Source organism: Micromonospora sp. NPDC003241 (assembly GCF_053589795.1).
In genome coordinates this window covers 1-54,195 of the sequence record NZ_JBSFSO010000046.1, presented here as the reverse complement: position 1 = coordinate 54,195, position 54,195 = coordinate 1, and the positions used below count along the sequence as shown (strand labels likewise).

At 73.1% G+C, this 54,195-nt stretch carries 43 protein-coding genes and 3 pseudogenes; 18 read left to right on the top strand and 28 right to left on the bottom strand.

What is annotated here, in order from left to right; translation table 11 throughout:
* Nucleotides 1-476: 476 nt before the first annotated feature.
* The 7 genes and pseudogenes from leuS to mbhE all read right to left on the bottom strand — a co-directional run bounded on the left by leuS (nucleotide 477) and on the right by mbhE (nucleotide 9,229).
* Nucleotides 477-3,311, bottom strand: coding sequence for a leucine--tRNA ligase (gene leuS, locus ACWDVW_RS27150; RefSeq protein ID WP_449954217.1), 2,835 nt, complete (start codon nucleotides 3,309-3,311; stop codon nucleotides 477-479).
* Nucleotides 3,312-3,543: 232 nt separating this feature from the next.
* Nucleotides 3,544-3,894 (bottom strand): monovalent cation/H(+) antiporter subunit G, encoded by a 351-nt coding sequence (gene mnhG, locus ACWDVW_RS27145; RefSeq protein ID WP_449954214.1) that lies wholly within the window; start codon nucleotides 3,892-3,894, stop codon nucleotides 3,544-3,546.
* Complete coding sequence (locus ACWDVW_RS27140) at nucleotides 3,891-4,148, bottom strand: monovalent cation/H+ antiporter complex subunit F (RefSeq protein WP_449954212.1); 258 nt, start codon at nucleotides 4,146-4,148, stop codon at nucleotides 3,891-3,893. The genes mnhG and ACWDVW_RS27140 overlap by 4 nt, the downstream gene beginning before the upstream one ends.
* Nucleotides 4,145-4,603 (bottom strand): Na+/H+ antiporter subunit E, encoded by a 459-nt coding sequence (locus ACWDVW_RS27135; RefSeq protein WP_449954209.1) that lies wholly within the window; start codon nucleotides 4,601-4,603, stop codon nucleotides 4,145-4,147. Before ACWDVW_RS27135 ends, ACWDVW_RS27140 begins: the two co-directional genes overlap by 4 nt.
* On the bottom strand, nucleotides 4,600-6,063 hold the full coding sequence (locus ACWDVW_RS27130; protein ID WP_449954207.1) for a monovalent cation/H+ antiporter subunit D family protein: 1,464 nt from the start codon (nucleotides 6,061-6,063) through the stop codon (nucleotides 4,600-4,602). Before ACWDVW_RS27130 ends, ACWDVW_RS27135 begins: the two co-directional genes overlap by 4 nt.
* Nucleotides 6,064-6,173: 110 nt before the next feature.
* Nucleotides 6,174-6,479: pseudogene (locus ACWDVW_RS27125) on the bottom strand (sodium:proton antiporter); the annotation flags it as partial.
* Nucleotides 6,476-9,229, bottom strand: a complete 2,754-nt coding sequence (gene mbhE, locus ACWDVW_RS27120; RefSeq protein ID WP_449954204.1) for a hydrogen gas-evolving membrane-bound hydrogenase subunit E — start codon at nucleotides 9,227-9,229, stop codon at nucleotides 6,476-6,478. The pseudogene ACWDVW_RS27125 and the gene mbhE, both read right to left, overlap by 4 nt.
* Before the next feature lie 376 nt (nucleotides 9,230-9,605).
* Between mbhE and ACWDVW_RS27115 the strand changes: the two genes are divergently transcribed.
* Genes ACWDVW_RS27115 through ACWDVW_RS27105 form a run of 3 tightly spaced genes read left to right on the top strand, consistent with a single transcriptional unit; the run spans nucleotide 9,606 to nucleotide 14,461 of the window.
* Complete coding sequence (locus tag ACWDVW_RS27115) at nucleotides 9,606-10,670, top strand: AAA family ATPase (protein ID WP_449954201.1); 1,065 nt, start codon at nucleotides 9,606-9,608, stop codon at nucleotides 10,668-10,670.
* Between the two features lies 1 nt (nucleotide 10,671).
* Nucleotides 10,672-11,970 carry a DUF58 domain-containing protein gene (locus tag ACWDVW_RS27110; RefSeq protein ID WP_449954198.1) on the top strand — a complete coding sequence of 433 codons (1,299 nt, stop codon included), beginning with the start codon at nucleotides 10,672-10,674 and terminating at the stop codon, nucleotides 11,968-11,970.
* A gap of 16 nt (nucleotides 11,971-11,986) precedes the next feature.
* A complete protein-coding gene (locus ACWDVW_RS27105; protein ID WP_449954195.1) occupies nucleotides 11,987-14,461 on the top strand; it encodes a transglutaminase TgpA family protein in 2,475 nt (824 codons plus the stop codon).
* Between the two features lie 305 nt (nucleotides 14,462-14,766).
* On the opposite strand, the gene ACWDVW_RS27100 is transcribed toward ACWDVW_RS27105, so the two are convergent.
* From ACWDVW_RS27100 to ACWDVW_RS27065, 8 genes and pseudogenes are all read right to left on the bottom strand, one after another.
* Complete coding sequence (locus tag ACWDVW_RS27100) at nucleotides 14,767-15,165, bottom strand: DUF3040 domain-containing protein (protein WP_131056765.1); 399 nt, start codon at nucleotides 15,163-15,165, stop codon at nucleotides 14,767-14,769.
* Nucleotides 15,166-15,280: 115 nt separating this feature from the next.
* Nucleotides 15,281-16,540 carry a DNA polymerase IV gene (locus ACWDVW_RS27095; RefSeq protein WP_449954192.1) on the bottom strand — a complete coding sequence of 420 codons (1,260 nt, stop codon included), beginning with the start codon at nucleotides 16,538-16,540 and terminating at the stop codon, nucleotides 15,281-15,283.
* 39 nt (nucleotides 16,541-16,579) lie between these two features.
* Nucleotides 16,580-17,806: an alkaline phosphatase family protein gene (locus ACWDVW_RS27090; protein ID WP_449954220.1), complete on the bottom strand. Its 1,227-nt coding sequence runs from the start codon at nucleotides 17,804-17,806 to the stop codon at nucleotides 16,580-16,582.
* Nucleotides 17,807-17,811: 5 nt separating this feature from the next.
* Nucleotides 17,812-18,591, bottom strand: a complete 780-nt coding sequence (locus ACWDVW_RS27085; protein ID WP_449954189.1) for a methyltransferase domain-containing protein — start codon at nucleotides 18,589-18,591, stop codon at nucleotides 17,812-17,814.
* Nucleotides 18,592-18,624: 33 nt separating this feature from the next.
* The gene (locus ACWDVW_RS27080) at nucleotides 18,625-21,999 is read right to left on the bottom strand and encodes an error-prone DNA polymerase (RefSeq protein WP_449954187.1); all 3,375 of its coding nucleotides are present in this window, start codon (nucleotides 21,997-21,999) and stop codon (nucleotides 18,625-18,627) included.
* A 501-nt stretch (nucleotides 22,000-22,500) separates the two neighbouring features.
* A pseudogene (locus ACWDVW_RS27075) lies at nucleotides 22,501-24,207 on the bottom strand (DNA polymerase Y family protein); the annotation flags it as partial.
* 61 nt (nucleotides 24,208-24,268) lie between these two features.
* A complete protein-coding gene (locus ACWDVW_RS27070) occupies nucleotides 24,269-25,012 on the bottom strand; it encodes a hypothetical protein (RefSeq protein ID WP_350696335.1) in 744 nt (247 codons plus the stop codon).
* A gap of 212 nt (nucleotides 25,013-25,224) precedes the next feature.
* Nucleotides 25,225-25,674, bottom strand: coding sequence for an SAV_6107 family HEPN domain-containing protein (locus tag ACWDVW_RS27065; protein WP_449954184.1), 450 nt, complete (start codon nucleotides 25,672-25,674; stop codon nucleotides 25,225-25,227).
* Nucleotides 25,675-26,183: 509 nt separating this feature from the next.
* Between ACWDVW_RS27065 and ACWDVW_RS27060 the strand changes: the two genes are divergently transcribed.
* The 6 genes from ACWDVW_RS27060 to ACWDVW_RS27035 all read left to right on the top strand — a co-directional run bounded on the left by ACWDVW_RS27060 (nucleotide 26,184) and on the right by ACWDVW_RS27035 (nucleotide 31,544).
* On the top strand, nucleotides 26,184-26,672 hold the full coding sequence (locus tag ACWDVW_RS27060) for a YbaK/EbsC family protein (RefSeq protein ID WP_449954181.1): 489 nt from the start codon (nucleotides 26,184-26,186) through the stop codon (nucleotides 26,670-26,672).
* Nucleotides 26,669-27,412, top strand: a complete 744-nt coding sequence (locus tag ACWDVW_RS27055) for a monooxygenase (protein WP_449954178.1) — start codon at nucleotides 26,669-26,671, stop codon at nucleotides 27,410-27,412. Before ACWDVW_RS27060 ends, ACWDVW_RS27055 begins: the two co-directional genes overlap by 4 nt.
* Entirely contained in the window at nucleotides 27,409-27,981 is a 573-nt protein-coding gene (locus ACWDVW_RS27050) for a GNAT family N-acetyltransferase (protein WP_350696330.1), read from the top strand. The genes ACWDVW_RS27055 and ACWDVW_RS27050 overlap by 4 nt, the downstream gene beginning before the upstream one ends.
* Nucleotides 27,978-28,826 (top strand): carotenoid biosynthesis protein, encoded by an 849-nt coding sequence (locus ACWDVW_RS27045; protein WP_449954174.1) that lies wholly within the window; start codon nucleotides 27,978-27,980, stop codon nucleotides 28,824-28,826. The genes ACWDVW_RS27050 and ACWDVW_RS27045 overlap by 4 nt, the downstream gene beginning before the upstream one ends.
* 64 nt (nucleotides 28,827-28,890) lie before the next feature.
* On the top strand, nucleotides 28,891-30,024 hold the full coding sequence (locus tag ACWDVW_RS27040; protein WP_449954171.1) for a glycosyltransferase: 1,134 nt from the start codon (nucleotides 28,891-28,893) through the stop codon (nucleotides 30,022-30,024).
* A 32-nt stretch (nucleotides 30,025-30,056) separates the two neighbouring features.
* Nucleotides 30,057-31,544 (top strand): phytoene desaturase family protein, encoded by a 1,488-nt coding sequence (locus tag ACWDVW_RS27035; protein ID WP_449954168.1) that lies wholly within the window; start codon nucleotides 30,057-30,059, stop codon nucleotides 31,542-31,544.
* Between the two features lie 33 nt (nucleotides 31,545-31,577).
* Here ACWDVW_RS27035 and ACWDVW_RS27030 read toward each other — a convergent pair whose 3' ends face one another.
* Together ACWDVW_RS27030 and metF are read right to left on the bottom strand one after the other, a co-directional pair.
* A complete protein-coding gene (locus ACWDVW_RS27030; protein ID WP_449954165.1) occupies nucleotides 31,578-32,267 on the bottom strand; it encodes a CDP-alcohol phosphatidyltransferase family protein in 690 nt (229 codons plus the stop codon).
* 43 nt (nucleotides 32,268-32,310) lie between these two features.
* Nucleotides 32,311-33,228, bottom strand: coding sequence for a methylenetetrahydrofolate reductase [NAD(P)H] (gene metF, locus ACWDVW_RS27025; protein WP_449954162.1), 918 nt, complete (start codon nucleotides 33,226-33,228; stop codon nucleotides 32,311-32,313).
* Between the two features lie 154 nt (nucleotides 33,229-33,382).
* Between metF and ACWDVW_RS27020 the strand changes: the two genes are divergently transcribed.
* Nucleotides 33,383-34,465 carry a polyprenyl synthetase family protein gene (locus ACWDVW_RS27020; protein ID WP_449954159.1) on the top strand — a complete coding sequence of 361 codons (1,083 nt, stop codon included), beginning with the start codon at nucleotides 33,383-33,385 and terminating at the stop codon, nucleotides 34,463-34,465.
* Nucleotides 34,466-34,523: 58 nt separating this feature from the next.
* Here ACWDVW_RS27020 and ACWDVW_RS27015 read toward each other — a convergent pair whose 3' ends face one another.
* Complete coding sequence (locus ACWDVW_RS27015; protein ID WP_449954157.1) at nucleotides 34,524-34,898, bottom strand: Rv2175c family DNA-binding protein; 375 nt, start codon at nucleotides 34,896-34,898, stop codon at nucleotides 34,524-34,526.
* A 196-nt stretch (nucleotides 34,899-35,094) separates the two neighbouring features.
* On the opposite strand from ACWDVW_RS27015, the gene pknB reads away from it, so the two are divergent.
* Both pknB and ACWDVW_RS27005 read left to right on the top strand, forming a co-directional pair.
* Nucleotides 35,095-37,092 (top strand): Stk1 family PASTA domain-containing Ser/Thr kinase, encoded by a 1,998-nt coding sequence (gene pknB / locus ACWDVW_RS27010; RefSeq protein ID WP_449954154.1) that lies wholly within the window; start codon nucleotides 35,095-35,097, stop codon nucleotides 37,090-37,092.
* Nucleotides 37,092-37,982, top strand: coding sequence for a deoxyribonuclease IV (locus ACWDVW_RS27005; protein WP_449954152.1), 891 nt, complete (start codon nucleotides 37,092-37,094; stop codon nucleotides 37,980-37,982). The genes pknB and ACWDVW_RS27005 overlap by 1 nt, the downstream gene beginning before the upstream one ends.
* A gap of 96 nt (nucleotides 37,983-38,078) precedes the next feature.
* Here the strand turns inward: ACWDVW_RS27005 and ACWDVW_RS27000 are convergent, their stop codons facing one another.
* The 4 genes from ACWDVW_RS27000 to ACWDVW_RS26985 form a co-directional block, all read right to left on the bottom strand.
* On the bottom strand, nucleotides 38,079-39,107 hold the full coding sequence (locus tag ACWDVW_RS27000; RefSeq protein WP_449954150.1) for a threonine aldolase family protein: 1,029 nt from the start codon (nucleotides 39,105-39,107) through the stop codon (nucleotides 38,079-38,081).
* Nucleotides 39,108-39,271: 164 nt separating this feature from the next.
* Nucleotides 39,272-40,678: a class II 3-deoxy-7-phosphoheptulonate synthase gene (locus ACWDVW_RS26995; protein WP_449954147.1), complete on the bottom strand. Its 1,407-nt coding sequence runs from the start codon at nucleotides 40,676-40,678 to the stop codon at nucleotides 39,272-39,274.
* 86 nt (nucleotides 40,679-40,764) lie between these two features.
* Nucleotides 40,765-41,271: a hypothetical protein gene (locus ACWDVW_RS26990; protein ID WP_449954145.1), complete on the bottom strand. Its 507-nt coding sequence runs from the start codon at nucleotides 41,269-41,271 to the stop codon at nucleotides 40,765-40,767.
* A 220-nt stretch (nucleotides 41,272-41,491) separates the two neighbouring features.
* Nucleotides 41,492-43,111, bottom strand: a complete 1,620-nt coding sequence (locus ACWDVW_RS26985; RefSeq protein ID WP_449954142.1) for a glycosyl hydrolase family 18 protein — start codon at nucleotides 43,109-43,111, stop codon at nucleotides 41,492-41,494.
* A gap of 896 nt (nucleotides 43,112-44,007) precedes the next feature.
* Here ACWDVW_RS26985 and ACWDVW_RS26980 point away from each other — a divergent pair.
* The 5 genes from ACWDVW_RS26980 to ACWDVW_RS26960 all read left to right on the top strand — a co-directional run bounded on the left by ACWDVW_RS26980 (nucleotide 44,008) and on the right by ACWDVW_RS26960 (nucleotide 49,183).
* Nucleotides 44,008-45,372, top strand: a complete 1,365-nt coding sequence (locus tag ACWDVW_RS26980) for a quaternary amine ABC transporter ATP-binding protein (protein WP_449954140.1) — start codon at nucleotides 44,008-44,010, stop codon at nucleotides 45,370-45,372.
* Complete coding sequence (locus tag ACWDVW_RS26975; RefSeq protein WP_449954137.1) at nucleotides 45,369-46,256, top strand: ABC transporter permease; 888 nt, start codon at nucleotides 45,369-45,371, stop codon at nucleotides 46,254-46,256. The genes ACWDVW_RS26980 and ACWDVW_RS26975 overlap by 4 nt, the downstream gene beginning before the upstream one ends.
* A gap of 99 nt (nucleotides 46,257-46,355) precedes the next feature.
* Entirely contained in the window at nucleotides 46,356-47,258 is a 903-nt protein-coding gene (locus tag ACWDVW_RS26970; protein WP_449954135.1) for a glycine betaine ABC transporter substrate-binding protein, read from the top strand.
* Between the two features lie 171 nt (nucleotides 47,259-47,429).
* Entirely contained in the window at nucleotides 47,430-47,921 is a 492-nt protein-coding gene (locus ACWDVW_RS26965) for a glutathione peroxidase (protein ID WP_449954132.1), read from the top strand.
* 590 nt (nucleotides 47,922-48,511) lie between these two features.
* Nucleotides 48,512-49,183 (top strand): NADPH-dependent F420 reductase, encoded by a 672-nt coding sequence (locus ACWDVW_RS26960; RefSeq protein WP_449954130.1) that lies wholly within the window; start codon nucleotides 48,512-48,514, stop codon nucleotides 49,181-49,183.
* Nucleotides 49,184-49,234: 51 nt separating this feature from the next.
* Here the strand turns inward: ACWDVW_RS26960 and ACWDVW_RS26955 are convergent, their stop codons facing one another.
* From ACWDVW_RS26955 to ACWDVW_RS26940, 4 genes are all read right to left on the bottom strand, one after another.
* Nucleotides 49,235-49,807 (bottom strand): GNAT family N-acetyltransferase, encoded by a 573-nt coding sequence (locus ACWDVW_RS26955; RefSeq protein WP_449954128.1) that lies wholly within the window; start codon nucleotides 49,805-49,807, stop codon nucleotides 49,235-49,237.
* 42 nt (nucleotides 49,808-49,849) lie between these two features.
* On the bottom strand, nucleotides 49,850-50,200 hold the full coding sequence (locus ACWDVW_RS26950; protein WP_350696298.1) for a DUF2203 domain-containing protein: 351 nt from the start codon (nucleotides 50,198-50,200) through the stop codon (nucleotides 49,850-49,852).
* Nucleotides 50,201-50,289: 89 nt separating this feature from the next.
* Nucleotides 50,290-51,042: a pyrroline-5-carboxylate reductase gene (proC, locus tag ACWDVW_RS26945; protein WP_449954125.1), complete on the bottom strand. Its 753-nt coding sequence runs from the start codon at nucleotides 51,040-51,042 to the stop codon at nucleotides 50,290-50,292.
* Between the two features lie 17 nt (nucleotides 51,043-51,059).
* Nucleotides 51,060-52,016, bottom strand: a complete 957-nt coding sequence (locus ACWDVW_RS26940) for a DMT family transporter (protein WP_355283698.1) — start codon at nucleotides 52,014-52,016, stop codon at nucleotides 51,060-51,062.
* Nucleotides 52,017-52,100: 84 nt separating this feature from the next.
* Here ACWDVW_RS26940 and ACWDVW_RS26935 point away from each other — a divergent pair, with 84 nt between their 5' ends.
* Nucleotides 52,101-52,634 carry a hypothetical protein gene (locus ACWDVW_RS26935; protein WP_449954123.1) on the top strand — a complete coding sequence of 178 codons (534 nt, stop codon included), beginning with the start codon at nucleotides 52,101-52,103 and terminating at the stop codon, nucleotides 52,632-52,634.
* Here the strand turns inward: ACWDVW_RS26935 and ACWDVW_RS26930 are convergent, their stop codons facing one another.
* Together ACWDVW_RS26930 and ACWDVW_RS26925 are read right to left on the bottom strand one after the other, a co-directional pair.
* Nucleotides 52,635-54,038: an MFS transporter gene (locus ACWDVW_RS26930; protein WP_449954121.1), complete on the bottom strand. Its 1,404-nt coding sequence runs from the start codon at nucleotides 54,036-54,038 to the stop codon at nucleotides 52,635-52,637.
* A gap of 67 nt (nucleotides 54,039-54,105) precedes the next feature.
* A pseudogene (locus tag ACWDVW_RS26925) lies at nucleotides 54,106-54,195 on the bottom strand (VOC family protein); the annotation flags it as partial.

Here is a 54,195-nt window from a genome sequence, read left to right as displayed (position 1 = left end):
CCCCTGCTATCGCCTCGTGCATAGCAGGGGACCCCTCCTAACAACTCAGCAAGTGCGGTCGTGCCGCGCCCCCGCCCTCGCCGCATCGCGCTCCATGATCACGCTCGATCCCCGATCGAGTGGCCTCGGTGCCGCCACGAGACCACTCGAACCCGGATCGAGCACGGCATTGCCACGTCTCGCCGCACCCCGGGTCATCGGGTGAGGCCGACCAGCGCGCCACAGCGTCCTCGCCGGGCTCGGTGCGATGCGTCTCTCTGCTCAGGAACTCGACGACGCCGCCTTCGTACCACCCACGTCTTCTTCCCGCCAACGTGGCGCCACGGGTCCCCGCCGCAGCACGGGCTCGCACCGCACACGCCGGCATACCTTGCTGGTGGGCTCGGGTAACCGCCGAGCACGCCGCTTGAATGTTAGGAAGGGTCCCCTGCTATGCACGAGGCGTTAGCAGGGGACCCTTCCTTACACCAACAGCGTCAGGCGACGACGGACACCATCCGGCCGGGGATCACGATGACCTTGCGCGGCTCCTTGCCGGCCAGCGCACCCGCCACCGCCGCCAGCGCGGCGGACCGGACGTCGTCCTCGGCGGCGTCGGCCGGCACCTCGACCCGGCCCCGGACCTTGCCGTTGACCTGCACCGGATAGGTGACGGTCTCGGCGACCAGCAGCGCCGGGTCGGCGACCGGGAAGTCCGCGTACGTCAGGGAGGTCTGGTGGCCCAGCCGCCGCCACAGTTCCTCGGCGATGTGCGGGGCCAGCGGCGCGACCATCAGCACCAGCGGTTCGGCCACCTCGCGCGGGGTCGTCGCCAGCTTGGTCACCGCGTTGGTCAGCTCGATCAGCTTGGCGATCGCGGTGTTGAACCGGATGCCCTCCATGTCGCCCCGGACGCCGTCGATCACCCGGTGCAGCAGTTGGCGGGTCTGTTCGTCGGCCGGTGCGTCGGTGACCCGCGACTCGCCGGTCTGCTCGTCGACGATCGCCCGCCAGACCCGCTGCAGGAACCGGTACGAGCCGACCACCGCCCGGGTCTCCCACGGGCGGGACACCTCCAGCGGCCCCATGGACATCTCGTAGACCCGGAACGTGTCGGCGCCGTACGCGGCGCACATCTCGTCCGGGGTGACGATGTTCTTCAGGGACTTGCCCATCTTGCCGTACTCGCGGTTGACCTGGACGTCGCCCAGGAACCAGTCGCCGTCACGCTCGACGACCTCTTCGGCCGGGACGTACGCGCCCCGGGCGTCGGTGTACGCGTACGCCTGGATGTAGCCCTGGTTGAACAGCTTGCGGAACGGCTCGAACGACGACACGTGCCCCAGGTCGAACAGCACCTTGTGCCAGAACCGGGCGTACAGCAGGTGCAGCACGGCGTGCTCGGCGCCGCCGACGTACAGGTCGACGCCACCGCAGTCGCCTTCGCCGCGCGGCCCCATCCAGTACCGCTCGTTGTCCGCGTCGACGAACCGCCCCTCGTTGGTCGGGTCCAGGTACCGCAGCTCGTACCAGCAGGAGCCGGCCCACTGCGGCATCACGTTGGTCTCCCGGGTGTACCGCTTCGGCCCGTCACCCAGGTCCAGCTCGACCTCGACCCAGTCGCGGCGGCGCGACAGCGGCGTCTCCGGGTCGCTGTCGGCGTCGTCCGCGTCGAAGGTGCGCGGCGAGAAGTCGTCCACCTCGGGCAGTTCGACCGGCAGCATCTCCTCCGGCAGCGCGATGGCGGCGCCGTCGGCGTCGTAGACGATCGGGAACGGCTCGCCCCAGTACCGCTGCCGGCTGAACAGCCAGTCCCGCAGCCGGTAGGTCACCGCGCCCTGACCGGCGCCGGTGGACTCCAGCCAGGCAATGATCCGGGCCTTGGCGTCGGCCACCCCCAGTCCGTTCAGGTCCAGGTCGCGGTCGGGCGCGGCGCTGTTGATCGCCGGCCCCTCCCCGGTGTACGCCTTGCCGTCGAAGCCCTCCGGCGGCTGCACGGTACGCACGATCGGCAGCTCGAAGAGATCGGCGAACTCCCAGTCCCGCTCGTCCTGCGCGGGTACCGCCATGATCGCGCCGGTGCCGTAGCCGGCCAGCACGTAGTCCGCGATGAAGATCGGCACCTGCCCGCCGGTGACCGGGTTGGTGGCGTACGCGCCGATGAAGACGCCGGTCTTCTCCTTGGTGTCGGCCTGCCGCTCGACGTCGGTCTTGGCAGCGGCCGACTTCCGGTACGCCTCGACGGCCACCCGGGGGCCGGTGTGCCCGCCGGTCCACGCGTCCCGGGTCCCCTCCGGCCAGGCTGCCGGCACCAGCGCGTCGACCAGCTCGTGCTCGGGCGCCAGCACCATGTAGGTGGCCCCGAAGACGGTGTCCGGCCGGGTCGTGAACACCCGGATCGGCGCGGTCGGAGTCGGGAAGTCGATGTGCGCACCGGTGGACCGGCCGATCCAGTTGCGCTGCATCAGCTTGATCGGCTCGGGCCAGTCCAGCTTGTCCAGGTCGTCCAGCAGCCGGTCACCGTACGCGGTGATCCGCATCATCCACTGCTTCAGGTTGCGCTTGAAGACCGGGAAGTTGCCGCGCTCGGAGCGGCCGTCGGCGGTGACCTCCTCGTTGGCCAGCACCGTGCCCAGACCGGGGCACCAGTTCACCGGCGCCTGCGACACGTACGCCAGGCGGTGGTCGTCGACGATCGCGCGACGCTCGGCGGACGACAGCTCGGCCCACGGCCGACCGTCCGGAGTACGCCGGGTACCCCCGGCGAACTCGGCGATCAGCTCGCTGATCGGGCGGGCCCGACCGGCCTCGCGGTCGTACCAGGAGTTGAAGATCTGCAGGAAGATCCACTGCGTCCAGCGGTAGAAGTCGGTGTCGATGGTGGCCACCGAGCGCCGCTGGTCGTGGGCCAGCCCCAGCCGCCGCAACTGCTCCCGGTACCGCTCGATGTTGGCCACGGTGGTCGTCCGGGGGTGGGTGCCGGTCTGCACCGCGTACTGCTCGGCGGGCAGGCCGAACGCGTCGAAGCCCATCGCGTGCAGCACGTTGCGCCCGGCCATCCGCTGGTAGCGGGCGTAACAGTCGGTGCCGATGTAGCCCAGCGGGTGCCCGACGTGCAGCCCCGCGCCGGACGGGTACGGGAACATGTCCAGCACGTACAGCTTCTCCGCGCCGGAGCGCGGGTGGGCCGGGTCGGCCAGCGGGCCGGACGGGTTCGGCGCGTGGAAGCTGCCCTCGCGTTCCCAGTGATCCTGCCAGCGGCGTTCGATCTCGTCGGCCAGCACGGCGGTGTACCGGAACGGTGGGGTGTCGTTGGTAGCTGCCTCGGTCATGGCCTTCTCCTCGCGTCGACCGGCGGGGTCTTCTCCGTGCTGGCTGGTCTCGTGTCCGTGCTCGGCGGCCCGCCCCGGGCCTCGGCGGGCACGAAAAAGCCCCTCGCACAGGAGGGGCCGCCGTGCTGTCGCGCCTGTCAGCGCGTCAGCACGGCTCGGTAAGAAGCAGGAAGACTCCGGCCATGACCGGCAGTGTACCGCGACCCCTCGGGCACTGCCGCCCAGTACCCCGTCAGCCGGTGTCGGGGCGACCGTCGCCGACCCGGCCGTCGAGCTCGTCGTAGCGGGTGATCGGGGCCAGCGGCGCACCGGCCCGGTACGCCGCGCGGGCCAGCGCGTAGCCACCCACCGGGGCGGTGAACAGTTGCAGGCCGACCGCCACCAGCACCACCACGGCGGTACGCACGCTCGGGATCAGCAGCAGCACGCCGAGCAGCACACAACTGAGGCCGAGGCTGGCCGCCTTGGCGACCGCGTTCATCCGGTGGTAGACGTCGGGCAGGCGGACCAGGCCCACCGCGCTGATCGAGATCAGGACGGTGCCGAGCAGCAGCAGCGCCCAGGCCAGTACCGTGCGGATCACCGCTGCCCCCGGTGCACCAGTCGAGCCATCGCCACCGTGGCCAGGAAACTCACCAGCGTCCCGGTGAGCACCAGGTCCAGCAGGTCCGGCGCGTCCAGCCGGGCGGCGAGCACCGCCAGGGCGGCCAGGAAGACGAAGAAGCCCAGGTCCAGCGCGGCGGCCCGGTCGGCGTCGGCCGGTCCGCGTACCAGCCGGCCGATCACCACCGCCATCGCGCATGCCAGCACCACCAGCACCACGTCCAGCAGGATCATCGCGGCCTCCACGTCTCGGGCGGGTCGTTCTCGGACGGACCACCGTCGTCGGAGGAGCCGTCGTCGTCGGGTCGACCGTCGCCGGCCGGGTGCGTGGCCGGGCGGATCGCGGCGAGCACCCGCCACTCCAGTTCGGTGACCTCGCGGCGGAACGCGACCGGGTCGGCGGCGTACACGCCGTGCACCCAGAGGGTCGCCGGCTTCCGCCGGATCGCCAGGGTCAGCGTGCCCGGGGTCAGGCTGACCGCCAGGGCCACCGCGGCGACCTCGACGTCGGTGCCGGCCCGCAGCGGCACCCGCACCACCGCCGGTTCCAGTCGCGACCCCGGCGTGAGGATCTCCCATGCCACGGCCAGGTTCGCCTGCACCAGCCGGACCGCGAAGTAGCCGGTGAACCGCAGGATCCGGCCCAGGCGAACCACCGTCCGGCGGGCCAGCGCCGGTGTCGCGCTCATCGCCCGGTCACCGCCCGCACGTAGCCGGCCGGGTCGCGCAGTCCGTCCGCCACCGTGTCCGCCACCGTCAGCAGCGGCTGCGCGGCCAGCCCCGCGACCAGCGAGAGCACGGCCAGGGCCAGCGGCGGGGCGACCAGCAACCGCCCGATCCGGCCGGTGACCGCGTCGGTGGCCGGCTCACCGGTGAACAACGCGCTCCAGATCTTCAGCATGGAGAGCAGGGTGACCAGGCTGACCAGCACCGCCACCGTCATCGCCCACCACGCGTCGACCTCGGCGGCGGCCCGCAGCAACAGGAACTTCGCCAGGAAGCCGGAGAACGGCGGCAGGCCGGCCAGCGACAGCGCCGCACCGGCGAAGGCAAGGGCCAACGCGGGGCGCTGCACGGCGAGCCCACCGGTGCCGTCCAGCCGGTCGGTGCCCCGGCCGGCGCGTACCGCCGCCGCGCAGAGCAGTAGCGCCGCCTTCACCAGCACGTACTGGGCCAGGTAGTACACCGCCGCGGCCAGGCTCGCGGCGGTGAACAGTGCCACGCCGAGCAGCACGTAGCCGATCTGGCTGACCATGTGGAAGACGAGGATCCGGCGCATCGAACCCTCGCCGACCGCGCCGAGCACGCCGACCACCATCGACAGCAGCGCCACCAGGCCGAGCAGCCAGTGGTACGCCGGGTCGCCGCCGTACACCACCGCGTAGATCCGGATGACGGCGTAGAGACCCACCTTGGTCAGCAGGCCGGAGAAGAGCGCCACCACCACCGGCGAGGCCACCGGATAGGTGCGGGGCAGCCAGTCGTGCACCGGGACCAGCGCGCTCTTGACGCCCAGGGCTAGCAGCACCACCCCGCCGGCCACCGCCACAGCCGGCTCGTCGCGGGCCGCCCCGGCGAGGTCTCCCAGTCCGACCGCTCCGGTGGTGCCGTAGACCAACGCCACCCCGCACAGCAGCAGGGTGGAGCCGAGCAGGTTCGTCGACACGTACACCCGGCCCGCGCCGCCGCGCCCGATGCCTCCGGCGAGGCTCAACAGCACGTACGAGGGCACCAGCATGACCTCGATCAGCACGAACAGGTTGAACAGGTCGGTGGTGAGGAACGCGCCGTACGACCCGGCCGAGAGCACCAGCACCAGCGGCAGGAAGTACGGGCGGCGGTCGTCGCCGGAGCCCACGGCCGACACCAGACAGCCGAGCACCACCACCGCCGACACGGTGACCAGCAAGGCGCCGAACGCGTCGGCGGCGAGGCTGATGGCCACCGGTGGCGGCCAGCCGCCGACCCTCAGCACCGGGATGTCCCCGGCGACGGTGGTGGTCACCAGCAGCGACACGCCCGCCGCCAGCACGGCGACGGTGGTCACCAGTGCGGCGACCCGGTGTGTCCGGAGCCGACCCGGCAGGGCGATCAGCCCACCGGCCACCAGCAGGGGCCCGGCGACCGGGAACAGGAGCAGCAGGGTCACCGCCGGCCCCCGTCCGGTCCGGTCGGTGCCGGGCCGCCCTCGGGGTCGCCGTCCCCGGCGCGCTCGTCGGCGTCGGTCTCGCCCGGGCCGTCCGGGTCGATGACCCCACCGGGACCGTCGGCGTCGGCGTCCGGGTCTGCGGAGCCGCGCCGCAGCAGGCCCAGCAGGTGCACGGTGACCCCGAAGGTGATCACGATCGCGGTCAGTACGAACGCCTGCGGCAGCGGGTCCGCCGTGTCCGGGCCCACCTCGCGGACCGGTGCCGTGCGGCGGCCGAGCCCGCCGGCGGCCAGCAGCAGCACGTTGACCGCGTGCCCGAGCAGGACGAAGCCCAGCACCACGCGCAGGTGTCCGGGCCGGACCAGCAGGAACACCCCGGCGGCGACCAGCGTGCCGACGAGCACGGCGGCGCTCATCGGGCGGCGCCGACGGGCGGGGCGGCGGCGGGCGGGGCGCCGGCGGGCAGCCCGAGCCGCCGGACGGCGGCCACCACCAGCGCCAGGACCATCAGGTAGACGCCGAGGTCGAACACCAGCGCGGTGGAGAGCGTCGGCAGCGGGCCGGGCGTGCTCAGGCCGAGCGGGGTGAGCAGGGGTTCGCCGACGGCCAGCGGGGCCGACCCGGCGCAGACGGCGATCAGCAACCCGGCGGCCACCAGCGGCACCGCCGGCAACCGGCCCAGCAGGGGCGCGCCGCCAGGGTGGGCCAGTTGCCCGAGCCCGACCGCCGTGCCGGCGAGCAGCGCCCCGATGAATCCGCCGCCGGTGGCCTCGTGCCCGCGCAGGAACAGCAGCGCCGAGACGACCAGCATCACCGGTGCCAGCATCCGGTAGGCGAACGCGAGCACCACATCGTCGTCGGCCGGGTCGCCGACGTCGGGCCGGGCCGGGCGGTCACCGCCGAGCCGGACGAGCCCGAGAGCCACCACCGCGAGCACCACCGCCTCGCCCAGGGTGTCCAGGGCGCGGAAGTCGACCAGGATGGTGTTGACCACGTTCGCGCCGCCGGTCAACTCCTCCGCCCGGTCGAGGTACCACCGTCCCGGGCCGGACGGTTCGCCCCGGCCGGTCAGCACGGCGGTGCCGGCCGCCGAGGCGACACCGGTCACCACCGCGAGCGCGGCGGCGGCGGTCACCGACCAGCGCCGCCCGACCGGGACCAGCCGGTCCGGCTGCTGGCGCAGGGCCAGCATCACGACGACCGCAGTCAGCACCTCGACCAGCATCAGGGTCAGTGCCACGTCCGGTGCGCCGACCGTCAGGAACCAGGCCGACAGCAGCAGACCCACCACCCCGGTCAGCCCGATCGCGGCCAGCGCGGACCGCACCGTCAGCAGACCGGCGAGCGTCGTGACGAGTAGGCCGACCAGCAGCCAGTCGCCGGGGCGGGCCGGGTCGACGTGTGGCAGGGGCGCGACGTCGGCCAGCAGCGCGGCCCCCGCCGCCAGCACCACCACCGCCAGCAGCGGGCGGACCAGGAAGGGCGCCGGGCCGGTGGCGTGCGCCGGGCGGGCCACCAGCGCGCCGACCCGGAGCAACCGTCGCCGGCCGCGTTCGACCAGCTCGGCGAAGGGCGGTGTGGTGGGTACGGCCCGCAGCAGCCGGTCCACCCGGACCCGGCCGAGGAACATCACCGTGCCCAGCAGCACGGTGGCGGCGCTGAGGCCCAGGGCAGGCGTGAAGCCGTGCCAGAACGCCAGGTACGGCGGTGTGCCCTCCGGCCGGGCCGCGTCGGCGGCGCGTTCCACCAGTGGACTCAGCACCGAGACCGCCGGACCGAGCACGGTCGCCGTCACCGCGGCGACCGCCGCCGGGGCGAGGAACGCCCAGGAGGGTTCGCGCAGGCGCCGCTGCCGGGTCGGCCCCTCGACCATCCCGTGCACCAGGCGGGCCGCGTACGCGAAGGTGAGCACCGAGGCGACGACACCGAGCCCGGCGGCGACCCAGCCCAGCCGGCCGACGCCGTGTGCATCGCCGAATGCCTCGAAGATCGCCTCCTTGCCGACGAACCCGATGGTCGGCGGCAACCCCGCCATCGACATCGCGGCCAGCACGGTGAGCCAGACCGTCACCGGCATCACCCGGTGCAGGCCGGACAGCTCCCGGACGTCCCGGCTGCCCGCCTGGTGGTCGATGATGCCGACCAGCATGAACAGCGTCGCCTTGAACAACGCGTGCGCGACGGTGTACAGGATCGCCGCCGCGTCGGCCGCCGGGGTGCCCACGCCGATCACGCCGACCAGCAGCCCGAGCTGGCTGACGGTCGAGTACGCCAGCAGCGCCTTGAGGTCGTACTGCCGCAGCGCCAGCAGCGCGCCGACGATCGCGGTGAGCAGCCCGACCGACATCAGTGTGACGTCCCACACCACCGTGCCGCCGAACACGGCGGAAAAGCGCATCAGCAGGTAGATACCGGCCTTGACCATCGTCGCCGCGTGCAGGTACGCGCTCACCGGGGTGATCGCCACCATCGCGCCGGGCAGCCAGAAGTGGAACGGCAGTTGGGCCGACTTGGTGATCGCGGCGAGCACGATCAGGGCCCCGGCCGCCCAGGCAGTGCCACCGTGCAGCCGCTCCGGCTCGGCGACGATCGTCTCCAGGCTGGTGGTGCCGGTCTGCACCGCCAGCAACACGATCGCGGTCAGCAGGGCGAGCCCGCCGGCCACGGTGACCAGCAGCGCCTGCACGGCCGGGCCGGTGGCCGCCGGGCGTCCGCCCTGTCCGATCAGGACGAACGAGAGGATGGAGGTCAGCTCCCAGAAGACGAAGAGGACCAGCAGGTCGTCGGCGAGCACCAGGCCCAGCATCGCGGCGGCGAACAGGGTCATGGTGGCGTACACCCGCTCCTGCCCGTCGTCGTCGACGTTGAGGTAGCGCGGGCAGTAGGCCATGATCAGCGCGCCGACGCCGAGCGCCAGCAGCGCGAAGACCAGGCCGAGCGCGTCCATCCGCAGCGCGGCGTCGACTCCGAGGCCGGGCAGCCACCGCCAGCCGAGGGTGACGTACCGGTCGTCCAGGATCGTCGGCAGCCGGGTGAGCAGCAGTCCGGCCGCGACCAGGTAGCCGACGGCCAGCGGGTAGCCGGCGTTCCGCCCGAGGCGCCGGGTCAGCAGCGGTACGCAGGCCGCCAGCCCGAGCTGCCAGGCGAGCGTCACGGCGAGGATCACGACGCCGCCCGCCCGGCCGGGAGCACCTCGGATGCCGGTGCCGTCTCCATGTCAACGCCCGGTGGCACGGTCGCCGGACACCCCCGGGCCGGGACGGCCCCACGGGGTCTGCGTCCGGTCGCGCATGTCCCTCCTCGGTCAGGTGTCGGGGCGTCCGGCGCCGCTTACCCGGCAGAACCGACGACATGCGCTGTGTGAACGACAAATAGCCCTCTAAGCACCCAAACACCTGCGCCGGTCGGCGTTGGCGAGAAACATGGTTAGCCTGAGAGGCCAATGAGATTGCTGCGGCAGACGAGGCTCGCACGTCGCGAACCCAACGGCGGGTCCAGGTGCTCTATACAGAGCTGCCGTGACAGCGACGAGGAGGAGGCCCGTGACACAACAGACCTGGGACGAAGTTGGCGGACTGCTGCCGCACGACGAGTTCCGCGCAGCGAGCGACGCCATCGTGGCCAACATCGAACAGGTCATCGAGGGCAAGACCGCCACCGTGCGGCTCGCTCTGGCCGTCCTGCTCGCCGAGGGTCATCTGCTCATCGAGGATGTGCCCGGCGTCGGCAAGACCAAGCTGGCCAAGGCCCTCGCCCGCTCCATCGACTGCTCCGTGCGCCGCATCCAGTTCACCCCCGACCTGCTGCCCAGCGATGTCACCGGCGTCAGCGTCTACAACCAGGAGACGCACGACTTCGAGTTCCGGCCGGGTGCCGTCTTCGCCAACCTGGTCGTCGGCGACGAGATCAACCGGGCCTCGCCGAAGACCCAGTCCGCGCTGCTGGAGTGCATGGAGGAGCGGCAGGTCACCGTCGACGGGGTGACGTACCAGTTGCAGACCCCGTTCATGGTGATCGCCACCCAGAACCCGATCGAGATGGAGGGCACGTACCCCCTGCCGGAGGCGCAGCGGGACCGCTTCACCGCCCGGATCGCGATGGGCTACCCCGACCCCAGCGCCGAGCTGGCGATGCTCGACGCCCACGGCGCGGTGGACCCGCTGCCGGCGCTGCGCCCGGTCTCCGACGCCGACACCGTGCGCCGGCTGATCGGTCACGTCCGGCAGGTGCACGTCGCCGACGCGGTCAAGCAGTACGCGATCGACCTGGTCACCGCCACCCGCGAGGCACCCGACCTGCGGCTCGGCGCGTCCCCGCGATGCACCCTGCAAATGCTGCGCACCGCCCGCGCGGTGGCCGCCCTCGACGGGCGCGACTACGTCCTGCCCGACGATCTCCAGGTACTCGCCGTACCGGTCCTGGCGCACCGGCTCATCCCCACCGCCGACGCCCAGCTCGCCCGGCGTACCACCGACGCGATCGTGGCGGACCTGGTGCACCGGTTGCCGTTGCCGCACGACCGCCAGCGCTCGCCGTACGACACCCGGCCGCCGGCCGGCAACGGCAACGGCAACGGTCGGGCCCCGTTCGAACCCCGGAGGCCGTGACGTGCGTGACGGCCTCCGCGGCCTGACCACCCGCGGTCGATCCTTCCTGGCCGCCGCGCTGGCGGCCGCCGTCTCCGCCGGCATCCTCGGCGAGAAGGACCTGCTGCGGGTGGCCGTGCTGCTGGCCGTCCTCCCGCTGCTCGCCGCGCTCTACGTCGGCCGCAGCCGCTACAAGCTGGCCTGTCACCGCTCGCTGGACCCGCACCGGGTGCCGGTCGGCGCCACCGCCCGGATGGTGCTGCGGTTGCAGAACCTGTCCCGGTTGCCCACCGGCACCCTGCTGCTGGAGGACCGACTGCCGTACGCGCTCGGCAGCCGGCCCCGGGTGGTGCTGGAACGGCTCGGCGCGCACCAGGCCAGCTCGGTCGCGTACACCGTGCGGGCCGACGTGCGCGGCCGGTACGAGGTGGGGCCGCTGGTGGTCCGGATGACCGACCCGTTCGGGCTGTGCGAACTGAGCCGGGCCTTCCCGGGCACCGACTCGCTGACCGTGGTGCCGCAGGTGGTGCCGCTGCCGGCGGTGCGGCTGCCCGGTGAGTACGCCGGCAGCGGCGAGAGCCGGGCCCGCTCGGTGGCGGTGCACGGCGAGGACGACGCGGCGACCCGCGAGTACCGGCGCGGCGACGACCTGCGCCGGGTGCACTGGAAGTCGACCGCGCGCACCGGGGAGCTGATGGTGCGCCGGGAGGAACAGCCCTGGGAGAGCCGCGCGACCGTCCTGCTGGACACCCGCGCGTACGGCCACCAGGGCGACGGCCCGACGGCCAGTTTCGAGTGGGCGGTCTCGGCCGCCGCCAGCATCGCCGTGCACCTGCGTCAGGCCGGCTACAAGCTGCGCCTGGTCACCGGCTCCGGCGCGGACGTGAACGCGACCGAGGGCGCCGGTGACGGTCTGCTGCTCGACCAGCTCGCGGAGGTCCGGCTGGACCAACGCGTCGAGATCACCACCCTGGTGCAACACGTCCGGCAGCGCTCCGACGGCGGCCTGATCATCGGCGTCTTCGGGTCGCTGAGCACCGCCGAGGCGGAGGTGCTGGCCGGACTGCGGGCCAACGGCGCCACCTGCGTCTGCTTCCTGCTGGACAGCTCCGCCTGGCTGAACCTGCCGGCGCCGGCCCGGACCGAGGCCGACCAGGCACACGACACCGCCGCGCTGGCCCTGATGCAGTCCGGCTGGCGGGTGATCGGCGTCGACCACGGCGGCCGGTTGCCGGCGCTCTGGCCGCAGGCCGGCCGGGGCTCGCAGGGTTTCGCCCTGCGGGCCGCGATGGCCGAGACGGTGGCCGGCGGCGTGCGATGAACGGAAGGTCCCCCTCATGATCGCCCATCGGAACCTGGGTCTGGTGGCCGCCGCCGCGACCCTGCTCGCCGCCGCGCCCCTGTCGGCCATCTTCCAACAGTGGACCTGGCTGGTGCAGTCGGTCATCGCGGTGGCCGCGGTGGCCGCCGCGGCGGCCCTGGCCCGGCTCGGCCGGACCCCGCTGTGGGCCCAGATCCTGGCCATGGTCGCCGGCCTCGCCCTGGCCCTGACCTGGCTGTTCCCCAGCGGCGAGGAACTGCTCGCGGTGCTGCCCACGCCGGCCACCTTCGGGCACTTCGCCGAGTTGCTCAGCACCTCGGTCGACGACATGCGCTCGCACGGCGTGAAGGTGCCCGACACCGACCCGCTGCTGTTCATCACGGTGCTCGGCGTCGGCGGGGTCGCGGTGCTGGTGGACGTGCTCTGTGTCGGGCTGCGACGGCCCGCCCTGGCCGGTCTGCCGATGCTGGCCATCTACTCGGTGCCGGTGGCGGTCTACGTGGACAGCGTCCCGCCGCTGCCGTTCGCCATCGGAGCCGCCGGCTTCCTCTGGCTGCTGGTCACCGACAACGTCGACCGGGTCCGGCGGTTCGGCCGGCGGTTCACCGGCGACGGCCGCGACGTCGACGTCTGGGAGGCGTCCCCACTGGCCGCCGCCGGACGACGACTGGCGGTGGTGGGCCTGGCGCTGGCCGTCCTGGTGCCGCTGGCCATACCGGGCATGACCTCCGGTCTGATGAGCAACCTGAACTCCGGTGTCGGCAACGGTCTGGGCGGGCAGGGTTTCGGCGGCTCCCCCGGCCGGGTCGACCTGTTCGCCGCGCTCAGCGGCACGCTCAACCAGTCCGAGACCACCGACCTGGTGACGGTGACCACCACCGAGGAGAATCCGTTCTACCTGCGCTTCGGCGTCGCCGACGAGCTACGCGGCGACGGCTTCCGGGTACGCGGTCCGAACGGCGGCCGGGTCACCGGTGAACTGCCCGACCCGTCGGACCAGCAGGTACGAGGGGTCGAGCGGACCCGGCACCGGGCCACCGTGGAGGTGACCCGGGCCCTGGCCATGCCGCTGCTGCCGGTGTACGCCGAGCCGGTCGACTTCACCGACCTGGACCGGAACTGGTTCTACGACCAGGACCTGCAGGTGGTCTTCTCGAACCGGGAGAACTCCCGGGAGAAGTCGTACTCGTTCGACTACGTCCGCTCGACGTACACGCCGCAGGCCCTGCGCTCGGTCCGGGCGCTGTCCGCCGACGATCCCCGGCGGGTCCAGCAGACCGTCACCCCCGACGTGCCCGAGGTGCGGGCCCTGGTGGCGAACCTGATCCGGGGCCAGCGCACCGAGTACGACAAGGTGCGCGCGATCTACGACTACTTCTCCGAGGACAACGGCTTCACCTACCAGCTCAGCACCGAGCAGGGCACCAGCGGGCAGGAGATCCTCGACTTCCTGGAGAACAAGGCCGGCTACTGCCAGCAGTACGCGGCAGCGCTGGCCTGGATGGTCCGCGACGCCGGCATCCCCGCCCGGGTGGCCTTCGGGTTCACCAACGGCAGCCGGCGTACCGCTGACACGCTCACCCTGACCAACCGGAACCTGCACGCCTGGACCGAGGTGTACTTCGACCAGATCGGGTGGGTGCCCTTCGACGCCACCCCGACCTACGGCGTGCCGGGCTCGGCCCGCTCCGCCTGGGCGCCGGACGTCGACGCCCCGGAGGAGAACACCCCGCAGACCGACCCCACGGACGCGCCCGACGCGGACGACCCGTCGGCCGGACCGGACGCCGGGCCGAACCAGTTCGAGGAGGGCGACGACCCGGCCCTCGGCGCCGCCCCGGGCGCGCCCACCCAGCAGGCGCCGCGCTGGCCCTGGCTGCTCGCCGTGGGCGTACTCGCCCTGCTGGCCCTGCTCGCCGTGCCGGCGCTGCGCCGACTCGCGCTGCGCCACCGGCGAGGTCGACCCGCGCCGGTGGTCCGGACGGTCGACGCGTCGGAGGCGACCGCCACCGGGGAGCACCGACCGGCGATGACGGTCGGCGCCGACCCGGACCGGGCACGGGCGGACGCACACGCCGCCTGGGACGAACTGCTCGACACCCTGGTCGACTACCGGATCCGGGTGGACCGGACGGAGACCCCCCGGGCGACCGCCGACCGGCTGGTCCGGGAGGCCCTCGCACCGGACACCGGGGCCGGCACGGCGGCCCGTCTGCTCGGCCGCGCCGAGGAGCGGGCCCGGTACGCGCGCGACCCGCTGACCGGCGAGCCGCTGCCCACGGCCCTGCGGACGGTACGCGGTGCGCTGGCCGAGCGGGCCGACCGGCGTACCCGACTGATGGCGACCATGTTGCCGCCGTCGGTGCTGCAACGCTGGCGCACCACCGTGGCGGACACCTCGTCGCGGCTGGTGAACTCCGGCGGTCAGGTACGCCACCGGCTGCTGCGGTTCAGTCCGCGTCGGCTGATCGCGAACCGCGCGAGTCGCTGACCGCCGCCCGGACCGGGGCACGACGGCACGGGCCGGGTACCGGTGGATGTCCACCGGTACCCGGCCCGTCGTGGTTCTTCCTTCGCGGACATGGCCTTACATCGCCGGGTGGTCTTCTGCCGCCGCGGGTCTTTGCACGCCGCGTGGTCTTCTGTCACCGCCCGCTGGGCAGCGCTCAGCGCGCCACGTCGCAGCCCTCGCCCTGGGCACCCCGAAGGGCACCCGGACGAACACGTCCGTCGCACGCCGGAACGCCCCGGACCGGTCAGGTCCGGGACGGATGTCCCGCCGTCAGGAACAGCGGGTCAGCGGTGCCCCTCCGGGCGCTGACGCCACCGGTCCTCCATCCGGTCGAGGAAACCCCCCGACCGGCGGCCGGACCGTCCCCGGGACCGGCGACGACTCGCCGTGCCTCCGACGACGTGCAGGTCCGGTGACTGCGCCCGACGGTGCGACTGCACCGCGAACGCGGCCGAGGCCAGCATGACAACGAATCCCGCCACTGCCAACGGCGGAGTCTTGATCACCGCGCCATAGACCAACAACGCCAGGCCAGCGACGATCACGCCGGCAGCGACGAGCAGGCGACGCCGCGCGTGGAAACGCGGGTCGCTGGCGCGCACGGCCGAGGCGAACTTGGGGTCCTCGGCAAGCGACCGCTCGATCTGCTCGAACAGCCGCTGCTCGTGCTCCGAGAGCGGCACGGCACTCCTCCCCGGTCACGTTGGTCGGTCCGGTCGGACCGACAGACCGTGGCAGCCAACCGGCTGCTTACCCGCAAGTCTACGAGGGCCCTCGCGCGTCGGAAAGCGGGACGACCTACGGCCGCGTCGGATTTTCATTTCGTCGGGGATCACGCCCACCGAGAAGACTGGCCGGTCCTATGACGGACCGCCCGAATCGGGCAGCCGCGGCGTCCGCCGCGACCTCCGCCTCGCGCCAGCCCCGCTCGGGCGCACCGAGCGCGAGCTGCCGGGGTGTCTCGTCCGCCGACGTCAGACCCTCCGCCCGTACGCCGACGAGGCGAATCCGCTCACCCGGTGCCAGAGCGGTGTAGAGCGACCAGACCGTGTCGAACATCTCCCGGGCCACGTCGGTGGGCACGTCGAGGGTGCGCGACCGGCTCACCGTGCGGAAATCGGCCATCCGCACCTTGAGTGACACGGTGCGTCCCACCTGCCCGGCAGCGCGCAGCCGGGCACCGACCTTCTCGGCGAGCCCCAGCAGCGTGCGCCGAATCTCGGTCGGATCTCGGACATCGACGTCGAAGGTGACCTCCGCGCCGATCGACTTCTCCGCGTGCTCCGGGCTGACCCGACGCGGATCGCGCCCCCACGCCAACTCGTGCAGGTGCGCGGCCGCCGCCGCGCCGACCGCGGTCCGCAGCATCCCCGGCGGGGCCTGGGCCAGGTCGCCCACCGTCCGCAGCCCGAGCCGCAGCAGGCTCTGCTCGGCCCGCTCCCCCACTCCCCACAGAGCGGCCACCGGCAGCGGATGGAGGAAGTCGAGGACCTGCGCGGCCGGGACCACGAGCAGGCCGTCCGGCTTGGCCCGGGTCGACCCGAGCTTGGCCACGAACTTGCTCGACGCCACCCCCACCGAACAGGTCAGCTCCTGCTCGGCGGCGACCCGCTCGCGGATCCGGCGGGCGATCGCGGCCGGCGGGCCGAACAGTCGCCGGGCCCCCGCGACGTCCAGGAACGCCTCGTCCAGGGAGAGCGGCTCGACCAGCGGCGTGACGTCCCGGAAGATCTGCATGACCGCCCGCGAGGCGGCCGAGTAGCGACTGAAGTCCGGTGGCAGGAACACCGCGTGCGGGCAGAGCGCCCGGGCCCGCATCGTCGGCATCGCGCTGCGGACGCCGTACCGCCGGGCCTCGTAGCTGGCCGAACTGACCACGCCGCGCGGACCGACCCCGCCGACCACGACGGCCTTTCCGCGCAACTCCGGCCGGTGCCGCACCTCTACCGAGGCGAAGAAGGCGTCCATGTCGACGTGCAGGATCGAGCAGCCGGCGTCGTCGGAGTCCGGCCCGAACCGGGGATCGCCGCCCCGGGGCAACGACTGGCTGCGTCCCACCCCGGCAGGTTAACCCGGGGGTGGGACGCAGACGGCCGGTCAGCCCCGCAGCACCAGCAGCGGAATCGTCATCTCGGCCGCGGTGTCCGCCCCGTGGAAGGCCACCAGCCGGGACACCATCGGGCTCTCCGACCGGCTGGCCAGCACGGCGTACGTGTCGTTGCAGACCACCACCACGTCGCCGACCCGCTCCAGGTGCGCCTCGGGCACCGGCCCGAACCAGCCGGTGGCCACCGCCTCGTCCCGCACCATCACCCGGGCGGCGTCGCCGAGCACGGCCGACCAGGCCGCCACCACGTCGGCGGTGGCACCCGGCGCGGTGTGCAGGTACCGCACCCGGGGCTCACCCGCGACCACCCGCACCCCGTCGGTCAACCGGGGGTCGGTGTCCAGGTCTAACCGGTGCTCCGCGGGCACGTCGAGCTGGCCGTGGTCGGCGGTGACCAGCAACGCCCCGTCCGGCGGCAACCCGTCCACCAACCGGGCCAGCATCCCGTCCACCTCGGCCACCGAGGCCCGCCAGGGCGCCGAGTCGACGCCGCTGAGGTGCCCGTCGCGGTCCACGTCGGGGTGGTAGCCGGAGACCAGGGTCGGGCCGCGCCCGGCGGTCAGCGCGGTCAGCATCGTGGCGGCCACCGCGTCGACCCCGGCCGCGCCCCGGTAGTCACCGCCCCGGTTCGCGGCCAGGGTCAGCCCGCTGCCGCCGAACTCCGGCCGGCTGACCACGGTCACCGCCACCCCGGCGGCCCGGGCCCGCTGCAACTGGGTGGCGACCGGCTGCCAGCGCAGCGGCGACGGGTCGCCGGACCACTCGATGTGGTTGAGCACCCGCTCGGTGCCGGGCACCCGCAGCGTGAAGCCGAGCACCCCGTGCGCGCCGGGCGCCGCCCCGGTACCCAGGGTGACCAGGCTGACCGGGGTGGTGGAGGGGAAGCCGCAGGTGAGTGGCCGACCGGCCGCCGCGGTCAGCCCGGCCAGGGTCGGCGCGTATGGCGCGGCGGTCGGGATCTGGTACCACCCGAGCCCGTCGACGAGCAGCACCGCGATCCGGCGTACACCGGGCAGGTCGACGCCGAGGCCGAGCAGGTCGACGGCACCGGGCACGCCGAGCACCGCGAGCGCGCTGGGCAGCACGTCGGCGAGGCTCCCCCCGCCGTACTCCGGCGCGACGGGTGTAAGGAAGGGCACCTTGTTAACGCCTGGTGCATAGGAGGGGACCCCTCCTAACACCGAGGGTTCCCACGCCGACCCGCCCGGGCCGGTCATGCCGGTCATGCCGGACGGCGGGCGAACAGGTGCAGTTGCGCCGCCAGATCCCGCCAGGGCGGCCGGGCGGCCAACGCCCGTTCCAGCTCCAGCAGGGCGCCCGGCTGGCCGTCCGCCACGGCCGCGGGCAGCAGGTCGGCGAGCACGCGTACGCCGTGGATCTCCTCGACGGCGAGCCCGGCGGCGGCCAGTAGCGCGGTGGCGCCGTCGGCGTCGAAGCGTCGCCGCAGCGTGTCTCGGGGGCCGGCGCTGCCGTCGGGGTCGGCGGCGAGCGTCGTCGCCACGTCCAGGTGGCCGTTCATCGCCCGGCCGAGCACCGCCGCCGCCCGCCCGGCGACCAGCACGCTGGCCGCACCGCCCGGCCGCAGCGCCCCGGCCAGCGCGGCCACCACCGGCACCGGGTCATCGACAACCTCCAGGACGGCGTGGCAGAGCACCAGGTCCACGCTGGCCGGCTCGACCAGTCCGGCGAGGGCGTCCCCGTCGCCCTGCACCGCGCGTACCCGCTGCGCCACCCCGGCCTCGGCGGCCCGGCGGCTGAGCGCGGCCAGCGCGTCGGGACTGGCGTCGACCACGGTGACCCGGTGCCCGGCCCGGGCCAGTGGCACGGCGAAGCCACCGGTGCCGCCGCCGACGTCGAGCACGGTCAGCTCGGCGGCGGGCCGACGGTCCAACTCGGCGCGGAGCACCGACCAGACCACGGCGGTACGGGGGGTGAGCGGCGGCCCGGCCGGATTCGGGGTCTGTTCCACCCGGTCGAGCCTAGGGCCTGCCCGGCCGATCATGTGCGGCGAGGCACGCCGTCGGCGGCGGGTTGGTCAGCGGAAGTCGCGGGACGCGGGGCTGACCGGGGGCTCGATCGCGTCCAGCCGGTCGGCGACCAGGTTGACCACTCCCTCGTGCCGCTGCAACAGCCCGCGCACCACCAGCGCGGCGCTGGTCCGGGCCACCCGCCGGTGCCGCTGCCACAGCCCCGGCGAGCAGGTGACGTTGAGCATGCCGGTCTCGTCCTCCAGGTTGAGGAAGGTGACCCCGCCTGCGGTCGCCGGGCGCTGCCGGTGGGTGACGATCCCGCCGACCCGGATCCGGCGGCCCGGCTCCACCCGCCCCAGCCGGTCGATCGGCACCGCGCCCAGGGCGTCCAGCCGGGGACGGATGAACCGGGCCGGGTGGTGCTCCGGGGACAGGCCGGTGGCCCACACGTCGGCGACCAGCCGGTCCACCTCCTCCATGCCGGGCAGGGTGGGTGCCGTCGCGCCGGTCACCGTGCCGGGCAGGCGATCCGGCCGGTCCTGCGCCGCCGCGCCGGCCGCCCAGAGCGCCTGCCGCCGGCTCAGCCCGAAACAGGCGAAGGCGTCCGCGGTGGCCAGCGCCTCCAGGTGAGCTGCGGTCAGCCCCACCCGCCGGGCCAGATCCGGCATGTCGCGGTACGGCCCGTGCGCCGTCCGTTCCGCCTCGATCCGCTCGGCCACCGGATCGCCGAGCGTACGCACGCTGGACAGCCCCAGCCGTACGGCCGGACCGCCCAGCCCCCAGGCGTGCGGCGGCTCACCGGGCCGGCTGCCCCAGCGGGTCTGCGGGGTGGACTCCAGCACCGGCTTCGCGCCGCTGGCGTTGACGTCCGGGCGGCGTACCTCCACGCCGTGCCGGCGGGCGTCGTCGACCAGGGTCTGCGGCGAGTAGAAGCCCATCGGCTGGGCGCTGAGCAGCGCGGCCAGGAACGGGCCCGGGTGGTAGCGCTTGAGCCAGGAACTGGCGTAGACCAGGTAGGCGAAGCTCATCGCGTGGCTCTCCGGGAAGCCGTAGCTGGCGAACGCGGTGAGCTTGCGGTAGACGTCGTCGGCCAGCTCCCCGGTGATGCCACGCTCGGCCATGCCCCGATAGAGCCGGTCGGCGATCTTCGCCATCCGCTCCACCGACCGTTTGGCCCCCATCGCCCGGCGCAACTCGTCGGCCCCGGCCGCGTCGAACCCGGCCAGGTCGATGGCGAGCTGCATCAACTGCTCCTGGAACAGCGGTACGCCCAGCGTCTTCTCCAGCGCGTTGCGCATCAGCGGGTGCGGGAAGGTCACCTCCTCCTGCCCGCTCTTGCGCCGGATGTACGGGTGCACCGAGCCGCCCTGGATCGGGCCGGGCCGGATCAGCGCCACCTCGACCACCAGGTCGTAGAACGTCCGGGGGCGCAGCCGGGGCAGGGTGGCCATCTGGGCACGGCTCTCCACCTGGAACACCCCGACCGAGTCGGCCCGGCAGAGCATGTCGTAGACCTCCGGGTCCTCCAGCGACATGTCGCCGAGGTCCAGGCTCATCCCGATCATGTCGTACCCGTAGTGCAGCGCGGAGAGCATGCCCAGGCCGAGCAGGTCGAACTTGACCAGGCCGACGGCGGCGCAGTCGTCCTTGTCCCACTGGAGCACGCTGCGGCCGGGCATCCGGCCCCACTCCACCGGACAGACCTCGATCACCGGCCGGTCGCAGATCACCATGCCGCCGGAGTGGATGCCCAGGTGCCGGGGAAAGCCCGCCCACCTCCCCGAGCCACCAGTCAGTTCGTTGGCGTACGCGATCACCTGCTCGGGGATCTCCGGCACGTCCACCGTGGCCACGTCGCCCCACCGGTCGATCTGCTTGCTCCACGCGTCCTGCTGGCCCGGCGAGAAACCGAACGCCTTGGCCACGTCCCGCACCGCCGACCGGGGCCGATAGGAGATCACGTTGGCCACCTGGGCGGTGTGCTCCCGCCCGTACCGGGCGTAGACGTGCTGGATGACCTCCTCCCGGCGGTCGGACTCGATGTCCACGTCGATGTCGGGCGGGCCGTCGCGTTCCGGCGCCAGGAAGCGCTCGAACAGCAGCCGGTGCCGGACCGCGTCCACGTTGGTGATCCGCAGCGCGTAGCAGACCGCCGAGTTCGCCGCCGAGCCCCGGCCCTGGCAGTAGATGTCCGCCCGCCGGCAGAAGTCGACGATGTCGTAGACCACCAGGAAGTAGCCGGGGAAGCCCAGCTCCTCGATCATGTTCAGCTCGTGGTCGAGCTGCGCGTACGCCTGCGGGTGCGCCTCGCGCGGGCCGTAGCGTTCCCGCGCGCCGGCCTCGGTGAGGTGCCGCAGCCAGCTCATCTCGGTGTGCCCCGGCGGCACCGGGTACGCCGGCAGCCGGGGCGCGACGAGCTGGAGGTCGAAGGCGAGTTCCGCACCGAACTCGGCGGCCCGGGCCACCGCCCCCGGGTACGCGGCGAAGCGCGCCGCCATCTCGGCACCACTGCGCAGGTGGGCGGTGCCCGCGGCGGGCAGCCAACCGTCGATCTCGTCCAGACTGCGCCGGGCCCGCACGGCGGCGAGGGTGGTGGCCAGCCGACGCCGCCCGGGGGTGGCGTAGTGCACGTTGTTCGTGGCGACCGTGGGCAGCCCGGCGGTGGCGGCCAGCTCGGCCAGCGCGTCGTTGCGGTCGCCGTCGACCGGGTGACCGTGGTCGGTCAGCTCCACCGCCACCGTCTCCGCGCCGAACAGCGCGGTGAGCCGGTCCAGCTCCCGGGCCGCCGCGTCCATCCCCTCGGTGAGCAGGGCGGACGGCACGTGCCCCTTGCGGCAGCCGGTCAACACCAGCACGTGGTCGCGCAGGTCGGCGGCCACCTCCTCCAGTTCGCCGTAGACCGGACGGCCCTTCTCCCCGCCGCGCAACTGGGCCCGGGCGATGGTCGTGGCCAGCCGCGCGTACCCCTCGTGGCCGTGCGCCAGCACCAGCAGGTGGTTGCCGTGCGGGTCGGGTACGCCCTGCTGCGGACCGGGCAGGCCGAGGGACAGCTCCGCCCCGAAGATCGTCGACAGGTCCAGCGCGCGGGCCGCCTCGGCGAAGCGCACCACGCCGTAGAAGCCGTCGTGATCGGTGACGGCGAGCGCGGTCAACCCCAGCCGGACCGCCTCCTCGGCCAGCTCCTCGGGATGGCTGGCCCCGTCGAGGAAGCTGAAGTTGGTGTGCGCGTGCAGTTCGGCGTACGGCACCACACCGTCGGGGCGGGCCAGCTCGGGCGGACGGTACTGCTCCCGGCTCCGGCTCCAGGCCGGCGAGTCGCCGCCGTCGGCGTCGACCGCGAGGGGATCCACCACCCGCAGGTGCCGTTCACCCTCCCCGGTACGCCCGGAGAGCACCCGCTCCAACTCCGACCAGGGCAGCCGAGGATTGTGGAAACTCACCGTCCCACCCCACCCACCGAGATCTTGGTACGTTCCGGCCCTCCCAGGGGATGCCCTCCCAGGGGACGGAACGCACCAGGATTCACTTCTGCCTCAGTCATAGACCGCCTCCAGGAGCCACCGGCCGGCTTCGACGGCGAGCAGCAGGGCGCTGCCGTCGGCCAGGCTGACCTGGAAACGGGCCCGCCGACACGCCTCGACCGGGTCCCACCACCGCTCGTCGACCGGCCACGGGCCGGCCCAGCCGACGATCTCGACCGGCGCCCCGGCCCGACCGGAGATCCCGGCCCACGCACCACCCCGGCCTGCGTCCCCCACCGCTGCACCACCCCGGCCGACACCCCCGACCGACCCGCCGCCCCGGCCGACGGCTCCGTCCGCCGGACCCCCCGCACCGGCAGTCCCCGCCGGTGCGCTGCGCCGGGTGACCTGGGCACCGGCCTCCACCGTGATGATCAACTGGGCCGGTGGGGCGCTCACCGTCAATCGCGCGCTCACCACGACCGGTGCGCCGGTGGCGTCCAGCACGCTCGCGGTGAGCGGGGTGGGCAGCACCACGGCCGGCGAAGGCGGCGGCAGCCGTCCCGGCCAGGACGGTACGGCCGGCCCGGAACTCGCCCGGCCACCGACCCGACCCGGCCGGCCCTCGGACCCGGCCCCGGCCCCGGACCCGGAGCCGGAGCCGGACTCGGACCCGGACCCGCCAGAGCTGGCCCCGGAACTGGCGGAGCTGGACCCGAGTCTGGTCCCGGGCCTAGCGGAGCTAGACCCGGAAATGGCAGAGCCGACCCCACTCGCCCCGGCGGCAGCCGGTCCCCCACCGGTGCCGAAAGCAGCGGCACTCGCCCCGGTGGAGTGACGGGCGCGCGGCGTGCCGCCGTCGGCACCGACCGGGACGGGCGGCACGGCCCCACCGGTTCCGGTCAGCCACGACGCGCCGCCGTGGCGTTCGACGGGTTCGCCCGGCAACGGCGCGGCGCCGGGACGGGCCGGTAACCGCTCGTCGCCCCAGGGGACCAGCCGCGTCTGGTCGGCCGGCGACCGGCCGCCACCGAGTACGGCGGTGACCACCGCCTCCGGGCCGAGCAGGCCCTGCACCCGGCTCAGCGCCCGGTGTGCCCGCTCGCGTTCCGCACCGGTCTCGCCCCACAGCCCCGGTTGCAGACCGGCCTGGGCCAGTACCCCGTCCGGCACCAGCCGCAGCCGGACGATCCCTGCGGTGGGCCGGGGCGGCCGGTCACCACCCCGCCGGCCACCGCCGGAGAGCCAACCGTCCAGTTGCCAGCGGACCCGGTCGGCGATCGCCGCCGCGCTGAGCAGACCGTCGTGCCGCCAGACCCGGTGCAGCTCCTGGCCGTGCGCGGTCACCGCCTCGATGCCGAGCCGGGTGCAGGCCAGCCCGTGCCCGGCGAGCCGCTCGTGCAGCCGCTCGGCCAGCGTCCGCGCCGCGAACGCCGCCACGTCGACGCGCTCGATCGGCTCGTCCAGGTCGGTGGTGACCGTCAGGTCCACAGGCGGACGTCGGACCGCAAGCGGCCGGTCGTCGCCACCGATGGCCAACCGGTGGGCCAGCGCCCCGTCGAACCCGAACCGGGCCAGCACGTCACCGGCGGCCAGCGCCGCGAAGTCGCCGAGCGTACGCACCCCGAGCCGGCGCAACAGGTCGGCCAGGGCGGGTCGCCCGAGTGCCTCTACCGGCTGGACGGCCAGGAACTCCGGCGTCTCACCGGGCGGCACGATCCGCCCCTCCCGCGCGGCCAGCCCGGCGGCGAACACCCCGTCGGCGATGCCGACCTGGCTCTCCACCGCGCAACTCTGCGCGACGTGCTCGACGATCCGCTCGGCCGCCGCCTCCTCACCGCCGAAGTACCGGACCGGTCCCCGGGCGGCCAGCGCACAGGCCCCCGGGCGGACCACCTCGACCCCGACCGCCACCTCCTCGACCGCGGCCACCACCGGCTCGAACGCCCGGGCGTCCCGACCGGGATCGTGGTCGACGACGGTGAGTCCCGGACAGCGCCCCTGCGCCTCCCGTCGGCGCAGCCCCCGACGCACCCCCTCGGCACGGGCCTGCTCGGAGCAGGCGACCACCCGGTTGGCGTGCAGCACCGCGACCGGCTCGGTGGCGGGCACCCCGTCGACGATCTCGGCGGCGAGCACCGGCCAGTCCGGACACCAGAGCAGCAGCGTCCGAGCCGACGTGCTCATGTCGGCGCTCCGCGCCGCCATGAGGCACCACAGAGCTGACGACTCGCTCGCTGACACTCGCTCATGTCGCGCGCTCCGCGGTGTGGGGGGAGGCCAGTACGCGGAACCGGGCGGGGTGTGACCGGGCGGCGGTGGTGGGTCGGGGGATGACGCGGGTCAGCTCGTCGCCGGGCAACCACACCGTGAGCTCCTTGGCGCGGGCGGCCGCGCCCCGCCCGTGTGCCGAGATGGTCACCTCCCGGCGGCGCAGCCGTCCCCGCCCCGCCCCGAGCCCCTCCCAGGCGCCCCGGACCACCTGGAGTGTCAGGTCCGCCCCGTCCCACCGGCCGTACGGCACGAGCACGCTGCCGCGTTGACGGGCCCGGGCGGCCAACCGGGCGGTGACCGAGGTGGAGACGGTGGCGGGTACCGCGGTCACCACCACGTCGACCCCGTCGATGAGCGCGGCGACGACGGTGGGCCACTCGGGGCCGGGCTGCGGCACCAGGGCGAGCCGGTCCAGGGCGATCCCGGCCTCGGCCGCCGCACCGGCGCCGAAGGTCGGCATCCCGACCACGGCACACCAGGAACCGGCCCGGGACGCCTCGGCGAGCAGGGCGAGCAGCAGCGAGGTGGTGCCGCTGTGCCGGGGCTGCCCGACGCCGACCGCGATGGTGCTGCCCCGTCGCAGTCCACGACCGGGCAGCAGCCCGGTCAGCTCGGGGCGGACGGGGAGTATCCGGTGGCCGCCTGCCGGGTCGGGTGCGCTGGCCGGACGCACCAACCCGGCCAGCGCGGCGGAACCGACCACCATGCGGCCCGCCATCGGACCTACCCCCCGTCGTGTCACCACCGGGTGCCCGCCGGTGGGTGGTGCTGGTGCTGCGTGTACGTGGATCAGTGCGGTGCTGGATCAGTGCGGTGCGTGGATCAGTGCGGTGCTGGATCAGTGCGGTGCTGGATCAGGTGGATCAGAAGGACGTGCCGGGCGGCGTCCGGCCACCCTGGGTCCCACCGGTGGCGGCCGGACGCCGCGACTCAGGCGACGAGACCGTCGATCGCCGGCTGATGTGCCAGGCCGAGCCCGGCCTCCACCACCGTCACGAACTCCTCGGCGGCGCGGAGCAGGTCGTCGGCCTCCCGGGCGGTGACCACCCGGGGTATGCCGGCCTCGGCGGCGGCGCGCTTGCCGGCACCGAGGGCGAAGTAGGCGGCCCACTCGTCGAGCTCGGGGGCGACGACCGCGAGCAGGACCCAGACGCTGGTGATCCGGTTGCGCCGGGTGGGTGCGGGACGGGCGCGGGCGGCGAGCACCGCGGCGGCGGCGCGCAGCGCCGCGAGGTGGGCGGCGGCGTACCGGAGGCCGTCGGGGCCGGTCCGGGCGGCCTCGGCGAGGCCCTGACGGGCCACGGTGAGCAACTGGGCGGGAGTGCGGTGCGGCAGCACGTGCGCGGGCACCGTCGGCGCCTGGGCCGGACTGGTCGGCATGGTCTCCTCCACGTGGGCCGGAGCGGGGCGGTCGCGCGACGGGGTGGAACCCGTCGGCGCGGTACGCGCCCGCGGCGGGCGGTGCGGAGGAAGACGCACCAGGTAGGTGGCCGGCCGGGTGCGGAGCTTCCCCACACCCCACCCGGCCGGCGTTACCGGCGGGTCCGTCGGCCGCCGCCCGGGGGTCGTGGGCGGCGGCCGACGGCCTGCCTGACGGGTCCGGACTCGCGACTGTCCGGAGCCCAGGTGCGATCCGCGGCACCGCACCTGTCGGGAGCCGGTGCCGCGAAACACCCGCCCCCGAGGGGTTGGAACGAACGTTCGATTTCGCCGGCAACGCCAGCAATCGAACACTCGTTCTAACTACTGCTGACAGTACACCCTCCCCCTGACGAAAACGCAACGTGTGACGCGCCGGGCCAGCCACGTCACCCGCCTGGTCAGGGCGACCGGTTCCGCATGCTGTGGCCGGGTGCGCCGGCCGTCGGCGTACCGGGAAGAATGGCGGGATGCAGTCACACCCGAACGTCCAGGCGGTGCAGGACGCGCTCGACGGCCCGTACACCCGCAACGGCTCCGGCAAGCGGGCCCTGGTCCGGCTGCTGCCCGACGCGGTGCACACCGCGGCGGCCGCCGCCGAGGCGCTCGGGGTCGACGTGGGCGCGATCGCCAACTCGCTCGTCTTCGACGCCGACGGTGAACCGCTGCTGGTGCTCACGTCCGGCGCGCACCGGGTGGACACCGACGTCCTGGCCGCCCGGCTCGGGGTCACCCGGCTGCGCCGGGCCACCCCGCAGTTCGTCAAGGAGCACACCGGCCAGGTGATCGGCGGGGTCGCCCCGGTCGGTCACCCGCGCCCGCTGCGTACGCTCGTCGACACCGCGCTGGAGAAGTACGACGAGGTCTGGGCCGCCGGTGGCGTGCCGCAGGCGGTCTTCCCCACCACGTACGCCGAACTGCTGCGGGTCACCCACGGGACCCCGACCGACGTGGCGTGAACACCACCGAGACCGTCCCCGAGCTGGTCACCCTGCACGTGTGGCGGATTCCCCGGGCCGCCCTGGGCCGGGCCTTGGGCCGGATGGCGCTCGACCCGCGTCGGCTGCGCGCACTGCCCGGCGTACGGTTCGGCAAGCTGCTCGGCACCGGGACCGGCACCGGCTTCGGGCCGGGCGACGCCGACCTCACCCGCTGGGCGGCGCTGACGGTGTGGGACTCCCCCGCCGCAGCGGCCGGGTTCACCGGCTCGCGAGTGGGACGGGCCTGGTCCGGCATCGCCCGGTCGGGCGTCCGGGTCGACCTGCGCCCACTGACCAGCCGGGGCGAGTGGTCCGGCCGGCGACCGTTCGGCGAGCCCGCCGGTGGGCCGGTCCACGGGCCGGTGCTGGCGCTGACCCGGGCCCGGCTGCGGCCGACGCGGGCGCTCACCTTCTGGCGGGCCGTCCCGCCGGTCGCCGCCGCCCTGCACGCCGCGCCCGGCCTGCTGGCCCGTTTCGGCGTCGGCGAGGCGCCCCTGGGCTGGCAGGGCACGGTGAGCGTGTGGCGGGATCCGGCGGATCTGGTGGCGTTCGCGTACCGTCACCCGGAGCACCGGGCCGCGATCACCCGCACCCCGACCGAGCGGTGGTACGCGGAGGAACTCTTCGCGCGATTCGAGGTACGTGACGTGATCGGTGACCGGACGGTACTGGGGTGGGTCGACGACGCGGACGACCCGGCGAAGGGTGAACGGGCATGAGGTTGGTGCGGTGGACGCCGGACGATCTCCTCCGGCGGCTGGACGACGTGGTCGCCGTCTACGGCGAGGCGATGGGATACCGCGCCGACCTGTTGGAGGCCCGCCGTGGCTACATCGCCACCCACGTACGCCGGCCCGGTTTCCGCGCCGTGGCCAGCCTGACCAGCGAGGGGCACCTGGCCGGCTTCGGCTACGGCTACGTCGGCGGGCCCGGCCAGTGGTGGCACGACCAGGTCTGGCGGGCGCTGGAGCAGGGCGACCGCAAGCGCTGGCTGACCGACTGCTTCGAGGTGGTCGAGCTGCACGTCCGGCCACCGGCGCAGGGGCACGGCCTGGGCGCCGGTCAACTGCGTGCCCTGCTCACCATGGCCGAGGGCGCCACCACGCTGCTGTCCACCCCAGAGGCCGACGAGAGCACCTCACGTGCCTGGCGGCTGTACCGCCGGTTCGGCTTCGTCGATGTGCTGCGCGACTTCCGGTTCCCCGGCGACGAGCGCCCGTTCGGCGTACTCGGCCGGGACCTGCCCCTGCCGGGGCCGACGCCACCGGCCCGTCCCGGACAGCCATGACGCCGTCCGCCCGCCGTGCCCGGGTCTACGCCTGGGCGATGCTCGCCCTGCTGGTGCTGGCCCAGATCGGCTATCCGTTGACCGACGGGACGACCCGGGCCCGGCTGACCGTGGCCACCGTCGTGCTGGGCTATCTGCTCTCGGTCGGCCACGCGTTGCTGTCCCGGGGGCCGCGTACGGCCGCGGCGCTGATCGCCACCGCGACCGGGGGCGGGTTCGCCATCGAGGCGCTCGGCGTCGCCACCGGCTTCCCGTTCGGCAGCTACGACTACTCGGGACAGCTCGGCCCGAAGCTGGCCGGCGTACCGCTGATCATCCCGCTGGCCTGGACCTGGATGGCCTGGCCGGCGTGGCTGGTGGCGACCCGGCTCACCGCGCGGATCGCGGTGGCGGCGGGCCGCTGGCGGTGGCCGACCCGGATCGCGCTGGCCACCGTCGGCCTGGCCACCTGGGACCTCTTCCTCGACCCACAGATGGTGGCCGAGGGGCACTGGGTGTGGCGGGACCCGACCCCGGCGCTGCCCGGCCTGCCCGGCATCCCGATCAGCAACTATCTCGGCTGGCTGCTGTTCGCGGTGCTCATGATGACCGCGCTGCGTCCGCTCGCCGGACCGGCCGTGGACACCACCGACCACACCGACCATCCGTTGTACGCGCTCTACCTGTGGACCTACGGCTCCAGCGTGCTGGCCCACGCGGTCTTCCTGGACCTGCCGGCCTCGGCGCTGTGGGGTGCGGCCGGCATGTCGGTCGTCGCGGTGCCGCTGGCGGTCAGCCTGCTGCGGCAGCGCCGAACGGGGCACACCGACAGCGAACCCCGGCTCCGGGCCGACGTCCCGGCATGAGCGAGCGTCAGCGAGCGAATCATCGACGCAGTGCGGAAGTGCCTCATGACGGCGCGCAGCCGGCATGAGCGTGGCGCTGCCGCTCGCCGTGTTCGGCGTGCTCGTCGTGCTGACCGGGCACACCCTGGTCAACGCCGGCCGCTGGTTGCGCCGTCCCGCGTCGGGGCCGGTCGAGGTCACCGAGGCGGTGACGGTGCTGCTGCCGCTGCGCGACGAGGCCGCCCGGGTGACCCCGTGCCTGCGGTCCCTGCTCGCCCAGCGGGGCGTACCCGGGTTGCGGGTCGTGGTGCTCGACGACGGGTCCACCGACGGCACCGCCGACGTGGTCCGGACGGTGGTCGGCGACGACCCCCGGGTCACCCTGGTCACCGGGATCGCGCCGCCGCCGGGCTGGCTGGGCAAGCCGCACGCCTGCTGGCAACTGGCCGACCGTGCCGACCCGTCGGCGACCGCGCTGGTCTTCGTGGACGCCGACGTGGTGCTCGACCGGTACGCGGTGGCGGCGGCGGTGACCGAGCTGCGGGCCGCCGGGGCGGCGCTGCTGTCGCCGTACCCGCGGATCGTGGTGCGGACGGCGGCGGACCGGCTGGTGCAGCCGCTGTTGCAGTGGTTGTGGTTGACCTTCCTGCCGCTGCGTGCGATGGAGCGTTCGTCCCGGCCGTCGCTGGCTGCGGCGGGCGGTCAGTTCCTGGTCGTGGACCGGGCCGGCTACCTGCGGGCCGGTGGGCACGCGGCGGTGGCCGACCGGGTGCTGGAGGACATCGAGCTGGCCCGGGCGGTGAAGCGGTCCGGCGGCCGGATCGCCCTCGCCGACGGGTCCCGGCTGGCCGCCTGCCGGATGTACGACGACTGGCCGCAACTGCGCGACGGCTACACCAAGTCGCTGTGGGCCACGTTCGGGCATCCGCTCGCCGCCGCCGTGGTGATGTCCCTGCTGCTCCTGCTCTACACCGCGCCGCCGCTGGTCGCCGTCGGCGCGCTGCTGGCCGGCGCGCCCGTGGTGGCCGGGCTCGCGCTGTCGGCGTACCTGCTGGGGGTGGTCGGGCGGGTGGTCAGCGCACGCGCCACCGGCGGCCGGGCCTGGCCCGACGCGCTGGGCCACCCCGTGTCGGTCGCGGTCCTCGGTTGGTTGACCGTACGGTCGTACCATCTGCGCAAGCGGCGGCGCCTGTCCTGGCGCGGCCGACCGGTCGGCTAGGCCCTGGTAGGCCCACTCTGGGAGGACATCGCATGGCGCGGATCGTGGTCGTCGGCGCCGGAGTGGGTGGACTGGCGGTCGCCGCCCGGCTGGCCGTCACCGGGCACCAGGTGACCGTCCTCGAACGGGCCGACACGGTCGGCGGCAAACTCGGGCGGTACACGCACGACACCGCCTCCGGGTCGTTCCACTTCGACACCGGTCCCAGCCTGCTCACCCTGCCCGGGATCTTCCACGAGCTGTTCGAGGCGACCGGGGCCAAGCTCGACGAGTACGTCGACCTGGTCGAACTGGACCCGATCGTGCGACACGTCTTCCCCGGCGGCGGGCCGGTGCTGGACTCCTGCGCCGACCCGACGGAGTTCGCCGCCCGCATCGGCGCCACCCTCGGCGACCGGGCGGCGGCCGACTGGCAGCGGCTGTGGCGGCGTGCCGGGCGGGTGTGGCGGGCCTCCGAGCACGACATCCTGCGCCGTCGCGTCGACTCGCCCCGGGACCTGACCCGGCTGGCCTGGCGGCTCGGCGACCTGGCCGCCATCCGGCCCGGACAGAGCCTGCGCGGGCTGGGTCGCGCCCACCTGTCCGACCCTCGGCTGCGGATGCTGCTGGACCGGTACGCCACCTACACCGGCGCCGATCCGCGCCGCGCGCCCGCCGCGCTGGTCGCGGTCCCCTACGCGGAGTTGGCGTTCGGCGGCTGGTACCTACGCGGCGGGCTGGGCAGCCTCGCCGACGCGCTGCTGTCGCGCTGCCTGGACCTCGGCGTGGTCGTCCGCACCGGCGCCACGGTCACCCGGATCGACGCGGCGGGCGGGCGGGTGCACGGTGTACGCGTCGACGGGCAGGCCGCCCCGGTGCCGGCCGACGTGGTGGTGGCCAACGTCGACGCGCTCACCGTCTACCGGGACCTGCTGCCCGACCCGCGCCGGCTGGCCGGGCTCACCGACCGCAGCCTGGCCGGTTTCGTGCTGCTGCTCGGCGTACGCGGCGACTCCGGGCTGGCCCACCACACCGTCTTCTTCCCGCACGACTACGACGCCGAGTTCGACGCGATCTTCGGTGCCCCGGGGCGGGGCGTACGCGCCCGTCCGGCCACCGACCCGACGGTCTTCGTCACCGTGGCGGACGACCCGGCGGTCCGCCCGGCCGGACACGAGTCGTGGTTCGTGCTGGTCAACGCCGCCCGCCACGGCACCGCGCCCGGTGCGGTGGACTGGCGGCGGCCGGGGCTGGCGGCGGCGTACGCGGACCGGATCCTCGACGTGCTGGCCGAGCGGGGCATGGACGTCCGGGACCGGTTGGTGTTCCGTGAGATCCGTACTCCCGCCGACCTGGCCGACTCCACCGGCGCGCCGGGTGGAGCCATCTACGGTACGGCCGGTGGTCTGCTCCGCCCCGCCAACCGGGGAGCGGCGCACGGCCTGTGGCTCGTCGGCGGCTCCAGCCACCCGGGCGGTGGCCTGCCGATGGTGACCCTGTCCGCGCAGATCGTCGCCGACGAGATCGGGCCCGCCTGGTAGGGGGTGGGACGGCACCGGCGGGTCGGCGGCGGGTCAGTCGGCGTCGATCAGGGCCCGGCGGACGGCGGAGAGCAGTTGACCCAGGCCGAAGGCGGCCAGCAGCACCCACACCGCCGTCGCCATGGTGATCGTGCCGGCCGCCAGGTCCAGCTCGATCAGCCCGGTCAGACCGGCCAGCAGCAACCCGGCGACGGCCACGCAGACCCGGGTGGGCCGCTCCCCCACGGTCACCGCGCCGATCTCGCGCATCCCGGCGGCGACCGCCCGGGCCCGGACGTACTCGTGCAGCCAGGACAGCGCGCCGGCCGCGGCGACCAGCCCGCCCGGCGCGCCGACCAGCCAGAACGCCACCAGCCAGGCGGCCTCGCCGAGCCGGTCGGCAAGCGAGTCGTAGACGTAGCCGAGCCGGGTGGTGCGGCCGGTGGCCACCGCCACCGCGCCGTCGACGCTGTCCGCCACCGAGGCGAGCAGCACGAACAGCGCGGCCAGGAACGGCCCGTCGCCCGGCCGCCCGGCGAACAGCGGTACGCAGAGGCAGAGCAGCACGCCGAAGACGGTGACCGCGGTCGGGCCGACCCGGAGCCGGCCCAGCAGGAACCCGACGTGGTAGGCGAAACGGAGCCAGCCGCGTACCACGGGGGTGGCCGCCCGGGGGTCGAACCCACCGTGCAGCCGGGCCCACGCCGTGGCGTACTCGTTCCAGTTCAGCTGTCTGCCCACCACGGTTCAACCGACCCGACGGCGCTGAGGTGTCGCGCCCGCCGCGTCACGTCGCGGCGCCCACCCGCAGGTTCTGCCAGATCTCACGGGTCGCGGTGGAACGGTTGAAGGTGATGAAGTGGATCCCGGGGACGCCCTCGTCGAGCAGTCGCCGGCACATCTCGCTGGTCTGCTCGACACCGAGCCGGCGGACCGCCTCCGGATCGTCGGCGACCCGCTCGAACCGCGCGGCCAGGGCCGGCGGGAACGGCGCCCCGGAAAGCTGCTCGGAGCGTTCGATCGTGCCGATCTTGGTCACCGGCATCACGCCGGCCAGGATCGGCGTGTCGCACCCGGCGGCGGCCACCCGGTCACGCAGGCGCAGGTACTCGTCGGCGTCGAAGAACATCTGGGTGATCGCGAACTCGGCGCCGGCCCGGCACTTGCGGACGAAGTAGTCGGTGTCGGTGTCGACGTCCGGCGAGCGCGGGTGACGGTACGGGAAGGCCGCGACGCCGACACTGAAGTCGCCGGAGCGGCGGACCAGCCGGACCAGGTCCTCGGCGTAGTTCACGCCGTCCGGGTGCGGCACCCACTCGCCGTTGGGGTCGCCGGGCGGGTCGCCCCGCACCGCCAGCACGTTGCGCACCCCGACGCTGGCCAGCCGACCGATCACGTGCCGCAGCTCGGCCACCGAGTGGTTGACCGCGGTCAGGTGGGCCATCGGCAGCAGGGTGGTCTCGGTGGCCACCCGCTCGGTGACCGCGACCGTGGTGTCCCGGGTCGTACCGCCGGCACCGTAGGTGATCGAGACGAACGAGGGGCGCAACGGCTCCAACTCGCGGATCGCCTGCCAGAGCTGCCGCTCACCCTGCTCGGTCTTGGGCGGCATGAACTCGAAGGAGAAGGTCGGCTGGCAGTCGCGGACCAACTCCCCGATCGCCGGTTGCGAGTTCGGGAGGATCGAGGGAAGTCCGAGCGCCACGCACCGACTCTAGCGGCCGGTCCCGCGTACCCCCAGCACCTTCCCAGGGGTGGGGACGTGGCCGACGCCCGCCGGAAGGCGGGGTGCCCCAGCCACGGCGCGTCGGACGGTGGGTGGGTCGCCGTGTCCGGCCCCGACCCATTAGCGTCGGGACGTGACCCACGCTGCTCCTGTCTCCCCCGTCGACCGTGCCGGCCTGCGCCAACGCGTCGACAAGGCACTGGCCGACTTCCTCGCCGCCCGCCGGACCTGGATGACCGGTGTCGACGACGCGCTGGTGCCGGTGGCCGAGGCGATCGAGGCGTTCGTGCTCGGCGGCGGCAAGCGGCTGCGGCCCGCCTTCGCTTACTGGGGGTACCGGGGCGCCGGTGGGGTGGACACCGATCCGGTGGTGACCGCCCTGGCCGCGCTGGAGTTCGTCCAGGCCAGTGCCCTCATCCACGACGACCTGATGGACCGGTCGGACACCCGACGGGGTGAGCCTGCGGTGCACCGCAGGTTCGCCGCCCGGCACCGGTCGGCCGGCTGGGGCGGCGACCCCGACGGGTTCGGCGACGCGGCGGCGATCCTGCTGGGTGACCTCTGCCTGGTCTGGTCCGACGAGCTGCTGCACTCCGCCGGGCTCGACCCGCGGACGGTGGCGCGTGCCCGGCCGGACTTCGACGAGATGCGCACCGAGGTCACCGTCGGGCAGTACCTGGACGTGGTGACCCAGGCGACCGGCGACACCTCGCTGGAGCGGGCCGGCAAGGTCGCCCGGTACAAGTCGGCGAAGTACACGGTGGAGCGGCCGCTGCTGCTCGGCGCGGCGCTGGCCGACGCGCCCGCCGACGTCCGCATCGCCTACTCGGCGTACGGGCTGCCGCTGGGCGAGGCGTTCCAGTTGCGCGACGACGTGCTGGGCGTCTTCGGCGACCCCGCGCAGACCGGCAAGCCGGCCGGTGACGACCTGCGCGAGGGCAAGCGGACGTACCTGGTCGCGGCGGCGATGGAGGCCGCCGACGAAGCCGGGCGCGCGCTGCTGCTCGCCGGACTCGGCGACGCCGACCTGGACACCGAGGGCGTGGCCCGGCTGCGTGAGCTGATCACCTCGACCGGGGCGCTGGCCCGCACCGAACAGCGCATCGTCACGCTCACCGACGCGGCGCTCGCCGCGCTGACCGCGGTGGACCTGGACACCGAGGCCCGGCAGGCCCTGGTGGACCTGGCCATCGCCGCCACCCGCCGGGCCGACTGACCGGTACGCTCCGCGACCGGGCCGGCGACCCGGTCGCGGCGGGTCGGGGGCGGTCGGGTCAGAAGCCGAGGGCCTGCGCGCGGCGCTTGATCTCGCGGGCCTGGTCGCCGGCCAGAGCGGCGGCGGGGGTGCCACCGGGCAGGGAGGCGTCGGGCTCGTAGAGCCAGCGCAGCGCGGCCTCGTCGTCGTAGCCGGCGTCGGCCAGCAGGTTGAGCACGCCGGGCAGATGCTTGAGCACGGTGCGGTTGGCCACCAAATCGGCGGGGATCCGCCGGACGCCGTCGCGGCGTACCGCGATCAGCTCACGATCCCGGATCAGCTGGTGGACCTTGCTGATCGTCAGGTCGAGCCGTTCGGCGACGTCCGGCAGGGTGAGCCAGTCGGCGGGGCCGGCCTCGGGCGCGGAGCCCTCGGCGGGTACGGAGTCGGTCACCGGACCACCCTGCCATGCCGCCCTCCCCCCGGGTCAACGACCTCCCGTCAGCGCGCTGAGCAGGGGCGGCGGAACCCGGAGTACACAGGGTGGCCCCACGGAGGCGGCTGCGGCGGTAGCATCCTGTTCTGCCTCTCCACCACCACCGGAAACAAAAATTCTACCTACCACCCCTGGACACATAGACTCCCTGCCGATGGACACACAGGTCGCCGACACGTTGCTGGGCTCGCTGATCGACGGGCGCTACCGCATCCGCGGTCGCGTGGCTCGTGGCGGCATGGCGACCGTGTACACCGCCACCGACGAGCGGCTCGAACGCACCGTCGCACTGAAAACCATTCACGCCACCGCCGGTGCCCCGGGACGCCCCGGGCTGGCCGGCTTCGTCGACCGCTTCACCGACGAGGCCAAGACCATCGCCCGGCTCACCCATCCCAACGTGGTGGCCGTCTACGACCAGGGCACCCACGACGGGATGCCCTACCTGGTGATGGAGTACGTGCGCGGTCGCACGCTGCGCGAGGTGCTGGCCGAGCGACGCCGGCTCAACCCGGACGAGGCGCTGGCGATCACCGAGCAGGTGCTGGCGGCCATCGCCGCCGCCCACCGGACCGGGCTGGTGCACCGCGACATCAAGCCGGAGAACGTGCTGGTCGCCGAGGCACCCAGCGGCGGCCCGGCCAACCTCGTCGACGGGGTGGTCAAGGTCACCGACTTCGGGCTGGCCCGGGCGGTCGAGGCCAGCACCGACCACGACAACGGCAACCAACTGATGGCCACCGTGGCGTACGTCGCCCCGGAGCTGGTCACCGACGGCCGCGCGGACGCCCGCACCGACGTCTACTCGGCGGGCATCGTGCTGTTCGAGATGCTCACCGGCCGGGTGCCGTACGAGGGTGACCGGCCGATCGACATCGCCTGGCAGCACGTCGACCGGGACGTACCGGCACCGTCGTCGCTGGTCCCCGGCCTGCCCAGGGTGCTCGACGACCTGGTGGCCCGGGCCACCCGACGTGACCCGGCGGCCCGTCCCGCCGACGCCGGTGCCCTGCTGGCCGAGGTGCAGGTGGCCCGGGACGGCCTCGGCACCGCGAACAGTCACACCACCATGCTGCCGTCGCTCGCCGACGCGCCGGTGGTCTCCCAGCCGACGATGGTGGTCTCGACGGTTCGTCCGCCTCAGCGGCCGCCCTGGGCCCGGCTGCCCGAGGACAGCGCCGGTCCCCCGCCCCGGGGCCGACGCCGGGCCGCCCCGAGTGGCGGCGACGGGCTGCCCGCCCAGTTGGCCGCGCTGCGAGCCCGCCTGTTCGGCGGGGACTCCGGCGGGCGCCTGGCCATCGCCGCCGTCGTGGTGGTGCTCGGGCTGGTCGCCGCGCTCGGTGGCTGGTGGTTCGGGGTCGGCCGGTACACCACCGCGCCGGAGTTGGTGAGCATGAGCAAGGCCGAGGCGGAGTCCCAGGCGTCCCAGGGCGGCTTCACGATCCGCTACGCCGAGCCCCGGCACGACGATCAGGTGCCGCGCGACGGCGTGCTGGCGCAGGAGCCGGCTTCCGCCGCCCGGGTCCTCAAGGGCGGCACCATCACCCTGACCCTGTCGCTGGGACCGGACCGGTTCCCGATGCCGGACGTGGTCGGCAAGGACTTCGACCTGGCCGAAGCGGATCTGGCCAACGCACAACTTGAGGTCGTCAAGGGCCCGGCCCGGTTCGACGACGGCCTGCCCGAGGGCATGGTGGTGGCCACCAAGCCGGAGGCGGGCGAGGAGGTCAAGCCGGGGCAGGAGATCACCGTCTTCCTCAGCAAGGGACGGGCCCCGATCACCGTGCCGAACCTGGTCGGCAAGAGCCTCAACGAGGCGCGCGGGATCATCGGCCAGCTCGGCCTGGTGCTGGTCGAGCCGACCTACAAGGAGTCCGACAAGCCCCGCGACGAGGTGCTCGGGCAGAGCCCGGCCGACGGCAGCGGAGTGGAGAAGGGCGCCCAGGTCCGGCTGGAGGTCAGCGAGGGGCCGCCGCAGGTGACCGTGCCCCGCGTCGTCGACCTGCCCTGCCAGCAGGCCAAGCAGGTGCTGGAGAGCCAGGGCTTCCAGGTGTCCGTGCAGTTCAACCCGAACGCCGTCGCCCGGTTCCAGAACCCGAGCGAGAACGCCCAGGTGCCGCCCGGCAGCCAGATCACCATCGGGTGCTTCTGATGACGGCGGCGCACCCCGGCCCCCAGGCGCACGGCCACCGGCCGCTCGGCTCGCACACGCCGACCTCCGGCGGGCTGGCGAAGGCGGCACTGCCGTACGTCGACGGGGCCGGGTCCGAGGTGGCCCAGGTCTACGTCGGCAACTCCCGGGGCTGGGCGACGCCGGCCGGTGACCCGGTGCAGGACGCGCTGTTCCGCGACGGCTGCGCCGAACGCGGCGTGAGCGCGTACATTCACGCGTCGTTGCTGGTCAACCTGGGGTCGCCGACGGAGGCCACGGTCGAGCGTTCGGTGCAGAGCCTGGCCCACGCGCTGCGCCGGGGTGCCGCGATCGGCGCGCGTGCGGTGGTGTTCCACGCCGGCAGCGCGGTCGACGCCGGGCACGCCGAAGCGGCCATGCGGCAGGTACGCGAGGCGCTGCTGCCGCTGCTGGACTCGGCCGCCACCAATGACGGGCCGATGCTGCTGGTGGAGCCGAGCGCCGGTGGCGGCCGATCCCTGGCCAGCCGGGTGGAGCATCTCGGGCCCTACCTCGACGCGGTGGACCGCCACCCCTGGCTCGGCGTCTGCTTCGACACCTGCCACGCCTGGGCCGCCGGGCACGACCTGGCCGCCGAGGGCGGAATGACCGAGACGCTGGACACCCTGGTGGCCACAGTCGGCGCGGACCGGCTGCGGCTGGTGCACGCGAACGACTCGAAGGACCTGTGCGGTTCCACCCGCGACCGGCACGAGACCATCGGCAAGGGCCTGATCGGCGAACCGGCCTTCGCCGAGCTGATGCGGCACCCGGCCACCGCGGGCGTGCCGATCCTGGTGGAGACGCCCACCGAGGGGTACGAAGGCCACGCCGCCGACATCGCCACGCTGCGCCGCCTCGCCCCGGCCTGACCGTCTGACCGAGCCGGACCGGGCTCCCCCGGGCTCCGGCGTCCGCCGGCCGTACCCGCTGGCCCGCCGCCACGCGCGGGCGCGGCGGCGGGTGGGTCAGCGGCGCAGGATGCGGGTGAGCACGGTTGCGGCCCGGTCCGCCTCGTCGTCGGTGACGTCCAGGTGGGTCACCAGCCGGGCGGTACGCGGGCCGAGGACCGAGACCAGGACACCGTCGGCACGGGCTGCGGCGGCCAGTGCCGGCGCGTCCAGGGACGCCTTGGTCAGGTCCAACGGGACCAGATTCGTCCGCGCGGCATTCGCCAGCACCCCGAACGGGGCGATCGCCTCGGCCAGCCCGGCCGCCTTCGCGTGGTCCTCGGCGAGCCGGTCGACGTGGTGAGCCAGCGCGTACCGTCCGGCGGCGGCCAGGATGCCGGCCTGGCGCATCCCGCCCCCCATCCGCTTCCGGATCGACCGGGCCCGGTCGATCCGCTCGGCACTGCCGATCACCAGCGAGCCGACCGGTGCGCCCAGCCCCTTGGACAGGCAGACCGACAGCGTGTCGAAGAGCGCACCGTACCCGGCCAGCGGCACCCCGTCGGCCACATGCGCGTGCCAGATCCGGGCACCGTCGCAGTGCAGCGCCGCCTGCGCGGAGTCGGCCACCTCCCGCAACGCGCGGAGCGTGTCCAGCGGGATCACCCCACCGCCGCTCCGGTTGTGGGTCTGCTCCACGGCGATCGCCCGGGTGGGCACCGCCCAGTAGCCGTCCGGCCGGACCATGCCGGCGACCACGTCGGGGTCGATCTGCGCGCCCACCGCCGGCCAGGTCCGCGAGGTAATCCCGCCGTACGCGGCAGCCGCGCCCATCTCGTACGTGATGACGTGCGCGTCGGCGTCGCAGAGCAACTCCGCGCCGGGCGGCACCACCAGTTGCAGGGCGATCTGGTTGGCCATCGACCCGCTCGGGCAGAACAGCGCCGCCTCGTGCCCGAACAGCGCGGCGACCTCGGCCTCCAACGCGTTGACCGTCGGGTCCTCGCCGTAAACGTCGTCGCCGACCTCGGCGGTGGCCATCGCCTCCCGCATCCCGGCGGTCGGCCGGGTCACCGTGTCCGACCGCAGGTCGATGAAATCAGCCACTGTTGTCCCTTCGGCCGCCGACTGCGGGGCTCGCAAGCTCACTCCTCACGTCAGCCACTGTCATTCCTGGGCTACCGACTGCGGGGCTCGCAAGCTCACTCCTCGCGTCAGCCACGGAGCATCTCCGGCCGCCGACTGCGGGGCTCGCAAGCTCACTCCTCGCGTCAGCCACGGAGCATCTCCGCTACGAGGAACGCCAACTCCAGCGACTGCTGGGTGTTCAGGCGGGGGTCGCAGGCGGTCTCGTACCGGCCGGGCAGGTCCAGGTCGGCGATGCCCTGCGCGCCGCCCAGGCACTCGGTGACGTCCTCGCCGGTCAGCTCGACGTGCAGGCCGCCCGGGTGGGTGTCCAGCCCCCGGTGCACCTCGAAGTAGCCCAGCACCTCGTCGACGATCCGGTCGAAGTGCCGGGTCTTGTAGCCGTTGGACGACTCGTGGGTGTTGCCGTGCATCGGGTCGCACTGCCACACCACCTTGGCCCCGGCGGCGGTCACCTTCGCCACGATCGGCGGCAACGCGTCGCGGACCTTGTGGTTGCCCATCCGGCTGATCAGTGTGAGCCGGCCGGGGATGTTGTCCGGGTTGAGCTTCTCGCACAGCTCGATGGCGTCGTCCGGGGTGGTGGTCGGGCCGAGCTTGACGCCGATCGGGTTGGCGATGCGGGAGATGAAGTCGATGTGCGCCCCGTCGAGCTGCCGGGTCCGCTCGCCGATCCACAGGAAGTGCCCGGACAGCCCGTACGGCCGGTTGTCGGAGACCCGGGTCAGCGCGCGGTCGTACTCCAGCGCCAGGGCCTCGTGGGAGCAGTAGAGGGTGACCGTCCGCAGCGCCTCGTCGTCGGTCATCCCGCAGGCCCGGATGAAGGCCATCGCCCGGTCGATCTCCCGGGCGATCGCCTCGTACCGCTCGCCGGCCGGGGAGTTGCGCACGAAGCCCTTGTTCCAGTCGTGCACGGCGTGCAGGTCGGCGAGCCCACCGGCGAGGTACGCGCGGAGCATGTTCATCGCGGCGGCCGAGTTCGCGTACGCCCGGATCATGCGCTGCGGGTCGGCGACGCGCGCCTCCGGCGTGGCCTCCAGCGAGTTGATCATGTCGCCGCGGTAGGCCGGCAGCCCCCGGGCGTCGGTCGGCAGCGACCGGGGCTTGGTGTACTGCCCGGCCACCCGGGCCACCTTGACCACCGGCAGCGAGGCGCCGTAGGTGAGCACGATCGCCATCTGCAGCAGCGTGCGGGCGTTGGCCAGCAGGTGGCTCTCGGTGTTGTCGGCGAAGGTCTCCGCGCAGTCACCGCCCTGGAGCAGGAACGCCTTGCCCTCGCAGACCAGCGCGAGGCGCTGGCGGAGCTGGTCGACCTCGTACGGCGCGACCACCGACGGGACCGTGTCCAGGACCTTGCAGACCTCCGCCACCTGGGCCGGGTCCGGCCAGGGTGGGGTCTGGGCCCGGGGCAGCTCCCGCCAGCGGTCCAGGCCGAGGGCCTCGTCCTCGGCGGAGTTCACGGTCGGACGGCTGGTCTGCAACACCGGGCTGCCCACCGACGGATGGCTCAACTGATGCCACTCATGGCGCATGAATCCCAGCGTACGGCGACCGGCCGGGTGGGCAACCGGCGAGGGGCCGGGTTCCGGCAGATGGACGCGTCAGGCGAGCGCGCAGGTCACGGAGTCGGCGCCGGGGCGCTGCCGTCCGGCGCCACCGGCGCGGGGCTGTTCCCGCCCGGCCGTTCGGCGGAGATGCACCAGTCGAGCCCGTCCCGGGTGACCGTGAACAACAGCGCGCGGGTGGCCTCGCGGCGACCGGCGGTCACCGTGACCGAGACGCTGACCTCCTGTCCGGCCTCTCCGGGCCGGATGTCGACGATCTCGGAGCGGGGCACCTCGAAGTGGTCGGCGAAGTCACCGTTGGGGCCGGTGGCGGCCCCGTCGAACGCCTCGTGCAGCGCGGTGCAGAGCTGGCTGCGCCCGGCCGCCACGTCCTTGGCCGCCATCGCGTCGAGGTACGCCTGCACCCGCTCGCGCGCCTTGGTCATGGCTTCCTCGGCGGGGGCCCGACCGGGCTGCTCCGCCTCGTCCTCCCCGCCCAGCAGGCCGCACCCGACCAGCGCGGACGGCATGGTCGCGAGCAGCACGGCGGTGACGACGGATCGCCGGAATCTCGTTGGCATCGCTGTCGTGACCTCCCGCCCGCTCGATCGGCGAGTCTGTCACACCCGCCCTTGGTGTAAGGAAGGGACCCTTCCTATCGCTTTTTGTATAGGAAGGGTCCCTTCCTTACACGCACCCCCGCACCCCGCACCCCCGCACGGCGGGCAGGCGGGCGCAGGCGGACGGGGAGGGGCCGGTGCGGCCCCTCCCCGTCGTGTGGGTGATGCGTCGGCCTTCGGCTCAGCCGAGACCGCCCTTGATGGCGCCGATCAGCTCACCGTTGCTGGTGTCTCCGGAGAGCTCCCAGAAGAACGCGCCACCGAGGCCCTGGTTCTTCGCGTACGTCATCTTGCCGCCGATGGTGGACGGGGTGTCGTAGCTCCACCAGTTGCTGCCGCACTTGGCGTACGCGGTGCCGCCGATGGTGCCGGTGGCCGGGCAGGTGTTCTTGAGCACCTTGTAGTCCTCGATGCCCTGCTCGTAGGTGCCGGGGGCGGGCCCGGTCGCGGTGCCGCCGGGCGTCGTCTGGGTCACGCCGGTCCAGCCTCGGCCGTAGAAGCCGACGCCGAGCAGCAGCTTGTTGGAGGGGATGCCCTTGCTCTTGAGCTTCTGGATGGCCGCGTCCGACCAGAAGCCCTGCTGCGGGATGCCGGTGTACGAGTAGAGCGGCGAGTGCGGCGCCGTCGGGCCCTGCGCGTTGAAGGCACCGAAGTAGTCGTACGTCATCGGCATGATCCAGTTGAGGTGGGTCGCGGCACCGGCGTAGTCGGTCGCGTCGATCTTGCCGCCGTTGCTGCCGTCCGCGGTGATCGCGGCGGTCACCAGCGCCGACGAGCCGAACCGGGTACGCAGCGCGCTGATCACGTTCTTGAACGCGTTCGGGCCGCTGGCGTCACAGGTCAGGCCGCAGGCGTTGGGGTACTCCCAGTCGATGTCGATGCCGTCGAAGACGTCCGCCCAGCGCGGGTCCTCGACCATGCTGTAGCAGCTCTCCGCGAAGGCGGTCGGGTTCTGCGCGGCCTGGGTGAAGCCGCCGGACCAGGTCCAGCCGCCGACCGAGAAGATCACCTTGATGTGCGGGTACATCTTCTTGAGCTTGCGCAGTTGGTTGAAGTTGCCCCGCAGCGGCTGGTCCCAGGTGTCGGCGACGCCGTCGACGCTCTCCGCCGCGGTGTACGCCTTCTCGTAGTCGGCGTAGCTGTCACCGATGGTGCACCGGCCGCCGGTGGTGTTGGCGAACGCGTACAGGATGTGGGTCAGCTTCGACGCCGAGCCGCTGGTGTGGATGTTCTTGACGTGGTAGTTGCGGCCGTAGACGCCCCACTGGGTGAAGTAGCCGACCACCTTCTGGCCGCTCGGCGGCGGCGTGGTCGGGGGCGGGGTGGTGGGCGGCGGAGTCGTGGGCGGAGCGGTGGTCGGTGGGGTGGTGGTGGGCGGCGTCGTGGTGGGCGGCGGGGTGCCACCGCCGCAGGCCACGCCGTTGACCGTGCAGTTCAACGGCGCGCGGTACGCACCGGTGCCGTTGTAGCCCCAGCTGAAGGAGGCGCCCGGGGCCAGCCCACCGGCCCAGCTCTTCTTGACGGCCACGTAGCGGTTGCCGTTACGGGTGACGTCGGCGTCCCAGGAGCTGCTGATGCTGGTGCCCGAGGGCAGCTCGAACTCGATGCGCCAGGTGCTGACGGTGGCGGTCGAGCCGTTGGTGACGGTGACCCGCGTCTCGTGACCGGTCCCCCAGTCCGACACCCGGCTGAACGAGGTGGTCACGCTTCCGGCGCCGAACGCCGAGGCCATCGGGACCGTGGCGACGGTCACCGCGACCACGGCGCCGACCCAGAGGGCCCGGCGGAGCGATCTCTTCATGTGGCGTCTCCAAACAGTTAGGAAACTTTCCAAAAGGATGAGGAGACGCTACTCACACGACACCACTTCGTCAAGATGTCCATGTATCGATCCCGGCGTGATCGGGACCTGCTCCACCCCGGAGCACACCGCCTCCGAGCAGCGGAACCAGCACCCCACCACCCGGCAGCACACCCGCACGCCCGGCCGGACCGCCCACCCCCGGGGCGCAATCAGGCACATCACCTCACGCGAGCACCGCGTCCGACACCCCCGTGCGTGACGGTCGGATCGACGGCGACATCGAGCCCCCTGCCGGAGCCTCGACCAATGTCGGTCGACATCTGTCGATCGCCGCCCCTGCGGCCCACCGCAGGAATTCGGGGCCCGCCGGAACCGTATAGATCCCATGGAGATTCTGTCTCGGTTTCACGAAGGTTCCATGTCGAATCCATGAATATCCACATCGGTCGAATTCACCGTGTGCAATGACGCAGCGAATCCGGTCGACGGAGAATGTGGCACGGCCGGATCCGCAGGGCGCGTGGAGCCACGCGGACAAGCAGAAGTCATCGGGACGCCAAGGCCACGAAACGTGAGCGCCGAAGCGTTCGATATAAACCATTTTGCCCGATAAAATCCACCATCGGAGGTACCCGCCGGTTACTCGATCCTCCATCCCAGAACTGCACTTCTGCCATCCACACTGTCCGCAATGGCCGACGCCGCAACGTATTCCAATCGCTGCGCTTCCGGCCCGGGATCGCAACGAGATTTTCGTCCACGGAAACCTGTCGGGTAGGGTCTTGTCTCGCTCACCCGGAACTGTCCCGCCTCCGGCCGGCCCACGGAACGACAGATTATCGATAGATGCGCGTACGTCGCCCGAGAATGACGTCGTACCATAAGCCCTTGGAATGGAGACCGTGTCCGCACTCAGAGTGAACTCCCTGTACAAGGTCTACGGGAACCGCGCCGACAAGGCGATGGCAATCCTCAGGAACAGCGCAGACCGGGACGAGGAGCTGGCAGGGCTACCGGTCACCGCTGCGGTCGTCGACGCGAACTTCGAGGTCAAACGCGGCGAGATCTTCGTGGTCATGGGCCTGTCCGGCTCGGGGAAGTCCACCCTGATCCGGATGCTCAACGGACTGCTGCCCCCCACGCACGGCACGGTGGAGGTCGACGGGGTCGACATCACCACGCTCAAGCCCGCCGCACTGCGCAAGCTGCGCCGCGAGAAGATCAGCATGGTCTTCCAGCACTTCGCGCTCCAGCCGCACCGGTCGGTGCTGAACAACGCCGGCTACGCGCTTGAGGTCGCGGGCATGCCCCGCGCCGAGCGCCGGGAGAAGGCGCTGCAGGCGCTCCGGATGGTCGGCCTGGACAAGTGGGCGGACAAGCTGCCGCAGGAACTGTCCGGCGGCATGCGCCAGCGGGTCGGTCTGGCCCGCGCGCTCGCCGCCGGCACCGACATCATGCTCATGGACGAGGCCTTCTCCGCGCTCGATCCGCTCATCCGCCGCGAGGTGCAGGACCAGCTCCTCGAACTACAGGCCGAGCTCGGCAAGACGATCGTGTTCATCACGCACGACCTCAACGAGGCGATGCGCCTCGGCGACCGGATCGCGGTCATGCGTGCCGGCCGGATCGTCCAGATCGGCACCGCCGAGGAGATCCTCACCGACCCGTCCAACGACTACGTCGCCCAGTTCGTCGCCGACGTCGACCGGACCAGGATCCTCACCGCGGCAGCGGTCATGGAGCGGCCGCTCGGCGTCGTGGACGTGAACTCCGGCCCGCGGGTGGCCGCCCGCGTACTGCGCGAGACCCAGACGTCAGCCGTCTACATCACCGGCCGCGACAAGCGGTACCTGGGCACCGTGACCGCCGACGACGCCACCCGGGCAGTCCGGAACGGACTGACGAACCTCCAGGAGGTCGTGTCGACCGAGCACGCCCGAATGGTCGACGACACGACGCCGGTGGCCGACATCTTCGCGCCCTGCGCCCAGAGCCCGGCACCGGTCGCCGTGGTCGACGCGAACGGGCGGCTCGCCGGCGTGATTCCGCGGGTCACGCTGCTGAGCGCCCTGGGCAGCATCAGCGCTGAGGCCAGCGCGCACACCGCCACGCCGGAGCCCGCCGGTACGACGCCGACCGCCGACGCGGTGCAGACCGGCGATACGGCCGACACGCCGACCGGAGCCGGCACCGCACCGCAGGTACCGGTGCAGGTGGTTGCCGAGCCGTCGGTCCGCCTCACGGGAGAGCCCGCATGAACCGCGCCGACAGCCTCGACGACATGCTTCCGTACATCCGGATCGGCGACGCGTTCAAGACCGCCGTCGACTGGTCGAGAGAGCATCTGTCCGCCGTCTTCGACGGCATCGCCGCCACCGTCGACGCGCTGGTCGAGCCGCTGGTGGACCTGCTGACCGCACCCCCGGCGATCGTCATGGTATTGATCTTCGCCGGCCTCGGCTGGTGGCTGCGAAGCTGGAAGTTCGGCCTGGGCACCTTGCTCGGACTCGGCATGGTGGCCGGGATGCCGATCTGGGACCAGACCATGAGTACGCTGGCGCTGGTCCTGGTGGCCAGCGGCCTCGCCCTGCTGCTCGCCATACCCGTGGGCATCTTCATTTCGGAGAGCCGCCGTGCCTCGGCAGTCGTCCGGCCGATCCTCGACCTGATGCAGACGATGCCCGCGTTCGTCTACCTGATCCCGGCCATCTTCTACTTCGGCGTCGGCGTAGTGCCCGGCGCGCTGGCCACCGTGGTGTTCAGCATGCCGCCCGGGGTACGCCTGACCGAGTTGGGCCTGCGCCAGGTCGACCGGGAGGTCGTCGAGGCCGGCGAGGCGTTCGGCGCTTCGCCGTGGAAGATCCTGCTGCGTACCAAGCTGCCGCTGGCCCTGCCCACCATCATGACCGGCGTCAACCAGGTCATCATGCTGGCGCTGTCGATGGTCGTCATCGCCGGCATGGTCGGTGCCGGCGGTCTCGGTGAGGTGATCACGACGGCACTCTTCCGGGCCCAGGTCGGCGCGGGCTTCGAGGGCGGCATCGCCGTGGTGATCCTGGCGGTGGTGCTCGACCGTCTCACCGATTCGATCGGCGCACGTACCGCTTCGGCAAAGGCGCAACGCGCCATGCAACGAGCCTGACCCCCCGTCCTGACCCACGCAGGGAAGTCCCGTTGCCGGTGCCCTGCCTCGCTACCGCGAGTTCCGCCGGTGCACAGCAACGAGGGAAGGAAACTCCACATGTGGAGCAGAAAACTGGTGCGCCGGGTCGCGCTGGCGGCCACCGCCGCCCTGGCGCTGACCGGTGCCGCGGCCTGCGGCAACTCCGACGAGTCTGCCGGCGGTGACAACAAGAAGATCACCATCGGCTACATGTCCTGGGACGAGGCCATCGCCGCCTCGTACCTCTGGAAGAACCTGCTGGAGGAGAAGGGCTACGAGGTCGAGCTGAAGAATATCGAGGCCGGAATCGTCTACCAGGGTCTGGCGACCGGCGACATCGACCTCTTCCTCGACAGCTGGCTGCCGCAGACGCACGCCGACTACATGAAGGAGTACGGCGACAAGCTCGAGAAGCTCGGCGTCTGGTACGACAACGCCAGCCTGAGCATCGCCGTGCCCGAGTACGTCAGCGACGTCAACTCGCTGGAGGACCTGGCCGCCAACGCCGACACCTTCAACGGCGAGATCATCGGCATCGAGGCTGGCGCCGGCCTGACCGCCGCCACCCAGGACAAGGTCATCCCGGAGTACGGTCTGACCGGCAAGCTGAGCCTGAAGACCTCGTCGACCCCGGCCATGCTGGCCGCGCTGGACGGCGCGATCAAGGCCCAGAAGCCGATCGTGGTGACCCTGTGGCACCCGCACTGGGCCTACGCGAACTACCAGCTGAAGGACCTGGCGGACCCGAAGGGCACCCTCGGCGCAACCGAGGAGATCAACACCCTGGCCCGTGAGGGCTTCAGCGCGGACTTCCCCGAGGTCGCCGAGATGCTGAACAAGTTCAAGATGGACAACCAGCAGCTCGGCTCGCTGGAAGACCTGATGTTCAACGTGCACCAGGACGACGAGCCGAAGGCCGTGGAGGAGTGGCTGAAGGCCAACCCGGACTACGCCGGCACGCTCGAACCCGCCGCCTCCTGACGACTCGGCACCCGACGATCCGCCGTCGGTGGTGGGGCCCACGTGGCCCCGTCACCGGCGGCGGATCCGTCTCCCGGATGCCACACCGCACCCGCCGCCGGTGGTTACCGATCGGTAGATCGCCGCGCGGCGCTGCGGGCAACCAGGCCGGCCGGCGGTAGCCTCGCGGTCATGACCGTCTTCGACATCCCGATCGGCGCGCTCACCGGCGGCCCGGCCGACCTCTCCCAGTACCGTGGCCAGGCGCTGCTGGTGGTCAACGTCGCGTCCCGCTGCGGCCTCACCCCGCAGTACGCCGGCCTCCAGGCACTGCAGGACGAGTACGCCGACCGGGGCCTGGTGGTGCTCGGTGTGCCGTGCAACCAGTTCGCCGGCCAGGAACCGGGCAGCGCCGCCGAGATCAGCGAATTCTGCCAGGTCAACTACGGGGTGAGCTTCCCGCTGACGGAGAAGGTCGACGTCAACGGCCCAGACCGCCACCCGCTCTACGCCGCTCTGGCGCAGACCCCCGACGCCGACGGCCACACCGGCGACGTCCGCTGGAACTTCGAGAAGTTCCTGGTCGCCCCGGACGGCACCGTCGCCGCCCGGTTCGCCCCCACCGTCACCCCCGACGACCCCACCCTGCGCACCACAGTCGACAAAAACCTCCCCACCCCCTGACCCACATCCCCCACCCCCGACGGGGTGCGTCACCGGAGTTGACCAAGGAGTTCGCACCCTCAGACCTGCCCCTTCCGTGACCAAACTTCTTGATCAACGCGGGGGTCGGCGTCTGGGCGGGATGCTTGCGCCTGGACGGGGCAAGATCCGCGCAACTTCGGCGATATTGCTGTCTCCGAGCACGCCTGAGGCAGCAGTATCCGTGAAGTTGCGCGGATCATGGTGAGCCGCGGAGGGTGTACGGACACTGGGCACACCGGGCGGCAGCGGCGCAGGCTGGGCGGGTACGCGCGCTCGACTGAGCGGATACCCGCGCTGAGCTGGGCGCGGCGGCAAGCACAGCCGGGACGCCAGCCGCACCGCCGCCCCCGCCGCGACGCGCACCGTCGTCCAGCGACGCGCACAGTCACACTCAGCGGCGGCGATCATGGAGTTGTGGCAGAGGTTCTGTCCCCATGAGTACCGGTTTGGGCGTACCGCAAGTCCATGATCGGCGGGGTGGGCCGGATCCGGCGAGAACCTGGGGCCGGTGGCCGGAGGCGGGGGTAGGTTCGGACGTGACGGGTCGGCGTGGGGCGGGAGGATCTGGCGTGTCGGTCGTAGGGCTGATCGGGAGCGGGCACATCGGGAGCACCGTGGCACGGTTGGCGGTGGCCGCCGGGTACGAGGTGGTGGTGAGCAACTCACGCGGGCCGGAGACGCTCGCCGACCTGGTCGACGAGTTGGGCTCGGGCGCCAGCGCGGGCACCGCCGACGCCGCCGCCGAGGCCGGTGACCTGGTGGTGGTCACCATCCCGCTCAAGGCGTACCGGTCGGTGCCGGTTGCGCCGCTGGCCGGCAAGGTCGTCGTCGACACCAACAACTACTACCCGCAGCGGGACGGTCGGTTCCCCGAGCTGGACGAGGGCACCGCCACCAGCAGCGAGCTGCTGCAACGTCACCTGCCCGAGGCACGGGTGGTGAAGGCGTTCAACAACATCCACTTCAGGCACCTGTCCGCCCTGGCCCGACCGAGTGGCGCGGCCGACCGCAGCGCGCTGCCGATCGCCGGTGACGACGCCGAGGCCAAGGCCGTGGTCACCGCGTTCCTCGACCGCATCGGCTACGACGCGGTGGATGCCGGCAGCCTCGCCGAGAGCTGGCGGTTCCAGCCGGACACCCCGGCCTACGGCACGGTCTATTCCGCCGACCCGGCCAACTGGCAGCAGGAGGCCCCCGGCGACGCCGACAAGGTACGCGCGGCACTGGCCGAGGCCGGCTGACCCGTCAGCTCTCGTCGGCCGCCGGCACGGGTGACGGTCCCGGCTCCAGGTTCATCCGTCGTCGGCCGCCGTGCCCTCGCGGCGGGCGCGCCACTCCGGCGCTAGCACCGACCAGACCTCCAGGTCGACCCGCCCGCCCGGGCGGGACAACACCTCCCGCAGTACGCCGTCGCGCCGCATGCCCAGTCGGCGGGCCACCGCGATGCTGCGGACGTTGCCGGCGTTGGTGCGCCACTCGACCCGGTGCAGTCCGCGCTCGACCAGCGCCCAGTCGATGATCCGTCCGACCGCGCGGGTCACCAGGCCATGCCCCTCGGCCGCCGGTTCCAACCAGCAGCCCGCCTCGCAGACCCCGCTCGCCGCGTCGAACGACACCAGCAGCACCCCGCCGACCAGCCGGTCCCCGAGCCAGATGCCCCAGATCCCGCCGCCGTCACGGGCCCACCGGTCCGCGTACCGCTGCAACACGTGCCGCGCCCCGTCCAGGTCGGTCGCCACGAAGGACGGCCCCACCCAGGGTGAGATGTGCTCCCGGGCCCGGTCCAGGTTGGCCAGGAACTCCTCGGCGTGCCACGGATCGAGCGGACGCAACTGCGCGTCCTCCGTCAGGTCGATGGCGAACATCAGCGAACTCCCGTCATCGGTCGCTCCGGCTGCACCGGCTCCTCAGAGCGGGCGGCGGCCGGCGAAGCCGCAGTCGGCGCGGTGGTACCAGCGCACGTCGCTGTCGCCTTCGAGCCAGCACCAGAGCACCTGGCGGCCGTCGCGTTCGCCGGGGAAGTCGAGCAGGATCGGTGCCAGGCTCTTGACCTCGATGCCAGGTTGCCGCAGCTCGTCGAGGATGGCGTGCAGGCGGGCCTCCAGCGCCTTGACCTCGGGTCGGCCGCCGAGCGCGCTCAGCCCGTGGGTGGCCAGGTCGGTCTGCAACTCGGCCAGGTCGGCCCGGACCCGGATCAGCTCGTCGATGCGGGGGTGCAGGGTGGCCACCAGGTGCCGGGCCTGGGCGAGTGTGAACACCGCGACAGTATGCGGCACGCCCGGCACCGGCAGGAGCCCGCCGGGACCCGCGCCACCGGGTCGTCGTCAGCGCGTACCGGCGTCGCCGCTCACTCGGCCTGGGCGGCCAGCTCGCGGGCCCGGTCGCGGGCCGCCTCCAGAGCGGCCAGCAGCGCCGCGCGTACGCCGTGGTTCTCCAGCTCGCGTATGGCGGAGATGGTGGTGCCGGCGGGCGAGGTGACCGCCTCGCGCAGCTTCACCGGGTGCTCGCCGGAGTCGCGCAGCATCACCGCCGAGCCGATCGCGGTCTGCACGATCAGGTCGTGCGCCACCTGCCGGGGCAGGCCGAGCAGGATGCCGGCGTCGGTCATCGCCTCGACCAGCAGATAGAAGTACGCCGGGCCGGAGCCGGAGAGCGCGGTGACCGCGTCCTGCTGGGTCTCGGGGACCCGGATCGTCGCGCCGAGCGGCTTGAACATCTCCTCGGCCAGCGCCAGGTGCGTGCCGGTGGCGTGCGCCCCGGCGGAGATGGCGGTCATCGCCTGGTCCACCAGGGCCGGGGTGTTGGTCATCACCCGGACCACCGGGGTGCCCTCGGGCAGTCGGCGGCTGAAGAAGCTGCTGGGCAGGCCCGCGCAGAGCGAGATGACCAGCTTGTCGGCGGGCACCTTGGGCCCGATCTCGTCCAGCAGGGCGGCGGCGTCCTGCGGCTTGACCGAGACGGCGAGCACGTCGGCCTCGTCGACGGCGGTGAGGTTGTCCACCACCCGGACGCCGTAGCGGGCGGCGATCTCCTCGGCGCGTGCCGGCCGCCGGGCGGTGGCCAGCAGCCGGTCCACCGGCCAGCCGGACCGCAGCTCCATCGGATCGGCCGACGCCGCTAGGAGGCACCTCGCCGGGTGGTCGCGGCCGACGCGCGAGCGGCCACCGCGACCGCGGCGAGGACGATCGCGCAGCTGAGAACGGCTGTGGTGGAGAGTTTTCCGTCGATGGTGTCGAGCAGGAGGGCGGTGACGAGCTGGCCCGCCACGGAGGTCAGGCCGAGGAGGAGGACGCCGATCAGGCCGACGGTGACGGCGGCCAGGGCGATGAAGGCGACGCCGATCAGGCCGCCGAGGTAGAGCCAGGGGTCCGTGGGGAAGGTGGTCGGCAGGCCGGTGCGGAGCAGGGTGACCAGGTCGAACGCGCAGAGGGCGACCAGGCCGACGACGAAGTTGACCAGGGTGGCCGAGAAGGGGCCGCCGACCGCGCCGACCCTGCCGTTCACGGCTTGCTGCCAGGCCAGGCCGACGCCGGCGAGCGCGGGGAGGGCGATGAGCAGGAGCGGGAGGTCGGGGACGCCGGTGACCGCGGTGGCGGGGACGGAGTGCCCGCCCGCCGAGAGGAAGACGCCCGCGATGCCGAGCACGGCGGCGACCACCCGCCATCGGGTGACCGGCGTGCGACCGGCGGGCGCGATGCCGAGCCGATCGACGACGAGACTGCTGAGCAGCTGACCCGCCACCGCGGCGACGGTGAAGGCCGTGACACCGATCGCGGCGATCGTCAGTCCCTGGCTCGCGACGAAGAACGCGCCGCACAGGCCGCCGAGCAGCTGCCAGGGCCGCAGCGTGCCGTCCGCGACGCCGGTGCGCACCCGGCCCAGCCCGGCGCGCAGGGCCGGGCTGCCCGCGAAGGCGATCAGCAGGACCAGCAGGCCGGTGCCGAAGCTGATCGTGGCGGCCGCGACACCGTCACCCAGTTCCGCGCCGAGCGCGCCGTTGATCCGCCCCTGCACGGCGACGCCGGCGCCGATGCAGAAGCCGAAGATCAGTCCGAGACCGCCGCGCCCGACCACCGCGTCCTTTCGTCACCGTGCCGCTGTGCCCTTCGACAGTAGACTCACCGGTGGTGTCCGGACACGCGTCAGGGGGCGAGAACGATGTCGGCGAACGATGTTCCGATGCAGGCACACCCGGTGATCGACGAGGTACTGGCACGTCATCGCGCGGCGCTCGGGCCGGACGAACAGACCTACCGCAACCACGTCTATCGCTGCGCGAACTACCAGCGGGCGCTGCTCGGCGGGGAGCTGCCGGACGCGGCCGCCCTGGCCTGGGCCGTCCACGATCTGGGGATCTGGACGGCGGGCACCTTCGACTATCTCGCGCCGTCGGCCGAGCTCGGCGACGAGCTCGCGGCCGGGTTCGGGATCACCGACCCGGAACTCGTGCGGACGATGGTGCTCGAGCATCACGGTCTGCGGGCCAGGACCGATCCGCTCGTCGAGACGTTCCGGGTCGCCGATCGCGTCGATGTCAGCCACGGTGTGCTCCGCAGCGGAATCGACGCGGGGTTCGCCGCGCAGGTCGTCGCGCGGTTTCCGTATCGGGGATTCCACGGCTTCCTGGTGCGCAGCGCGCTGCGGCAGGCGGTGCGCCATCCCACGCGACCACTGCCGATGCTGCGGTGGTGACTAGTCGTCCGAGACCCGCGGCGGCAGCCAGCTCGGGGTGAGCAGCGCGGCCGCGAGCAGGACCGTGCCGAGCAGGGCGATCGTGGCCGACATCGTCAGCCACTGGGTGGCCGCGGCGACGAAACCGAACACCGCCAGCGCGACGATCTCCGAGAGCAGCCCGGAGAACGACAGCACCGTCGCCCGCGCCGGGCCCGCGATGGCGGCCTGCAGCCGGGCCCCGGCCACCACCTCGATCGCGAAGTCGACACCGTAGGCGATGCCGATACCGACGAAGCCGGCCCACAGCAGGATCGGGCCGACGGTCGGCGCGGCGCCCACCGCCAGCGCGCCCGCGATGAACAGCAGACCGGCCGCGAACAACGCGACGGCCAGCCAGCGCGCCGAGACGACCTCGGTCCGGCCAGCCAGCAGCGAACCGGCGAGCGAACCGACCACTGTCACGCCGACCAGCAGCGCGGACATGCTGGTCGACGAGCCACCGGACACCGCGAGCAGACCGAAGTACTCGTCGAAGGCGGTGACGCCGTACAGCAGGGCGCCCAGCAGCACGCCACGGCGCACCCGGCGCACCCGGAACGCCTCGGCGGTGCCGGTGCGCAGCATGTCCAGGTAGCGCGCGAGGCCGGTCGGCGTCGTCGACCGAACCGCGATGTCCTGGGCGGGCGCGACCCGGTCGCCCGTGCGGACGCTGGGCGCCAGGTCGTCGACGCGGGCCGTTTCGGCGGTGCTCGCCGGGCGTGGGTGCCCGGGAGCCGCGCCGGGGACCCGGTGCGGGCCCGCAGCCGGTGGCTCGTCGTCGAGGTCGTCGACGGCGGTGGCGGAGATGGCGACCGGCGGGCTCGGCAATGCCACCGCGGTCAGGGTGTGCAGCAGGGCGATACCGACACTGACCCAGCCGACCAGCGGATAGCCGCCGAGCGCGAAGAGCGGGGCGGCAACCAGGATCGCCGCCAGCACCGTGGTCTCCTGGGCGCCACGCGCCCAGCCCATGATCCTGGCGTAGGCCGACGGCTCCCCACGGGCGACCAGGTCGTCGTAGATCAGCGCCTCGAAGGTGCCCGATTCCAGCGACGACGCGACACCCCAGATCACGAAGCCCAGCGCGAAACCGAGGAACGACGGGGCCAGCATCCAGAGCGCGAAACAGGCCGCCTGCAGCAGGCAGCTCAGCACCAGCAACGCCCGGCGCGAGACGGTGTCGGCCCAGGCGCCCGACGGCACCTCCAGCAGGAAGGCGGTGATCGACCAGAGGGCGAGCAGCAGCGAGATCTGCGCGGTGCTCAGGCCGTGATCGGCGAAGAGCACACCGTAGAGCGCATAGATCGGCAGCAGGTCGCGCGTGCCCCTGAACAGGACCGCCCGAACCGCGACACCGCGCACGTCGACCGGGTCACTGGTCAAGCGCGCCATCTCACCCCGTTGGGCTCGTTGGTGATCTCGTAGATCACGTTGTTCTTCGACGCTCCAGGCGCAGACCGCCCACCTCGGACCCGGGCCTCGAACCCTGGATGCCGGCGTAGGCCGTCCCGTAGTCGGTGAACCGCCACCCGAACGCGTC

Excerpts from the sequence above, each read along its gene's own strand:
- ACWDVW_RS27035 (WP_449954168.1), top strand. The coding sequence starts at position 30,057 with ATGGCGCGGATCGTGGTCGTCGGCGCCGGAGTGGGTGGACTGGCGGTC.
- ACWDVW_RS27105 (WP_449954195.1), top strand. The coding sequence starts at position 11,987 with ATGATCGCCCATCGGAACCTGGGTCTGGTGGCCGCCGCCGCGACCCTG.
- ACWDVW_RS26985 (WP_449954142.1), bottom strand. The coding sequence starts at position 43,111 with ATGAAGAGATCGCTCCGCCGGGCCCTCTGGGTCGGCGCCGTGGTCGCG.
- pknB (WP_449954154.1), top strand. The coding sequence starts at position 35,095 with ATGGACACACAGGTCGCCGACACGTTGCTGGGCTCGCTGATCGACGGG.
- ACWDVW_RS27085 (WP_449954189.1), bottom strand. The coding sequence starts at position 18,591 with ATGATCGGCCGGGCAGGCCCTAGGCTCGACCGGGTGGAACAGACCCCG.
- ACWDVW_RS27070 (WP_350696335.1), bottom strand. The coding sequence starts at position 25,012 with ATGGCGGGCCGCATGGTGGTCGGTTCCGCCGCGCTGGCCGGGTTGGTG.
- ACWDVW_RS27135 (WP_449954209.1), bottom strand. The coding sequence starts at position 4,603 with ATGAGCGCGACACCGGCGCTGGCCCGCCGGACGGTGGTTCGCCTGGGC.
- ACWDVW_RS26935 (WP_449954123.1), top strand. The coding sequence starts at position 52,101 with ATGTCGGCGAACGATGTTCCGATGCAGGCACACCCGGTGATCGACGAG.
- ACWDVW_RS26995 (WP_449954147.1), bottom strand. The coding sequence starts at position 40,678 with ATGCGCCATGAGTGGCATCAGTTGAGCCATCCGTCGGTGGGCAGCCCG.
- ACWDVW_RS26980 (WP_449954140.1), top strand. The coding sequence starts at position 44,008 with ATGGAGACCGTGTCCGCACTCAGAGTGAACTCCCTGTACAAGGTCTAC.
- ACWDVW_RS26975 (WP_449954137.1), top strand. The coding sequence starts at position 45,369 with ATGAACCGCGCCGACAGCCTCGACGACATGCTTCCGTACATCCGGATC.
- proC (WP_449954125.1), bottom strand. The coding sequence starts at position 51,042 with ATGGAGCTGCGGTCCGGCTGGCCGGTGGACCGGCTGCTGGCCACCGCC.
- ACWDVW_RS26990 (WP_449954145.1), bottom strand. The coding sequence starts at position 41,271 with ATGCCAACGAGATTCCGGCGATCCGTCGTCACCGCCGTGCTGCTCGCG.
- ACWDVW_RS27140 (WP_449954212.1), bottom strand. The coding sequence starts at position 4,148 with ATGATCCTGCTGGACGTGGTGCTGGTGGTGCTGGCATGCGCGATGGCG.
- ACWDVW_RS27050 (WP_350696330.1), top strand. The coding sequence starts at position 27,409 with ATGAGGTTGGTGCGGTGGACGCCGGACGATCTCCTCCGGCGGCTGGAC.
- ACWDVW_RS26955 (WP_449954128.1), bottom strand. The coding sequence starts at position 49,807 with ATGTTCGCCATCGACCTGACGGAGGACGCGCAGTTGCGTCCGCTCGAT.
- ACWDVW_RS27060 (WP_449954181.1), top strand. The coding sequence starts at position 26,184 with ATGCAGTCACACCCGAACGTCCAGGCGGTGCAGGACGCGCTCGACGGC.
- ACWDVW_RS27065 (WP_449954184.1), bottom strand. The coding sequence starts at position 25,674 with ATGCCGACCAGTCCGGCCCAGGCGCCGACGGTGCCCGCGCACGTGCTG.
- ACWDVW_RS27090 (WP_449954220.1), bottom strand. The coding sequence starts at position 17,806 with ATGACCGGCCCGGGCGGGTCGGCGTGGGAACCCTCGGTGTTAGGAGGG.
- ACWDVW_RS27045 (WP_449954174.1), top strand. The coding sequence starts at position 27,978 with ATGACGCCGTCCGCCCGCCGTGCCCGGGTCTACGCCTGGGCGATGCTC.
- ACWDVW_RS26970 (WP_449954135.1), top strand. The coding sequence starts at position 46,356 with ATGTGGAGCAGAAAACTGGTGCGCCGGGTCGCGCTGGCGGCCACCGCC.
- leuS (WP_449954217.1), bottom strand. The coding sequence starts at position 3,311 with ATGACCGAGGCAGCTACCAACGACACCCCACCGTTCCGGTACACCGCC.
- ACWDVW_RS27005 (WP_449954152.1), top strand. The coding sequence starts at position 37,092 with ATGACGGCGGCGCACCCCGGCCCCCAGGCGCACGGCCACCGGCCGCTC.
- ACWDVW_RS26965 (WP_449954132.1), top strand. The coding sequence starts at position 47,430 with ATGACCGTCTTCGACATCCCGATCGGCGCGCTCACCGGCGGCCCGGCC.
- ACWDVW_RS27040 (WP_449954171.1), top strand. The coding sequence starts at position 28,891 with ATGAGCGTGGCGCTGCCGCTCGCCGTGTTCGGCGTGCTCGTCGTGCTG.